Here is a 57,671-nt window from a genome sequence, read left to right as displayed (position 1 = left end):
ACCACCGCTCGCACCAGCGGTCCGCTCACGGCTCCTGCGAACATCAATGGCGTCTACACCTACGGAACGAGCAATCTGTTCCCGACCAGCACCTACGAAACCGCCAACTACTGGGTGGATATCATGTTCAACAGCTTGAGCGGCGGCGCCAACCAGTTACCAGTCGCTGCGAACGACAGCGGCCTCTACGCCACGCAGAACGTCCCCTTCGCGATACCGACCTCGGTACTGCTTGCCAACGACACCGATCCCGATGGCGATAAGCTCACGATCACGAGCGCGAGCGGCGGTGTGAATGGCGTTGCCAGCTTCAACGCCCAAAGCAACAGCGTGATCTTCACTCCGACCACCGGCTACACGGGATCGGCGTCCTTCAACTACAGCATCTCCGACGGCCATGGTGGCACCGCCAGTACATCCGTCGCTCTCAATGTGACCGCTGCGTCTTCGACGACTGTGAGCCTGTTCAGCGCAAGTCAGGTGCCTAGCATTGTGGCAGCCAATGATCCAAATTCAGTGGAACTGGGCGTCAAGTTTCAGACGTCTACCCCAGGCGATGTTGTCGGCATTCGCTTTTACAAGGGGCCGTCCAACACGGGCACCCACGTTGCGGATCTTTGGAGCAGCACTGGGAATTTGCTGGCAACCGCGGCATTTACCAGCGAAACGGCCGGCGGCTGGCAGCAGGCCAATTTTGCCACGCCCGTGACGATCATGCCGGGAACCACCTACGTCGCCTCCTATCACACCGCCGGAAATTACGCGGCTGATCCGGGCCTCCTCGCCAACGCAATTACCAACGGACCTTTGACGGCTCTATCCTCGGCATCGATCGCAGGCAACGGTGTGTTTGCGTATGGGACGGATAGCCTATTTCCAAACAACACTTACAACGCAACGAGCTACGGCGTTGATGTGGTTTTCAGGCAGCAGCTCGCAGCATAGGAGATACCAGATGCACGCCGAACTTTATACCGACGGAATCGAAGAAATTACCGTTAGCGGAACCATCGTCCGCGTCGATCTGGTCAGTCTTTCACCGAAGGAGCGTGACGCCAACAATGTCCCGAAACGCGTGTTTTCTCAGCGGCTGATCTTTTCGGTCGAATCCTTCGCTAATTCGGTCGATGTGATGCAGAAGGCGCTTCAGGGGTTGGTCGACGCCGGCGTAGTCCGGCGAAATCAGCCAGCTGAGTCGCACAACAGTACGTCGGTCGTACGCGATGCGCTCGCGCCCAGCACGCCACGGTCTCATAATGTCTCTTCGAACTTCCGGTGAAATCGACGCCGCTAGTGGCGCGAAAGGCCGGGTTGTGGACCCGTCTGGATTGGCGACGCAGACGGCATTGGAGTGCCTGTCCAAGACTGCCGGTTATCATGGGATCGACCTGCCGGTCGAGCGTCTGAAGCACGCCTATGCCGTAGCCGCTCCGCTCTCGTTGAACCTTCTGTTGCGCATGGCCAAGGATGCAGGTCTGCGCGCGAGAAGCACGAAAATCGAGTGGGGTGCGCTGATCCGTCTCGGAGAAGCCTATCCGGCGCTGACGCGGCTAACCAATGGCAACTGGATCGTTGTCCTTGGTGCAGGACTGGGAGCTGAGGGCACTGAGGTCGTCAGCGTCTTCGACCCGCTCGCCGACCGCAAGGACGAGGTCTTGGTTGTCGACCGGGACCGATTTTGTGCCCAATGGGCCGGGGACACCATCCTGATCAAGCGCGAGCAGTTGACACAGGATGGGCGCAGAAATTTCGGCCTCCGGTGGTTCGTACCGGAATTGCTTCTTCAATGGCGACTGTTCAGGGACGTCGCGATTGCCGCCATCATGCTCTATGCGTTGGGCCTCGTCGTCCCGATCTTTTTCCAGCTCGTCATCGACAAAGTTCTGGTTCACGAGAGCTACACCACGCTCTACGTACTCGCGGCAGGCGCGGCCGCAGCACTCGTCTTTGACGCGATATTCGGCTTTCTGCGGCGCTACCTGCTACTTTATGCGACCAATAAGGTCGACATTCGAGTTGCTACAAAGACGTTCGGTCATCTCCTCGGGCTGCCGGTCACCTTCTTCGAGCACATGGCAGCGGGGGTCTTAGTCAAGCACATGCAGCAAGCGGCGCGGATCCGTGAGTTTCTGACCGGCCGACTATTCTTAACCACCCTCGACGCGCTTTCGCTATTCGTCTTCCTGCCGGTACTTGCGATCTACAGCGTCAAGTTGACGCTTATGGTTTTGGCCTTCACTGCCGCGAGCGGTGCTGTTGTCGGCCTGCTCATGGGCCCTTTCCGGCGACGTCTTTACGATCTTTACCAGGCGGAAGGTGCGCGGCAGGCTCTCCTCGTCGAAACAGTTCACGGTATGCGCACGGTGAAGTCGCTGGGGATGGAGCCCGTGCAGGGCAGGATTTGGGATAGCCGCTGTGCACAGTCGATTACCATGCGATTCGGTGTCGAGAAGATTTCCGCCGGTGCCCAGGCGCTCACCGGATTTCTCGAGAAGATCATGACACTTGGGATCATCGCTGTCGGAGCACTCGATGTCTTCGCTGGAGAAATGACAATCGGCGCGCTGGTCGCGTTTAACATGTTGGCCGGCAGGGTCTCCGGACCACTGGTCCAACTCGTGACCATGGTGCACGAATACCAGGAAGTTGCTCTTGCCGTGAAAATGCTCGGCGAGGTGATGAATCAGAAGCCTGAGCGAGATGGCAAGAAAGATGGGCTGCGGCCCGACTTCGCCGGAAAAATCGAGTTCGAAGGTGTTTCTTTTCGTTACGGAGCTGAGGGAGCGCCGGCGCTCGATGATGTCTCCTTCACCGTCGAGCCAGGTTCGATCTTCGGGATCGTGGGCCGAAGCGGCTCCGGCAAGACGACGCTCACAAGGCTGATTTCGGGCATGTATCCGGTGCAACAGGGGCTGCTCCGTGTCGACGGATACGATTCGAGGGAACTCGACTTGGCACACCTGCGCCGAAACCTCGGAATCGTCTTGCAGGATAATTTCCTGTTTCGAGGGACGGTCCGCGACAATATCGCATGCGTGAAACGGGACGCGACATTCGCCGAAGTCGTCGCTGCTGCACAGCTCGCAGGCGCCGACGAGTTCATCGAGCGGTTGCCCCGTGGCTTCGACACCATGCTCGAGGAAGATGCCTCGAACCTGTCCGGCGGGCAGAAGCAGCGGCTCGCGATTGCGAGGGCTCTGATCGTCAATCCACGGATCGTGATTTTCGATGAGGCGACGAGTGCCCTCGATTCCGAAAGCGAAATGATCATCAAGCGCAACCTCCGCCGTTTGGCAGCAGGGCGCACCGTCATCATCGTCTCGCATCGGCTGTCAATGCTGACTGAAGCAAGCCGGATCCTGGTGATGGACCGCGGCCGAATCGTTGACGTGGATCGCCACGACCACCTCCTGTCGAAATGCACCATCTACAGGCATTTGTGGAACCAACAGATGAAACAGATTGCATGATGGAGCCAAGGCAACCACGGACGGACGCGAACACGAACGGTCTGGTCCTGGCCAGAACGGTCGAGCGACGGCGGAAGCTATTCAGGCCGGTGCCGAGGCGAGCGCCTGTGATCGCCGAATTCCAGTCGGATGCAACCGAAGTCGAGCAGCAAGCGCCGCCGCGGCTCGCGCGTCTTACCCTCTACAGCGTGCTTGGGCTAATTGCCTTCGCGGTCACCTGGGCATCCGTTTCGCAAGTGGAGATGATCGTCACGGCGCAGGGGAAATTGACCACGACACGTCCAAACCTGGTCGTACAGCCGTTGGAAACGTCGGTCATACGCGAGATCCACGTCAAGGCCGGTGATCGCGTCAACCGCGGCGACGTTCTGGCTACGCTCGATCCGACCTTCTCGCAGGCTGATTTCGATCAATTGCGCGGCAGGGTGGCTGGTTTCGATGCGTCGATCGATCGCCTGGGCGCCGAAGTGAATGGAACGGAGTATGCCGCCAAGGAGCTCACAAATGCTGACCAAATCCTGCAGGGCAAGTTGTTCTTGCAGAGGAGAGCCGCCTATGAGGCGCAGATCCAGAACTATGACGCACAGATCGCTTCCGCTCGAGCCAATCTGAAGACAGCGCAGGACGAAGAGACGGTTCTCCTTCAGCGACTCGATACGATGCGTTCAATTGAAGCCATGCGCACCACGCTGATGGACAAAGAGGTCGGTTCGAGGCTGAACTTTCTACTGTCTCGCGATGCACGGCTCGAGGTTGAGAGCAATCTGGCGCGCGTTCGTGGCAGTATCGCCGATACGACCCATCGGCTGGACAAGGCCCGCGCTGACCAGAAGGTCTTCACCGAGGAGTTTCGTCGCACCACTTATCAGGAACTGGCAGAGACGCTGCCGAAGCGCAACAGCGCAGCAGAGGAATTGAAGAAAGCCGACCGTCGTCGGCAGCTGATCGTCCTGCAGGCGCCGGCAGATGCCGTGGTGCTGGACATCGCAAACCGCACAGTCGGCTCGGTGGTTCGCGAAGCGGAAACGCTGTTTGTCCTGGTTCCTCGTGATGTGCCTCTCCAGGCGGAGGTCAATGTCGAGGGTCGGGATATCGGTCAGGTGGCGCTTGGACAAGCGGTCCGGATCAAGTTCGAAGCGTTTCCTTTCCAGAAATATGGAACGGCAACGGGCGAGGTCCGCGTCATCAGCCAGGACACGTTCTCGCCGGATCCGAAGGCCGAAGGTGCGCGCCGCGCGCCAGCTCCCTATTACCGCGTACTGGTCGATTTGTCCGACACGCACCTTCGGCTGCCGGCTGAGCGCATTCAACTGATTCCGGGTATGGCGGTGACGGCCGAACTGAAAGTCGGCAAGCGCACCGTGATTTCTTATTTCCTGTACCCCTTGCTTCGCGGTCTGGATGAAAGCATCCGGGAGTACTAGGCATTCAGCGCCAACAGCGATCAATGAAAGCAATTCCAACGGCATGGCAGCGCGCTTCGCATGAATTGCAGACGATTGCAGGCCATCATCCGACGGCCGCACAGCAGAGGCACCATCGACGTGATCCGATGGGATCGGATGGCACACAGGACCGCAATGGCTTAAGTGCGCGCCGACGGAATGCACGGGACTGCTGGCTCGCGGCGTGAAGATACCAGCTAATGCCGATGCGAGTACGAGCGGTGCCTGCTATCAGCGGTATTTGCGGGGGTGGGCGGCCTTCCGCCATATTCCGGTAATGCGCGATCTGCCCACTTTGCACAGGGCTCACGGCGCGAGCCAGGGGCCGACGAAGACGAACGTCGCCTGGTCCGCGCCACACCGGTGTTGCGAAGGGACTGACACCCGGCAGAGCCACGTGCTGCGGCGAACCGATCGCCTGGAATGTTCTGCGCATCGAGACTGCAAAGCGCGTCGGCGGCTGGGGTGCAGAATAATAATCGAGAACATTGCTTGGTCCCGATTAATCCGCCTTACGCGAAATTACTCGAAAATACCCGGAATTTGCAGGCGATTACGTATTTTAAAAATCCAGTAATTTAATCACTTGAAAATAAAAGTCGCCTCTGTATTATGAAGTTATAAATCAAATACCAAAATTAAATAATTTGAATGGTCTTGTTTCCTCGCAGGAGCCGTGATGCGCGCGCAGCGTCGATATTCGAAACATGACACCGAGACCGTGGCTCTTGCGAGCGAGGCCATGCGCCGCCGGCAGCGCATGTGGCGGCGATACATCAGGACCAAGACTGCTTGCCGAGCGCTTAGCTATGAAGGAGCGTGTCATGATCTTCGTAACCGTCGGTACGCAAGTCCAGTTTGACCGTCTGATCCAAACGGTCGACGATTGGGCCGGTGCACGGGCGAGAAGCGATGTTTTCGCTCAGATCGGGCCATCAAAGCATCAGTGCAAGCACATCCGCACCGAACGATTTGTTGACCCCGGTGGATTCAGGAATTGCGTTGAGGCGGCAAGCCTCGTGATCGCTCATGCAGGCATGGGCTCCATTATCACCGCCCTCGAACTTGGAAAGCGAATCATTGTCATGCCGCGTCGTGCGAGCTTGGGCGAACACCGAAACGATCATCAGGTCGCAACGGCAAAACAGTTCGCCGCACAGGGCCGGATTGAGGTCGCTTTCGAGGAAAGGGAATTATCCGACAAACTCGATCAATTGGACGTCCTCAACCGATGCGAGCGCCTTGGTGGTGAAGCATCACCACAGCTGATCCTGACAATTCGGACTTTTATTGAAACGGGACATATCCGTTCACAGCCTACCAGCGCTTCAGCTTAGGCGGTCAATATGGAGCTACAAGACAGTCGAGCCTCTTCTCCTCGCCGGTCGCGCCGGAACGATGATGGAAGGGGTGCATTTAGCAACAACGAGGACTGCCGAATGAACGCGCAGCCATGCTCGACGTATCCTCCATGATCGTGAGATGGAATGTCGGAGATACACTGCGCGTGTGCCGGCGTTCATTTTCGACTGGGTATTGGCCAGCAGTTCGGATATCGCCAGAGCAACCGAAAGCCATAGCCAAGTAGATTCTACATTTCACCCGATTTCAAACCACTGGTGCAGTTATGTCGAACGACACAATAGGAATTGGAGTTATCGGATACGGCTATTGGGGACCGAACTTGGTCCGCAATTTCGCTGCTCATCCCTCGGTTCGTCTAGTCGGCGTATGCGACTTTGATTCGGAAAAGCTCGCGGCAAGCAAGCGGCTTTATCCGGGGGTGATAACGACGTCCTCCTGCGACGAGCTGCTCAAGAACCCTGCCGTCGATGCCGTGGCCATCGCTACGCCGGTTAATACACACTATGAACTGGCTCTATCCGCACTGAAGGCGGGCAAGCACGTTCTGGTGGAGAAGCCGCTTGCACAAAATTCAGATCTGGCCCGACGCCTGATCGATGAGGCGGCTCGGCGATGCCTGATATTGAGCGTGGACCACACTTTCATCTACACGCCCGCGGTGCGGAAAATCCGCGAACTCTTGGTCAAGAAAGAGCTCGGTAATGTCTACTACTACGACAGCACACGCGCGAGCCTTGGCTTGTTCCAGAGCGATGTCAATGTGATCTGGGACTTGGCGGTGCACGATATTTCGATCATCCACTATATCTTCGATGAGCAGCCCGTTGCCGTTTCGGCGACAGGATCATGCCATGTGGTCGGCTCGCCGGAAAACATGGCTCATATAACGTTGTTCTTCGATAGCGCGTGTGTAGCCCACATTAGCGTCAACTGGCTCTCGCCAATCAAAGTCCGCCAGACGTTCATCGGAGGCAGCAAGAAGATGATCGTTTACGACGATCTTGAACCGACGGAAAAGATCAAGGTATATGACAAGGGCATCACAGTTGATGGCCCCTCCGACAAAGCCCATCAATTCCGGATCGGTTATCGGGCTGGCGATATGTGGGCTCCCCACGTGTCCCCGAAGGAAGCGCTGCAGGTCGAGGTCGACCACTTTATCGATTGTGTGCGCAGCGGGACGCGACCGATTTCAAGTGGCATGTCCGGACTGCGGGTGATCGAGGTCCTGGAGGCTGCATCCCGCTCGATCGCCGAGCATGGCAAACCGGTCCTGCTGAAACGCCAGCCGCGCAGGGTCCCGGAACGTGCGACGGCAACGGTCTGAATCATTGGCGGGCGATATTCAAATGCGCGAACAGCGTGACGGTCTTGCGATTAGTGCGGTACAACGCTCCATCCTGTTTTCGGCGGTCGATCGCTATGGCAGTCTTTTGCTGTTCCTGGTCGCTACCGCGGTTCTCTCTCGTCTGCTATCGCCCGCGGAATTCGGAGTGTACGCGGTCGTCAATGCCGTCACCGCGGTAATTGGTGCATCCTTTCAGGAGTTCGGGGGCGGAAACTATCTGATTCAGAAGCGTGATCTATCTCCAGCCGATGTTCGCTCAGCTTTCACCATCTCGCTCGGGATCTCAGTGGCCATAGCGCTTCTTCTGTTTGTTCTTGCAGGCGCGCTCTCAGATCTTTTCGCCCAGGACGGTCTCAAGAGGGGCATTGAGGTCTCGGCGATGAATTTTTTCCTGGCACCAGTGTCGGGGACAATTTCGGCCTTGCTGCGCCGGGACATGAAGTTCGGCACGTTAGCCATTTGCAACTTCGTCGCGGGTGTGGCTGTTGCTCTGGTCTCGATCGGGCTAGCGATGGCGGGATTCAGCTATATGGCGCCGGTCTGGGGAGCCCTGACGGGAAGCGTGATTTTGACCTTGGCGCTGCTCGCCAGTCATCGGGACTTAAACGCACTGCGTCCCTCGCTCCTCAAATACCGCGAGATCGTCAGCTTTGGCCTTTATGCCAGCGGGGTTAGCGTCATCAACGTGTTCTACAATCTGGCGCCCCAGCTATTCCTTGCAAGAACTCTGGACTTTATGTCCGTCGGTCTGTACAGCCGTGCGATTAACCTAACGCAAACGTTCGACAAGCTCGTTACGCAAGTATTGAACCCTGTGATCATGCCGGCGATTGTCGCAAGGCGCGAAGCGGGGGACGACCTGAAGGCCATCTATCTCGAGGCGATCGAGCTGCTTTCCGCCGCGCACTGGCCGTTCCTGATATTCGTGGCCATTATGGCGCGACCGATCATCGAGATCTGGCTCGGCGAGACGTGGCTGGAGGTCGTGCCTCTCGTGCGGCTGCTCTGCATCGCAAACATGGCGCTTTTTGCGGCGTGCTTGAGTTATCCCATGCTTGTAGCGGTTGGAAGCGTGCGGGACGCTTTGATCTCCTCCTTCATCTCTCTACCTCCGTCGCTTCTTGTAGTTTTTTGCGCATCCTTCTTCGGTGTGCAGGCTGTCGCCGCCTCCGCCGTTTTGACGTTGCCCTTCCAAGCTGCAGTTGCGATCTATTTTATCGGCCGGCACCTAGGCCTTAAACCAACGGACATTGCTCGCGCGCTGATGAAGAGTGGGGTCGTCACAGCGATAACAGCATTGGGCACATTCGGCTGCGCGGCGCTGACGGAACAGGGAATCCTGACGTCATTTGCCGGTTTGGCCTCGGGATTGTGTGCTGCGGCGCTTTGCTGGTGCCTAGGGCTGCTGCTGACCGGCCACCCGCTGCTGCATCAGCTCCATCTCGCTGCAGCTAGTCTGGCCCGTGTTGCACCGAAGCTGAGGCCATCGCGTTCGGCCCTGTGAGGCCTTGCGATTCTTGGAGGCGGAGATGCCCATTACGAACGACGTAAAGCTCGGTAGGGACGTCAGGATTTTTCATCCCGATCTAGTCAACCTGTATGGTTGCACCGTTGGTGACGAGAGCAAAATCGGAACCTTCGTCGAAGTCCAGGAGGGGGCAAAGATAGGCGCGCGTTGCAAGATATCGTCGCACAGCTTCATCTGCGAGGGCGTCACGATCGAGGATGAAGTGTTTGTTGGTCATGGTGTGATGTTCACGAACGATAAATTCCCGAAGGCAACGACCGCGGATGGTCGTCCTCAGCAAGCGTCGGACTGGACACTGCAGCGCACTCATGTCGGTAGGGGAGCTTCCATCGGATCGAACGCGACCATTCTGTGCGGTGTGACAATCGGTGCGGGTGCCTCCGTAGGCGCGGGTGCGGTGGTGACGAAGGACGTTCCGCCCGGCGCCATCGTCGCCGGAGTGCCCGCTCGGCGTCTGTTCGGAACTGAGAACACCGTTCTGGGCGATAAACCAGTTTAAATCGATAGGTGTATGGTATCTAATTTAACGCTTGATTGAATATAATAATGCGAGTTAATTTGTTTATATAATTTTGCTCCAATCCAAGGTGTTGAATCTTGATACCCTTCCTGGATCTGAAAGCCCAATATAGCCAGATCAAGCCGGAGATCGACGCCGCGGTCGCGAGAGTCGTGGGCAGCGGTCACTTTGTGCTCGGCCCAGAGGTGGCTGCCTTCGAGAAACGCTTTGCGGAGTATTGCCGGGCCGCCCATTGCCGCGCGGTGAACAGCGGAACTTCGGCGCTTCACCTTGCCTTGTTGGCGGCCGGCATCGGACCCGGCGACGAAGTCATCACGGTGTCCATGACGTTCGTTGCGACAACCGCAGCCATTCTCTACAGCGGCGCCAAGCCCGTGTTTGTCGACGTTGACCCGGTAACATGGACGATGGATCCCGGCTCGATCGAAGCTGCGATAACACCACGAACCAAAGCGATCCTGCCGGTCCATCTCCACGGGCTGATGGCCGACATGGATCCCATCATGGAGATCGCGCGTCGTCACGGTCTGGTCGTCATCGAGGACGCCGCGCAGGCGCATGGCGCGGAATACCGCGGACGTCGCGCAGGCTCGATTGGCGATCTGGGATGCTTCAGCTTTTACCCCGGCAAGAATCTTGGAGCTTTTGGCGAGGGTGGGGCCGTCGTAACCGATCGACCTGAATTGGCGCGCCGCGTGTCACTGCTGCGGGATTGGGGACAGGAGACAAAATACAATCACGTCATTCCCGGATACAACTATCGCATGGACGAAATTCAGAGCGCGATACTGAACGTCAAGCTGGACTACATCGAGCGCTGGACGGAAGCGCGTCGGTCGCTCGCCGAGCGATACAATGCACTGCTGTCTGATGTGCCATTCGCGCGCCCCCAGCCTCCCCATCACGCCCGTCACGTGTACCACGTCTATGCGGTCAGGTTGCCGCGCCGCGATGAGGGGCTGACGCTGTTGCTTGACGCCGGCATCGGCGCCGGGATCCACTATCCCGTTCCCGTGCATCTGCAGAGGGCCTATGCGGACCTCGGTTATCGTGCCGGTGATCTCCCCGTCACTGAGATGCTGTCCAACGACTTCCTCTCTCTTCCCATTTTTCCGGAGTTGCTACCGGAACAGGCGGTTGAAGTTGTCTCCACATTGAGGAACGCGGCGGCGCTGCAGCCCAGCGAAGCCGTCAGCAATCGAGCGGAGCATCCCCAACACTTCATGACATGGTCCCACAGTAGGAGGGCGTCTTGATCGATCTCAAGGGAAAGCGCGTTCTGGTCACCGGCGGCGCAGGTTTCATTGGTTCCCACATCGTTGATCTGCTCTGCGATGAGGGCTGCATCGAGATTGTTGCCATCGACAACATGATAAGAGGCCGTCCGGAAAATCTCCGGCGCGCGCTCGGGCGTGGGCCGGTGAGATTGGTTCACGGCGACATCCGAGATCGCAAGCTGATGGAAGCGTTGGTCAAGGCTGCCGATATCGTCTTCCACCAGGCCGCACTCCGCATCACTCATTGTGCGGCCGAACCACGCCTTGCCAAGGAGGTCATGGTGGATGCCACCTATGACCTGTTGGAGTTGTGCATCAAGCACGATATCGAGAAGATCATCGCAGCGTCGTCGGCGTCCGTATATGGCATGGCCGAGGAGTTTCCGACGACCGAGCGGCAGAATCCGTACAACAACCGAACTCTCTATGGGGCTGCCAAGGCGTTTAACGAAGGGCTCCTGCGGGCCTTCAACGATGTAAGCGGCCTCGACTATGTGGGATTCCGATATTTCAACGTCTACGGCAGCCGAATGGATATCCACGGACGTTACACCGAGGTCTTGATCCGTTGGATGGAGCGCCTGGAAGCCGGATTGCCTCCGATTATTTTTGGTGACGGCCGCCAGACCATGGATTTCGTCCATGTCCGCGACATCGCGCGTGCCAATATCCTTGCGGCCAGGGCCAAGATTACTGATGAGGTTTTTAACGTCGGGAGCGGCACTGAAACCAGTCTGACCGAGCTGGCGACTGTGCTTGCGTCCGTGATGGGACACCGCGGCTTGACACCCGAATTCGCGCCCGAGCGCTCGGTCAATCCGGTGCCGCGACGGCTGGCGTCGACGGGCAAGGCAGAGCGTTTGCTTGGTTTCCGCACCACTGTCTCGCTTGAGCAGGGGCTCGCCGATCTCGTAAAATGGTGGCGATCCGAACGCGATCTCGCTTCGGACCGTCAGCGACAGGCAGCAGCATCGTGAGTGCGGCTGAGGCAGAACGCGCGGCCGTGCCATCTGAATAGATTTCGTTGGTGCCGCGGATAGCAGCTCTAGCAAGGGATGCGCCGCAGAGACTGATGGACCCTGCGGCCGCCTCAGAGAGGTACGGAAATCTGATTCATTCCACCGGGCCCGCCATGATTTCGATCGTCGTCCCAGCTCACAACGAGAGTTCCGTGATTGCACGGACGTTGAGCCAATGGGTTGGCAAGCCAGCTTCGGACGAGCTGCGCGTTGTCGTCGTTTGTAACGGCTGTACTGACGACACTGCGAATGTCGCCCGGCGTTTCGGCCCGACTGTCAAGGTTGTGGAGTCGGACACCGCAAGGAAGACCCACGCTCTGAACCTTGGTGATCAAATCGCGGACATGTTTCCGCGAATTTATGCTGACGCCGATATTGTTATTACCGTTGATGCCATTCTAGCTTTGGCAAGACGCCTGAATGAAGGTGACGTTTTGGCGGTGGCGCCTACGGCAGAGATCAATCTGGCAGGCTGTTCCTGGCTGGTTCGCAAATACTTCGGGATTCGGTCACGGCTGCCGTCCTCGCGCGAGGGAATCGGCGGTTCAGGCGTGTACGCCTTGTCAGAGGCTGGACGCAGGCGGTTCGGCCAATTTCCAGACATCACTGCTGATGACACCTATGTCAGACTTCAGTTCAGACGGGAAGAGCGGGAGACTCTGGTCTGCGTGAGGTCCACGGTGTTCGCCCCACGCACTCTGCTGCAGCTCGTCACCGTCAGAACACGGGCCTATAGGGGAACATTCGAGCTTGCCCGGCGCTTTCCCGAGCTGCGCGCAAACAAGGGAGCGGCCAATAACTGGACACTCCTCACGCTGTTCAAAGAACCTCGCTTGTGGCTCGGCTTGTTGATCTATTGCTGGGTCAACATTGCTGCTCGATGTAACGCTACCACAGGCGGCCGACCTGGAGATCATCTCTGGCAACGAGACGAGACTTCGCGGGTGGCGCTGCCGGATTCGATCAAGTGAGGCGCCAGTTCGGTTGGGCGCGTGATAGGAAAATCGAACGGGTTGCGCATATAAAATGCTTGATTTTAAATACCTGCCTGTTAATTTAAATAGTAATTTAATTAATAAATGCAAGCAATTCGAGGCTTCGATCCGTTCGTTCAGGGGGAGCTCGCGAATCTTGCAGCATCTTAGGGAGGCCAGCCAATGCTTCGGAGCCCGGTCTTTCACCACAACACGGTGCTGAACCCCAATACGGAGCGGTCACGCAACGTACGGCCGAAAGTGCTGGCAGTCTCCTCGGGTGGGGGCCATTGGGTGCAGCTGTTGCGGATCAAACCCGCTTTCGAGCATTGCGATGTTACGTTCGTCACCGTCCATAGATCTTATCGCACGCAGGTGCCCGACCACAAGTTCTACCTCGTCAACGATGCTAACCGCTGGACCAAGATCGCACTGTTGAAAGCAGCGCGCACAATCGCCTGGATCGTTTGGAATGAAAAGCCGGACATCGTAGTCTCGACGGGTGCTGCTCCGGGATATTTGGCGCTGCGGTTCGGACAAATGATGGGTGCGCGCACCATCTGGCTCGACAGCATCGCCAACGTTGAGCAGCTTTCGATGTCCGGAGACCGAATTGGCCATTGCGCCGACCTTTGGCTAACGCAATGGCCCCATCTGGCGCGACCCGATGGACCCCACTACACAGGCGCGGTGCTGTGAGCTTCGCGATGGGTGGAACGCCTGGATATCTTGAGCACTTCATCCACACGGTTGATGAGTGGGCCAATGGGGCTGAGCGACTCGGCACACAAGCATCGCACGACCGCACGCATTGGTTCGTCGGATAGTGCTATTGTTGTGGGCGGAAATGAGCAATGTGGAGTAGCAGAGACGCAGATATCCCAGGCACGCGCCTTCAAATTCTAAGCTTAACCGCAGCGTGGCGACGCGCGTGCAACGCAGTTCTAGACATCGGACCTCGTCAAAGGAAGTGGAAATGAAAGAATCTCACGCCGGCGCGCATGTAATGGAGGCGGAGCACCTGCCGAATAATCGGGCCGCCAGCAGTGCTCTGGAGCAGGGCCCGCCGCAATTCGTGAAGTGGCGGCGGGTGGAACGCAAGCTCGCTGCGGTTAGCTCGCGAGAGGCGGTTGCATCGTGATCCCGATCGCAATGCCGCTCCTCGCCGACGAAGAAGCTGGTGCGGCGCGCGCAGCCGTCCTATCGGGCTGGGTGTCGCAAGGTCCGCAAGTCGCCGCCTTCGAGCAAGAATTCGCCACCCTGGTCGGCGCACCTTTCGCATGCGCTGTATCAAATTGTACCACAGCCCTTCAGCTTGCGCTGGCGGCGCTAGACATCGGCCCCGGTGACGAGGTCATCACACCGAGTCATTCTTTCATCGCAACGGCCAACTCGGTCCGGTTTCAAGGCGCAACACCCGTTTTTGTAGACATCGATCCGTTAACCTACAACATCGATCCCACCCGGCTGGTGGAAGCGATAACTCCGCGAACGCGCGCGATCATCGCCGTCCACCAAATGGGCATGCCTTGCGATCTTGCAGCACTTACCGAGATAACTGACCGCCATGGCATTGTCCTGATCGAGGATGCGGCGTGTGCTGCCGGCAGTAAAATCCGCATGAACGGGCAATGGGAGTCGATTGGAAAACCGCGTGGCCGCATCGGCTGCTTTTCCTTTCACCCTCGGAAAGTGATCACAACCGGAGAAGGCGGAATGCTGACCACCGCCGATCCGGAGCTTGATGGCAAATTCAGACTGTTGCGCCAACATGGCATGAGCGTCCCTGACACGGTGCGGCATGGTTCGCCTCTAGTAATATTCGAGGATTATCTGGTCGTCGGGTACAATTACCGCATGACCGACATACAAGCGGCGATCGGTCGCAAACAGCTCGAACGCCTTCCGCAACTGGTGGCGCGCCGCCGTGCCATCGCTGCCAGGTACGCCGAGCTACTGTCGAATTTCGAGGGGCTGCGCGTGCCGGAGGAGCCCGAGTGGGCCAGGTCCAATTGGCAAAGCTATTGCGTGCGTCTGCCTGACCACCTTGACCAGCGCTCCGTGATGCAAGGCCTGCTCGATAAGGGAATCGCGACACGACGGGGGATCATGTGCTCGCACCGCGAACCCGCTTACGTCAATGGGAAGCCGCGCCATGATCTCCGTCAATCCGAACTCGCTCAGGATCGATCGATACTGCTGCCGATTTACGCGCAAATGAGCCAGGAGGATATCAATCGAGTCATCGGTGCCCTGCTGCAGCATATCCGAATAGCTTGAGAGTCAGGATAACGGGAATGGCGAAGGTCGATATTGTTGTCCCCTGTTACAATTATGGGCGCTTCCTTGAGGCTTGCGTGTCGAGCATTCTCAGCCAATCCATTTCGGATTTGCGCGTACTTATCATCGACGACTGCTCCTCGGACGATTCGGTGTCAGTCGCAAGGAAATTGGAGCAAAGCGACCCGAGGGTGACGGTGAGAGCGCATTCGCGCAATCATGGTCACATCAATACGTTCAACGAAGGAATCGCGTGGGCATCATCCGAATACTTCTTGCTCTTGTCCGCTGATGATCTGCTGGTTCCCGGAGCCCTCCAGCGGGCAACGGAGATCATGGACGCAAACTCCGACGTTGTTCTTACATATGGAGAATGCATCCTCTGGTTTGACGATTTGCCGTTTCCTACGTTACCGGCGGGCGAGAACCATTCTTGGACACGGCAAGATCTGATAAAGGAGATGTGCACCACAGCCAGAAATGACGTTCCCTCAGCGACCGCAATTGCGCGGACACGGACACAGAAGGCGATCGGCGGATACCGCACGTCGCTTCCTCACGCCGGTGACATGGAGATGTGGTTGCGTTTCGCTGCGCATGGCACGGTTGTCCAGATCAATGCGGTGCAGGCGATCTATCGCAAGCATGCGATGGCAATGTCCAACGCCTACTATGCCAAAAGAATGCTAGATTATCGGCAATGCTTGCTTGCGTTCGAGAGCTTTTTTGATGAATGCGAGAATCGCGTTCGAAATGCGCGTAGTTTACGTGCCCTGGCCCGTCATAGATTGGCTGACCAAGTGTTTCGCAGCGGGATCGGATTGTTACGACGAGGCCGCGTTAGTGACGGCCTTGGCCACATCCGCGAAGCCATGACCATGGATCGCCGGTTGCGTTACTTTCCTCCAATTTGGCGAGTGCTGAAGATTCCGGGCAAGGATGGCCGTCGATGGGCGTTGTCCGTCATCAGAGGAGCGCCGGGCAAGCTATTGGAATGATGAACATCTTCCGGGACTCGCGGAAAACAATCATTTCGCTTCCAGGAACCATGCGGGTCATCAGATGGAATCAAAACAGATGCGATGCCCAATCGTCCTTGCTTGTGACAGGCGCTATGCGATGCCACTTGCGACGACCCTACGGTCTATTGTGGAGACGGATAGGAGCGGCGATCCGTTCGAGTTTCACGTGCTTGTCGACGGTGTTTCCGAGCGTATTCGAAAGAGGATACTCGACTCCCTTCCGCATGGTTCTGCGTCGATCCGATGGATCGAAGTGAATCTGGAAATGTTCCGGCACTTTTCGACAATTGGGTACATTTCAAAAGTCACCTACGCCCGGTTCCTCATCCCGCGTATTTTTCCAGAGACTGTCCCCAAAGTATTGTATCTAGACTCCGATATCCTTGTTCTTGATGATTTGCAGGCGCTCTGGACAACAGATCTCGAGGGAAATGTTCTTGGCGCAGTTTTGGACGGACTCGACTCTCAGCTGAAAAATCAAACCGTTCGCCTACCGGTACCTCGCGTGCAAAACTACTTTAACGCCGGTGTACTTCTGATAGACCTGCACCAATGGCGAAAGGCGAAAATCTCCGAAACCGCCTTGGAATATCTCAAACGCTATCCGGGATCGCCTTATTCGGATCAAGACGCGCTTAATGTTGCGTGCGATGGCGTTTGGAAAAGCCTCCCTTCCCGATGGAACTATCTAGCCTACAACGCAGAGCTCGATGTCTCTGAATTTGCAGGGGAGTACAAGCCTAGCATAGTTCATTTCACAACCTGGAACAAACCTTGGAGACCCGGCGTTCCGAACGCGAATGCCGCATTGTACGACTCGTTTCGAAGCCACACGCGGTTCGCACGCAACTCTATGGACAAGATGGAAAGCACCCTGCGTATCGGTTGGTCCCGCATTAAGAGCTTCCAGGACGGGAGACGAGGCAAATCAACTCGCTCGGAAGAGGTGGTCGATCCCTAGCAGTCTGGTGAAAAACGTCGAGATAGAGAGTTTTTGTGTTCTCGCCGGTCATGTTGGGTCGGCGCGGTGGGGTTGGATGTAGTGTTCTGTCCTGGTGTTGGGTGGGCCTTGACGTTCGGAGGCTAAGCGGCCAGCAGTTTGGGAATGCGGATCACGTTATAGGCGATCAGATCGGGCAGGAAATCGGCGGCAACGCGAGCGATGCCACGTATTTGGTCTTGCGCATGGTGCCGTGCTGCTTGCCCCATCCGAAGATGCACTCGATTATCGCCCGGCGCGATTGCGACATGCCGTACCCCGGATGCCGCATGGTTCGTTCGTCGATGGCGCTGTTGCGGTTCTTGCCGGTTTTGGTGACGGCTTGGGTCTGTGTCACATGCGGCGTCACGCCGATGGCGCGAAGATTGGCGACATGATCGGCCGTATCGTACGCCTTGTCCTCACCGGCCGTGATGCGGCGGCCTGCGGCGTTGCGTCTCGCCTTCAGCATGGTCTCCGAAGCCCGGCGTTCGGCGGTGCCATTGGCATGCGTGGCCCTGCCGGCCACCGCCAGCCCGTGCCGGTTCCCCATGGTGGCGCCCTTGTAGCAAAGCTTGGCCTCCCGTCCGGCCGCCCCGCGAGAAAGCCTGCTGTCCGGGTCGCTGGTACGTTCTGCAGCCGCTCCCGGTTTTTGGTGAAGGTGGTCGGGTCCCAGACTGGATCGTCCGGCGCCAGTCCCACGAACCAGCGATACAAAAGACTGTAGTTCAGTTGCTCCATCAACTGGCGTTCCGAGCGGATGCCGTAAGACACCTGCAGCAATAAGGCGCTCAGCAATTGTTCCGGAGGGATCGAAGGACGTCACTCGCAGGCGTAGAGCTTCCCGAGGCTGCGGTTCAAATCACTCAAAACATCACGGACAAGTCCCGGACCTTCCGCAGCGGATGGTTCGCTGGCACACGCTTATCCGGCGCGATGTACGTAAAACAGGCCGCCCTGATCCGGAAACCTCCCGCGCATGATCGTCTCCGTCGATTCGAGATGATAAAGTGAATCATCAAGCCCCCTCGGTGGCGAGGGCTTCTTCAGCAAACTGCTAGATTAATCGGAGTAGCTCAATTGATCGAACGGTGTGCTCTTTAACCATTCGATCGTGAATGTTGGGTGACTGAAAAGCAATCTTCTGGGTGAGGACCGCGTTCCGGGCGGAACCGACTCGTTGGATTTTTCGAAGTCGATGCTCGCCCCGAACGTGTGTGGGGCCGCCGACTCGGGCCATCTAAGCAGCGGTCAAGAGGAAAGCTACCTGATCTCCCTGTTGCTCGAGATTTAACTTCTCCGCTCGTTTGGCAAACCTTCTCAACTCGTGCCGGCTAAATAAATCGTCTGGACCGGATGTGAGCGGCTTGGACTTTCTGTACATTTCGCTGCCCCAGAACTGAAACGCAGTAGAATCGTCAATCGATTGCTTAACAGACAGGCTGCAGCGCTTGGCTAATGCGTTCATTCCCTTGCGAGAGGGGATTACAATGTGGCGCGGTGCATCGAGTTGGACCCAATTCGGGCCGTATTCCATCCATGCATGCGAGGACGACGTTGGGATGCGAACTAGGATGCGGCCCCCGGGCGCAAGTAGCTTTCTTGCATTGCCAAGACTTTGGTCCGGATCAGGGACATGCTCTAACGAGTGATTGAACATGATGAAATCAAACTCGCCGGACATGCCTTGAAGTTCCGATTTGTGAATGGTCACGGCGCCTGATGCTGGTTTGGAAATATAAGGGTCTACTCCGGTAAGATTCTTGAATCCTGCCGCAGACATTCTGTGAAGGAGCCTCGCAGAGCCGCAGCCAACGTCCAGTACCCGAGAGCCAGGATCAATTCCGAAATCTCCGATGACCCCTACGATGGGATCGTACCTCACAAAGGACGCCACGGCTCCCAATACGCTTTTCATGCCAAATGCATGCGCATCCCTGATTGCGGCAAGCCGCGAATTTCGCGGAGGCGTGGTGAACGAATAATAGCCACTGGGGTAAAAACGACCCTCGTCTGCAATTTCCGACAGGCGCTGAATCGTTCCACAATCAATACATTCCTGGTATTCAAACCGCTCTCTTGTGCCAAACATCATCTCAACAAAGATGTGACGGGAATGTTCGCCGTCTGACAAGCAAGCTTTACAAATCATCTCAAGTACCCAGCCATAGCAGAGGATCGTATCCGGCTTAGCCAGCAACGGTGAAGCCGGAACGGGTGTTGTGATTGTCGCTATAAGAGTCGCAACGAAATTGACGAGTTCGCCGGGTTCGTCGACAAAACCCGCCAGTCGCTTTCTATTTTAGGAAGATGAATTTGACTCTGTCCGCGAGGCGAGTAAGCGGGCTGCTTTCGCTGCGCGCTTTCGGTTTTTCCATGCCCGGCGAGCCATCTGAAGCCTTCTCGACAAGGGTCAGACAGTCCAAATTCCGGGCTTCGTCCCAATCCATGGTAACTTGCTCGAGCACACGCAAACCAGATCGACTCGCAGCGTGGGCAAACAGATTTTTACTCATAAAATTGCGCCAATGGGGATTGTTTCTGTAATCCGAGCCTGGGTATTTGTCTAAGTTTGAATGATGGAACAATGCGCGGCCGCCGGGTCGCAGGACACGACAAGCATCCTGTAGGTATGAAAAAACCGCGTCATATTCAAAATGCACCATCGCATCAAAACAGAATATTGCGGAGACGGATCCATCCTCGACGGGATAGAAATCGTAGCCACTATTGGTGTGCGCGCTTACTTCAGGAACATCCGAGAATCTTTCCTTGCAATGTCGCACATTCTCCTCAACGACATCCATCAGGACTAGCGATCGAAGCGTGGTTTGGTCTCGCTGCGTGCTCAACAAACGAGCGGAATGCCGACCGTGCCCGCACGCTAGTTCAATGGTTGATGTGGTATCCAATCTCTCGAACAAGCGTCGGAATGGCGTGCCCGGCTTCCAAAACGGGTCGGTCCAGGCATCCGATTCCGCTTTATCGTAATAATTTGTGATATTCCAATCGCGCGCGATCTCTAAAGTTCGCGGGGAAACGGTGGCCATCACGTCATCTCCATATTTAATCGCATGCGGTAGCTTATTATTCCAGTGACCTAGATATAGCACAAATTAATATGGATATTAACCCCCTGTCGAAGCTCGGTGCGGCGCATTTTGTGGCGACCGGGCGGCAGATTTCAGCGGACTTAACGCGAGCAGGCCAATGTTTTGGAGGTGACGGCACGGATGAGAGGAGGGGCGGGCGGCGAGGTTATCGGGTCGGCGTCTCGCCATGCGACGCAATCGCGCTCTGGGATTAATTAGAACGTGCGGCTTAAGCCTATTTTCTTTGGTCAAGTAATGTGATTTAATTGCGGTCAATCAGAATATTGGCGTTGTTTTAAATAATGGTCGGGGCGTGCATGCGAGGTTATCAGTCTTGGAACTAGAGCTCGGTGCCGCCCGATCAGGCCAAGGGCCAATCGCGCGCGCCGTTGGGATCGCGCAATTTGTCTTGAGGCAGGGGAGGTCGCCGCCTTTCAAATCTGCTTTGTGGCCTGCTGCAATGTCAATCATTTGTCTCGCGGTCAATAGCCGGACCTCTCGCTAGACATGCTTGCGTGTCGAAGCCAAGGCTCTGGCCTCGACTGACCAGGAGTTTTTCATGACGTCCCAAGCACATCGGCCCAATGCTGAAGGGGTGGCTGATGGTCCCCTCGTCACGGTCGTGATGTGCGTTTACAACGCAGGGGAATTTTTGCGGCCTTCGTTGTTCAGCATAATTGATCAGACGTATAGAAATTTGGATATCCTCATTATCGACGACGGCAGCACGGACGGTTGCTTCAACTCGGTTCAAGATTTGCTGGCAGACGGGCGTATTCGCGTGATCCATCAAGCTAACGCAGGCAAGCCTGTGGCGATCAATCGAGCGCTCGATCAGATCCGCGGCGAGTACTACGCAATTCAAGACGCGGATGACATCAGCTATCCAACGAGAATTGAAAGACAGGTTCGTGCGCTGCTCACCAGGCCGCATTTGGCTGCCGTATTCTGCGGTAACGAGCTGATCATTGGGGGGGGATTCATGGCCCCTGTGTTTGCACCGAAAGGAGAGGAAGACTGCCAGTCTGAGATTAGAGCCTTTCGAATGCCTGCCCTTGATCCCACAGGAGTGTTTCGAATGTCATTGGTCGGCCATATGCGGTTCGAGCCTTCATTGCAGGTCGCCGAGACCTACGATTACATATTGAGAATTGGCGAAGAGCATCCGATGATTGTATTGGGCGAGTGTCTTTACGCGTACCGCATTCTTCCCAATTCGCTCACCCGGCGTGCGCCAGCGTGGCGCAAGCGATTCGAGGCTGAGGTCTTCAGGCGCGCGTGCGAGCGACGAGGTTTACGGTTCGAGCCAGAACGGGATGATGGAGGCCACAGGTCCCATAATAGCTTGCTGGATAACAATATCGCCGCCCATTTCATCAAGAGCGTGCTCGATTCACGTCGGTCAAATCGTCGTTTCTCAGCGCTAAGGACGGGTTGGCAATGTGCTTGTTTGCATCCCGCGGATCCACACTATTACAAGGCGCTTGTTTATGCGCTGATTCCACCCGGCGTGACGAGCCGCCTACGTCGTGACTTCTTGGGGATTCCTTTGGAGACGACGAAATGAAGCGCCTCCGCCGCTTCTTGTTGGCGCAATGTCTTCGGCATTCGAGGTATTCGCTTTGAGCCGCAAAAGCTTCGAATTGGATTCGGATTTTCAACGTACCTATCTGCAGGATCGCCAGCAGAGTGCAGTTTGGCGTGCTGCAGGCGGTTCGCCTTCACGTGCCGAACTATATCTCAAACTCTTATTAGTCACAATTTTTTTGCCCGAGGGTCTATCTTTCTTCGTCGGTGACTTTCGCCTCACCGTCGCTCGGGTTCTGATTTTTGTTTTCTCCATCGCAGCGATATCGTGGCTCTCCCAGCGCAACCCGCGAGCTTCAGTCTGCGTTCCATCGGATATTTTCGCGCCGGTTGCGGGCGTCTGGATGATGTTGGCTGCCACCGTAACGGATGGTTCCACGGGTCTTAAGGGAGCGGGGATCGAGGCAATTTCATTCACCGGCGCATATTTGAGCTTCCGGTATCTTCTCGGTCCGGTCGATAGTTCCGTGCGAATCGCACGCTTCTCTTCCAAGCTGATTATTCTGATTGTCGGTGTCGCACTTCTCGACTCTCTGACTGATAGACTGTTCACCTATGACTTCATCAAAGGAATTACGGGCTATGTGAAGCCCAGTTATGAAGGTGCATTCGCGTTGAAGTCCGAGACCTTGTTTAGGGACGGGGTCATTCGTGCCATGGGTCCAATGGAGCATTCGATATTATTCGGTGCCGTTTGTGTTTGGTTCGGAAGCTTGGCGCTCACTACGTTTAGGCCCCAGGTGTTCGGCTGGGGTGTTGCAGGGATCGCGCTGGTAGGTGTCTTGGCTTCGCAGGCGCGGAGTCCATTACTTGCCTATGTGATCGGATTTGCTCTGGCGATTTTTTATGCTGCAACCCCTCGCTTTAGAACCAGATGGAAGTTGGTCGGACTGGCTGTGACTTGTGTGCTCGTTACTGTTTTCACTTTCTCTGGCAATCCGGTCGTAACGCTTGTACGCCTTGGCGGCGTAAGTCCGGAGGCGGCCTGGTACCGTCAAGCGATCTGGGAGACCGGGGGGCCTGTAGTACTCGGTTCGCCGATCTTCGGAATTGGTTTGAACGGCGACTGGAATTGGCAGTCTCACGGCGCGCTCGTGAGCGGGAGTGTGGATGCGTTTTGGCTCGCCGTCGCAATGAATTACGGAATTCCTGGGAGCGCATTAATCCTTTTGACAATTGTGGGCGCATGCGGGCTTGGTTCGATCGATAGATCGCCTCACCTTACTCCCGAGGAAGGACGGTTGTCAGTGGCGCTCGGAATTGTGATAGTAGCCATCGTTTTTCTGGGGTTCATGGTACACTTTTGGGGCATCTGTTTCATCCTTATCGCTGTCTTTGCCGGAATGCGAGCGAACCTCGCGGAAACGGCGGTGCTGCGCGATAGAGCCGCACGAGTGGCGGAAACTGGACATGATTCGATTACCGGAGGCGTTTTACTGCAGGGCGGTGACGCGCATGCCACGCAGAGGAGATCCCATGTTCTCGGGTGATCGCTCTGGGATCTAGGCGCTGGCAACCATGGCGATGGTCTGGATATCTCGCGCTGCGTCAGTTTGAACCTCGGATGTCGATCATGACCATCCAAAATATTCAAGTTCCGACGTTTGATCTGGGGCCTCAGATTCCCCGCGTTATTCATCAAATATACTTCTCGAGAAATCTGTTACCGATCGTCTTGGCAAGGAATATACAAGCCATCAAAACAATGAATCCCGGCTGGGAACACAGACTATACGACGATCGAGCGATTGCTACCTTCATCGTCGAGCATTACGGCCCAGAAATTGCCAACCTGTTCCATAAGATCAATCCGCAGTACGGAGCGGCGCGAGCTGATCTCTTCCGCTATCTCCTCATGTACAAGCGCGGTGGGGTCTATCTTGATATCAAAAGCACAACGGTCGAGCCTCTCGACGGAGCCATTCGACCAGATGACAGGTTTATTCTGTCACGTTGGCGGAATAGCCCTGGCGAGCCGCACGCGGGCTGGGGGGTGCACAAAGAGTTTGGGGCGGACCGGAAGCGCGAATTTCAACAGTGGCATATCATAGCCGCTCCCGGTCATCCGTTTCTAAAGGCAGTGATCGAGCGGGTTTTGACAAACATCCAAAATTACCGATCGTGGGTACATGGCATCGGAAACAAGGGCGTCTGGAGAACAACGGGCCCCATAGCGTATATGCTGGCCATCGAGCCGCTGATGAGTAGTAACAGTTACCGCATGGTCGCAAACGAGACGGAGCTATCATTGCAATACAACATATGCAGCGACGCCTCCAGTCTTTTCGGTAAGCATTACGGGTTACTATCAGACCCCATAGTCTCGATGGATGGATGGCTTTCCATTCCCGCGCATCATATCTATTCTCAGGTGCGCAATGTCTATCGACAGTTTCGTTTAAAGCCCCCGGCGTAGTGCTTGACCCGCCCGTTGCTCCACTGAGCCCTGGGGGCTCAAACCCTAGGCCCTAACAGCTGCTGGATGAAAGTTCATTGGGTCAATGAGTGCAAGCCTTGCACCCGCGACAGCACGGCATGTCTGCGCGCGCGAAACGCCCAAATCACGATCTTACGACGATGCCTTACGTAGCGGATCGTCGTGCCGACCGCAGCCATAGTTAAATTAAATGAATTGGATAATAATTACAAGATCTGCTAATTAATATATGGAGGCCCAGCGCTATGGCGGGGGCTGCGATACGATGTTGAATTCGGAGGAGCCGGCTGTGTTTGTCGGAGCAGGGCAGAGCGGTCACGTTGGCGAGGTGGCTGATCTTATCGTAGGTTTTTGCGACCCGGTTGCGCCGTCCGAGGGAATAAAATGAAATGAATCAGCGCCTCTCCGACGGCCAAGCAGCGCGGCGGATTGTTTTCGCCACGATCGGCGACGCAAGCGAGGTCAGGTTCTGGTCAGGCACGCCATTTCACATGGCGAAATCGCTCGCAAACGAAGGTCATGAGGTGGTCCATATCGGTCCCCTGAGCGCACCGATCTTACCTCTTTACAAGGTGTATTCCAGACTTTGCCGTGCCTTTCGCAGGCAGGGCCTCTCCCCATTTCATGCGGGGCCTGTCGTTGCACAGTATGCAGCGGACGCAGCACGCAAAATCTGCGCGGTCTCACCCGACATCGTCTTCGCGCCCGCCGGCTCCAACTTCGCCTGGGCAGTGCCTGCGGGCGTTCCCCTCGTCTATGCGTCCGATGCGACCTTTCGGCTTGTCAACAATTACCATCCCAACTATCGGAACTTGTCACGCAATGCTCGGGAGATTGCTGAACGCCTGGAACGCAACACCATCGCACGCGCCAATCTTGTCCTCTACCCGTCGGAATGGGCCGCGGAATCTGCCGTTAGAGATTACGGTGCCGATCGTGGGCGGGTGCATGTCATTCCCTGGGGTGCGAACCTCGAAGAAACACCCAATCGTGACTCTGTGCTTGGGTGCCGCAAGCCAGGTCCGTGCCGGCTCCTGTTCATCGGTGCCAACTGGGAGGAGAAGGGCGCGGACATCGCAGTCGGGACTCTCGCTGAACTAAAGGACATGGGCGTAGAGGCGGAGCTCGTGATCTGCGGATGCACTCCGCCCAAGCCAGTTACGCGGGATGGCCTGACGATCATCCCGTACCTGGACAAGAATGATCGTAAACAGCGCAACCGCCTGGATCAACTCTATCGCGATGCGGATTTCTTTCTGTTGCCGACCCGGGCAGATTGTTACGGCATCGTGTTTTGCGAAGCGGCCGCCCATGGCGTACCGAGCATTGCGCCGGCCACTGGTGGCGTCTCCGGCGCTATCCGCGACGAGGAGACGGGAATCTTGTTACCGCCCAATGCGACGAAGGCGGACTATGCGACGGTGATCTCCCAGACCTTTGCTAACAAGGACCGACTGGCACGCCTGAGACAATCGAGCCGGGACGCCTTCGAGGCTCGATTGAACTGGCAGGCTTGGGCCCGCCGCGTCTCAGATCTGATTCAAACTCTATGATTGTCCTGAATTATCATGAGCTGGTGGAAGCCTCGCCTTCGAATGCGTGGTGCCTGACGCATGAAATATTCGAAGCGCATCTTGCGCTTTGCGAGGAAGGGCTGGTCTCGCCTCAGAGTTTTCTGAAGCATTGCTCCGATCCGAAACCCAGCCGTACCGGTGCGGTCCTATTAACCTTCGACGATGGATTTCTCTCGGACTACACGCATATATATGCCCGTTACATGACGACCGGTCGTATTCCAGGTTTCATGTCCTTTATCCCGGTCGACTTTGTAGGCTCGCCGGGACGTATGAGCTGGGAGATGATTGAGGAGCTTGGCAGGGCCGGCGTTGCGATCGGTTCACATGGCATGGCCCACGTCGATTTGACGACTGTCTCGGACGTAAAACTCGAGCGCGAGCTTAGACTGTCTAGGTCGATACTCGAGGATCGCCTCGGACGACCAGTAACCCTTTTCGCTTTCCCATACGGGCGGTTTTCCCGACGAGTCTGGGAGGCGGCGCTGAGAGCTGGCTATACGCACCTCTTTACAATCCAGCTTGGGTATCATCGCGGATTCGAATCTTTTCTCTATTCCCGCCTTTGTCTGACGAACAACATGGATGCGGAGTACATGCGCCACCACTTGCTTGATCCGGATGCGATGCGCGGGTTTGGCTGGCGGTTCAGTACGAAGCTTGGGCTCTATCGTCTCCTGATGCGCTGGCGATATCGATAACTTCTCCGGGTCGGGTCTGTCCGAAGTCGCATTCGAAGCTGCGCAAGCGTTTACCTCGGCGATGGTCGCTCTTCATCGTCGAAGGCAAATGAGAGGGTGTCTGGGTTATGTCGGCCGCTAGCAACCTTGCTGTCATCATCGTGTCCTACCGCAATGTCGGCGACGTCGATCGCTGCTTGAAGTCGCTCGCTCGTTCGGATTGGGATCAGTTCGAGGTCTTCATTTGCGAAAACGGCGGGGAAGCAGCCTACCAAAACCTGTTGGTTGGGCTCGTGGGACCGGATCGAACGTTGCAACGAATTTCGGATGCGTCCGCTACTCTTGACCAGCCACAGAATAGACTGGCCGAAGTGGTCAGATGCCGATTTCAGGATCGCACGAATACTGTCCGAGTTGGGCTCGCAATCGATAACCTCGGTTACGGAGGCGGCGTCAACGCGTGGCTTGAGCCGTTGCTTGGCGTGCCCGGCTGGGGTTCAGTGCTTGTCCTGAATCCCGATACCGAAGTGGATAGCCGTGGTCTGTCTGAATTGATTGCCAAGTCTACTGAGGGGTTCGGCATGGTGGGCGGAAGCCTGGTCTTCCACAACACCCCCGACAAGATCATTAACTACGGACTGTGTTGGTCTCGAACGACAGGCCGTGTTATTGCCATAGGAAGGAATGCGCCAATTGGCAGTGCACCCTCTCACGAAGACCTCGGCCGGATCGATGCGGTAAGCGGAGCGTGCGTTCTTGCAACGCGAGCATTCGTAGAAGACGTCGGTCTCATGGCCGAGGACTACTTCCTCTATATGGAAGATTTGGATTGGGGACGGCGGCGGGGAAAGCACCGCATCGGCTTCGCGAGCAAAGCCATCATTCGCCACATTGGAGGGACGACCATCGGCTCGGCCGTTGCTCCCGGGAAGCGCTCGGATCTCTCGATCTATTTGTCTGCTCGCAATGGCATCGTCTATGCGCGGCGCTTTGCGGGATGGCGCTGGATCTGCCATTTCGGAGTCGGACTGTTGTTCGTAGTGCGATACATGGTCAAAGGCTCCTTGTCGGCCGGAAGAGTAGCTTTCGTGGGTTTGCTCGATGGCGCCAAAGGCAAGACAGGGCGGCCGGATGCCGCGCCGGGACCGCAACAGCTCGATTGATCTGCGACAATCCCGATCAGCATCTCAGCACCGGCCAGAGATTCGAACTCGCTCAGCTGGCGGAGAGCTCCGCCGGCAGGGCCATTGTCGATCTAGTATCGTCCAGCGGCAATCGAACTGAAAATCAACGACGGTTATGCTCTTGATTGCCGCATGTGCAGTGATCGTCGCGACACATGCTTTTCCTGGGGGACGAGTCCTCAGCGGATGTACCCCGGCGGAAGATAACCGACATTGAATATTTAATATGTTTTCCGCTGTAGAAGCGTCGACCGACACTCCTGGCTGTCTGTCATCTGGTGGTGGCGCACCCTTCGATCCAAGCATACTTGTGTATAGCCTCGTTCGTTCTCCGCGCGTTTTTTTCGACACGGTGCGTGAGTGCTTGATCGGATTAAAGAATTATCGCCGCATTTAAATTGCTACGAGCGGCTCTGGCAAGGGTAGTTGGGAAATTACCTTGGGTGAGCCGTCGTGTCGTCGCAAAAAAGCCTCCGCCCATCGAGAAGACGAGCCCAGCGGCGCTGCGCCAGCAGGGTCGCACTTGGGGTGTCGTCGCTCGGGGAAATCGAAATGGGCGCGTGCCAGAACAAATCTAATCGAAGATACCAGGAGAAAAACTAGATGGCGACCATTCCTTTGAGCTGGGAAGACCCGATGTTTAGCGGCGTTACGGATTCGAGTGGGGGTGCCATTGCTGATGGCGGGACGCTATCGAACGCAAGTATTACCGATTTTAGCGGCGATGCGGTCGTTGGAGGCTTTGGCTCGTTCAACCTCGACCACATCCGCATTGACGCAAGGGAAGGCGTGCGCATTGGGGGGAGCGGAGATATAACCATCAACAATTCGTACATTGAAACGACGGGACAGGGGGCCGACCACGCCGATGGTATTCAGGCCTATGCTCCCGGCAGCACTGGCAATGTGACAATCACAAACTCGGCAATTGTGTCCCACGAGACTTCTGCGACCGCTGGGATGTTCATTGCAGATAGTTATAGCGGAACGTTCAATTTCGATAATGTGATGTTCGAAGGTGGTCCGTATGGCCTGCGTATTGCCTCGGATGCGGATGACATCTACGTCTCAATGAAAGACGTGTATTTTGTAGGACCATTTGGGGCGGCGCCGTTTGTCTTTCAGGAAACCAATTCGCCCATACACATCACTCAGTGGGAAAACGTACGCTCCGCAACAATCGTGAATGGTCAACTCGTTCCGGGTGATCTTATTCCACCCCCATGGCCGGTTGAAGGGGGGACTGCGCCCTCCGCGCCCACCACGCCCACCGTACCGGATGCACCCACTATCGCTTCGTTCTCGACCGACAGCGGCACGGCTGGCGACAAGATCACCAACGACAATACCATCGAGCTCAAGGGTGCCGCTGCTGCCGGCAGCACGGTCAAGATCTACGACGGTGCGACCCAAATCGGTTCAACGACTGCGAACTCAAGTGGCAGTTGGGACTACATCACAAAGGTCCTGACTGACGCAAAGCATACGCTCACCGCAACGGCGACCAGCGCGTCGGGGCAGGTCAGCGCGGCGTCGTCTGCGTTGGCAGTCTCCGTCGATACCAAAGCGCCGACTGCGCCGACCATTGCTAGCAATACGGTGAACAGCGCCAATCAGGTGGTGATGTCGGGCAGTGCCGAAGCGAGCAGCGTCGTAAAGGTGTTCGACGGCACGACCCAGATCGGGACCGCAACCGCCAACAGCAGTGGCGTGTGGAACTATACCACCAGCGGCCTTGCGGCCGGTTCGCACAGCCTCACCGCGAAGGCAACGGATGCGGCAGGCAACACCAGCGCGGCGTCCACCGTGGTCACGGCCAGCACCGGCACCTCGACGTCCCCATCCGCACCGACGTCCCCAACCGCACCGACATCGCCAACTGCTGGTAAGCAAATCGAGTCGAATGGCGCGACAACTCTCGTTGAGAGCAGCAATGGCAAATATTACCTCAACGGCAGCAGCGGATCGGGCCCCACGCTGAAGAACAAGGGTGTGGATTTTGTAGACGGGTCAGATGGCACTTGGGCACCGATTGCCGCGGAGAAGACGGCGACGGGCTATCAGGTTGTCTGGAAGGAGGGCGCCGGTCTGTTCACGGCCTGGAACACCGACAACAACGGCAACTACGTATCCCATGTCAGCACCCTGACCGGCTCCACGTCGGGCGGCTTCGTGTCGGGTACGGACTCTGGCCTCAAATCGCTCGAGACGAGCTTCCATCAGGATCTCAACGGCGACGGGCAGATCGGTACTTCCAGTGCTTCCACACCGACGTCCCCAACCACACCGACGTCGCCAACCACACCGACGTCGCCAACTACTGGTAAGCAAATCGAGTCGGATGGTGCGACAAGCCTCGTTGAGAGCAACGGCAAATATTACCTCAACGGCAGCAACGGATCGGGGCCCTCGCTGAAGAATCACGGCGTGGATTTTGTGGACGGGTTAGATGGCACCTGGGCACCGATTGGTGCGGAGAAGACGGCGACGGGCTATCAGGTTGTCTGGAAGGAGGGCGGCGGTTATTACACGGCCTGGAACACCGACAACAACGGCAACTACGTATCCCATGTCAGCACACTGACCGGCTCCACGTCGGGCGGCTTCGTGACGGGTACGGACGCTGGCCTTAAATCGCTTGAGACGAGCTTCCATCAGGATCTCAACGGTGACGGTCAGATCGGTGCTTCCAGCGTAGCTACGTCGTCCACGAGCACCACTCAGCTCGCTGCGACTTCGAACTCGACAAGCAGCAACGTACAGACGAGCACTTCAGGCAATGACGTCTTGGTTGGCACCAGCAAGGCCGACACTTTCTCGTTTGCCGCGAATTTCGGCAACGATGTCATCAAGGACTTCGCTGCCAGCGGACCTGCTCACGACACGATCGAGTTCAGCAAGAGCGTGTTCGACAGCTTTGCGAGTGTTCTTTCCCATGCGACCCAATCGGGCCAGGACGTCGTCATCGCGGCGACGGGGGGCGACACGCTCACGCTGAAGAACATGAAGGTCGGTTCGTTGACTAGCCAGGACTTCCACTTCGCGTAAGGGACGGGCATCCACACCGAGTAGTACTCAACAACTGCCTTGGGGATCTCTTGGGGGATCTTCAGACAAGGGCATGGTTCAAGGGCGGCTACCATGATTGACTTTGGACGGCGGGGGGCATTCCCCCCGCCCGCGAATCTCTATCGAATTCCACTTCTTTACCTATCAGAGCTCTGGGCGGTCGGACGGCAGTGGGCGGAAGACGCCGAACTGCGGACGCCGCAACTGATCGGCTGGGCAAAGCGCTCGGTCGAAGCCCTGCGGCAACGGATATTCGCTGGTCGAGCCGGGCCGGCGGAGGACTATGACGACTCGCAGTCAGAGATGTCGGCTTTCCTGCGGTCCTGCCGCCGGATTTTCTGGGCTCTCGCGGCCTTCAGCGGGATGAGCAATCTCCTCATGCTCACCGGCTCGTTTTTCATGCTGCAAGTCTACGATCGGGTGCTCCCCGGGCGCAGCATACCGACGCTGATAGCCTTGATGGTTCTGGCGACGGTGCTTTACCTGTTTCAGGGTGGGCTGGACCTCGTCAGGAACAGGATCAGTGCCCGGGTCGGCCGGTATTTCGATGAAAGGCTCGGCGTTCGGATATTCGACGCGCTTGTTCGCCTTCCTCTCAAGACCAGGGCCGATGGCGATGGCTTGCAGCCGGTGCGGGACCTTGATCAGGTCCGCAGCTTCCTTTCGAGCGGAGGGCCGACGGCGCTCTTTGATCTGCCCTGGATGCCGATCTATCTCGGCGTCTGCTTCCTCTTTCACTTCTGGATTGGCGTCACTGCGCTGGCCGGGGCGTTGGTGCTGGTCGGGATTACGATGCTCACGGAATCACGCACCCGAGGGCCGGCAAAGGCGTCCTCGCGCCTGGCCGTTTCGCGAACTGCCCTTGCGCTCGAGGGGCGGCGAAATGCCGAGGTTCTGCAGGCCATGGGCATGCGGCAACAAGCGGCTTTCCGTTGGCGGGATGTCAACGCGAAGTACCTCGCGGCCCATGAGCGGGCCAGCGATGTCGCAAACGGACTCGGTGGCGCCTCCAAGATCTTCCGGGCGATCTTGCAATCGCTGGTTCTCGCCGTTGGCGCCGTCCTCGTCATCAACCAGGAATCGACGGCCGGCATCATCATTGCAGGATCGATACTCACTGCGCGAGCCCTGGCGCCCGTCGAAATGGCCATTGCGAACTGGAAGGGATTCGTCGCCGCGCGGCAATCCGGGCAACGGCTCGATCGCTTGCTGAAGCTTCTGCCCAACGAGGAGGAGCGGTTGGCATTGCCTGCACCCGTTGAAACCCTCACCGCCGAGCACCTCTATATTGGCGCCCCGAACTCGGAGAGGCCCACTCTCAGCGAAGTGTCGTTCCAGCTTCGGAGCGGGCAGGCGGTTGGAATCATTGGTCCGAGCGGATCCGGCAAGTCGACATTGGCACGTGCACTGGTCGGGGTGTGGCCGTGCATTCGAGGCAGGATCCGGCTCGACAACGCCGCGCTCGATCACTGGTCTTCGGACGCCCTCGGCAAGCATATCGGCTATCTGCCCCAGGACGTCGAATTATTCGACGGCAGCATCGCAACGAACATCGCACGGTTCGACCCGCAGGCAACCGCCGCCGCCGTTCTGGAAGCCTCGCATGCCGCGGGCGCGCATGACCTCATCCTCTCCCTTCCGGACGGCTACAGCACGAAGATTGGCGAGGGAGGGCTGGCGCTGTCGGCGGGACAGCGGCAGCGTATCGGGCTCGCGCGCGCCTTTTACGGCAAGCCCTTCCTGGTGGTACTTGATGAGCCCTCTTCCAATCTCGATGCCGAGGGCGAGGAGGCATTGACCGAGGCGATCCTGAACGTGCGCCGCCGGGGAGGGATTGTTGCCGTTGTCGCGCATCGTCCGAAGGCGCTGGAAGGTGTGGACCATGTCTTGTGCCTCGGGGAAGGCAGGATTCAGTCCTTCGGCAAGAGGGAGGAGGTTCTCAAGAGAGTGTTGCGAAATCCAATACCGCTCAAGGTCGTCGCGGAAGCTCAAGGAGGCAGCCGATGAACGGCCAGGTGACACCGGCGCTGGAATCCATCCAGCGTTACATAATCGTAGGTATGGTCCTGTTCGCTTTGGTGACCTTTGGGGTCGGCGGCTGGGCGACAACGACCCAACTGTCGGGCGCGGTGATCGCCCAAGGCGTGGTCGTGGTGGATTCGAGCGTCAAGAAAGTTCAGCACTCCACTGGCGGGATCGTGGGAGAGTTGCGCGTGCGCGAGGGCGCGAGGGTCAATGCAGGGGATATTTTGATCCGCCTCGACGAGACTCAGACGCTCGCGAATGCGACCATCGTCACCAACAGCCTCGATGAGCTGTTCGCGCGACAGGCTCGCCTGGAGGCCGAGCGCGATGGCGCCGAGCAGGCTGTCTTTCCCAAGGTGCTGCTCGACCGGGCCAAGGAGAGTAACTCCGAGGCGAGCCGTGCGATCACTGCGGAGCGAAAGCTGTTCGAGCTGCGTCGTCAGGCACGGGGCGGCCAAAAAGCGCAGTTACAGGAGAAAAGCGCGCAGCTGGAAAACGAGATCAAAGGCCTTACGGGGCAGACCGAGGCCAAGCAGAAGGAAGTCGAATTTATCCGGCAGGAGCTGGAGGGCGTGCGCAGTCTCTGGCAAAAAAATCTGGTGCCGATCACGCGGCTCAATTCTCTCGAGCGTGATTCCGCCCGCCTCGAAGGCGAGCGCAGCCAGCTGGCAGGAATGATTGCTCAATCGAAAGGCAAGATCGCCGAAATCGGACTCCAGACCATTCAGATTGACCAGGACCTGCGGACGGAAGTTGGCAAGGATCTGATCGAAACGCGATCGAAGCTCTCCGAGCTGAGCGAGCGCAAGACCGCGGCGGTCGATCAATTGAACCGGGTCGATATCAGGGCACCGCAAACCGGCCGCGTCCACGAGCTGAGCGTGCACACCGTTGGAGGCGTGATCTCTCCCGGCGAGCAGATCATGTTGATCGTGCCCGATGCGGACTCGCTTGCGGTTGAGGTCAAGATCGCACCGCGCGATATCGACCAGGTCTATATGGGGCAGACCGCGACAATGCGCTTCGCGGCGTTCAACCAGAAGACCACGCCTGAAATCGACGGAGAGGTCAGCATGGTCTCGGCAGACATTACACAGGATCAGCGTGCCGGCACCAGTTACTACACGGGCCGTGTCCTGCTGAAGCCGGAAGAGCTGGCGAAACTCGGGTCGGCCAGGCTGTTGCCCGGCATGCCGGTCGAGGTCTTCATCAAGACGGCAGGTCGGACCGCGTTGTCTTACCTGCTCAAGCCGCTGCACGATCAGGCGGGGCGCGCATTCAAGGAGCGCTGAGTCTTTGGCGGACACGAAATGACACAGCCCCGAGTGCACCAGTACTCGGGGCTTTGTATCAACGAGCACCGAGCTCGCGATCAAGGAGCTATTCGACAAGTGACATCGCAGCCCATCATACACTCACAAAGCCCGGTCATTCGTCTTTATGATGATGTCCTAGAACAACAATTGTTGGCCGACGTTCAAGACTATCTGCAAAATACATCATGGAAATTCGGAGCAGTGTCATACAAGGCACCCGGCAGTTATCGCTATTGGTACAAGCATTTTGCCGGGGGATACGACGAAGCTGACACGTCAGATTGTTCAGGTGCCTTGTTGAACGAAGCTCCGGTCATCTGGAAAATGTGGAGCCTCTTGGAGGGAACGATCTTCAAAGATCACACACTGATGAGGTGCTATGCAAACGGTTATCCATACGGATGCGAAGGTTCGGCTCATTTGGATTCAGCCGATCCCAGTGATTACACGGCAGTCTTTTATTCTAATCCAACTTGGGACCCTAATTGGTCGGGTGAGACCATCTTCCTAACGCAACAGCCGCCGGCAGACATCATCGCAGCAATTCTGCCACGCCCAAATCGGTTAGTGCTTTTCCAGGGGAATGTTCCGCACGCCGCAAGAGGAATCTCAAGAGTTTGCCCATTGCTGCGCATAACATTGATGTTCAAGACGAAAAAGAAATTCAACTGAACAGGGGCGACGCAGAGCTTGCGAACGTGAGCTGGTGAAAGTCGGGTCGGCCAAGCTTTTGTCTGGAATGCCGGTCGAGGTTTTCATCAAGACGCAACGTCGCCCTGCGCTGTCCTACCTTCTCAAGCCGCCGCATGATCAGGCGGGGCGGGTGTTCAAGGAACGCTGAGTCCTCGCGGAAGATAGCAGCGTTCGACTGCGCGCATTCGAGGCCGGCGCCCTATCCGTGGGCGCCGGCGTTGCGGCCAGCCTCTGAAGGCACGGCTGGGCGGCCGGACGCATCGGCAGCGGGCGGGCCCGGCCGACGAGTGCGCGTCACAAGCCGGATCGGAGTCTGCCGTCTGCTTTGCAGAGTCGACACCAGCGTTCTGAAGATGTCGGGTCGCCGCAAGAGATTTAGTGGGGCGAACGTGGTGAGATCGACCCACCTCCTGATCAACCGCAGTAAATCGCGCTGCTTTCGACGGATCGACCGTGGCAGAAGCCTGGGCGAGACTGCGGATCTTTCGGACGATCGTCGGTTCAGTACGTCCATTCGCCTGGCGTGCAGGGTCATCGCCGCTACGAAGACAAGTATCGTAGCTTCAGCTCCCAGGATGACGAGTAGCTCACCTGGCATATGAAGTCTGTCCTGCCCGAGGAAGCACTGTTTGACGGTTTGGCCTCGGTGAATAATTAAATCAACAGTTATAATTATATGGGCAGTTGAGTTCTTGCCCTGGCTCTGGATCGGCGAAGCACGTCTGCGCCGCGCCGCGCTTGCGGCGCCCTTCCACCGAGAACAACCGGAGCCGCAAGGCTTCTCATCCCATTCATCCTTTGCATTCGTCCTTGCAGGCGCACCGCTGGCGTCACTGCAGCCCTTTGCAAACGATCTCAGTGCCAATTTAATCCGTTAATTTATTATTGCGGTTTTAATTAAATGGAATTATATTAAATATGATAACGCGGAATAATCATTTTTGCGCGGTTGGGGGGTGGCCGCGCCGGCTGTGGATCCGACCTCAGTTTGGCGTCCGCAGAGGGATCGGCAGATGCAGCGAACCTCGGGCCCAGTCATCGCGGCAGCCATAGCTGTCATGATCGGAGGCGTTCAGTGGGCGCGTGCGGCATTGTTGACCGTGCCGACGGCGCCGCAAGCGGCTCTTGCGCACATCGAGTTGGGACGCCCGACGCTTCCGCCCCTCACTTACACGGTGTTTTGCCTGCGCTATGAGGCCGAATGTCGCCCGCGGCGCTCCTTCCGCGGCGGGCCGATCCGGTTGACGAAGGAACGGTGGGCGGAGCTGAAAGCAGTCAATCGGGCCGTGAACCGCGCCATTGCTCCGCAGCCTAATGAACTTGGCCTTGCAGGTGAGGAGTGGATCGTTAACCCCGATAGCGGTGATTGCAACGACTACGTAGTGAGCAAGCGTCATGAACTGCTGCAACGGGGCTGGCCCGCGCGGGCCCTGCTATTGAGCGAGGTCGTCGTTAGTTCCGGAGAGCATCATTTGGTGCTTCTCGTGCGGACCAGGAGCGGCGATCTCGTCCTCGACAATCTCACGCCGCAGATCAAACCGTGGTCCAGGACGCCCTATCACTGGGTTCGCGTGCAGAGACCCAACGATCATCGCCTGTGGGCGACGATTAGTCGGCCAAGTGCATGACTGGCTGATTTTGTGGAGGCCTGAGCGCTGTTCCAGAGATCAGCTGTAGCCGCGACCTGGCTGCCAGCGCTGGCCGGTCTTCCGGTCTTCATGAAAGGAGAGCCGCGTTGGCTCGCTTGATCGGGCGAGCGCATCTTCAAGCTCTCGCGGAGCAGATAGATGAAGTGGCACCGCGTCGACACTCGTCCCGCAGACTGCCGGGGACTCCGATACTCAACGCGGTGGTCGAGCGATCCATCCGAAGGCGATGCCGCCAATCCGGACGACGGATGAGGAGCGCGATGTGTGGGTGCGCGTGTCCTGGGGTGATGCCAAGGTGCTGCGGCGGCCGTTCTCGGATGATGTACTCGTTATGCGCTGGGCGGATGAGGAAGATAAGCTGGCGCTTAGCGTCTTCTCCCCGTCAGCCGCGCTTCCTCTCAGAGGACGGTTTAAACTCGACGACCTGGTGCTGGGCGCTTGAATCCAAATGCTCTGTTTGTTTCAGGATCAGCTCAAGCTCGAGAGCTTCTATGGCGAGTTCATCCGCCAAGCGCTTGAAGCGCTCGTGCTTTTCTGCGTCCTTCGCCCGCTGACTCATAAGGGCAAAGTCTCTGGCGTCAGCTCGGAGCCTCTCCAATCGTGGCCGGAGATCCTTCATGTCGTCCCGGCTCAGATTCTAAACTCATCCTCGGCGCAAACAATAACCGTGCTTGCTCGGATCGCGCATGAGTCAACTCCGGAAATAGGATATTGGTTCTTTCTTAACCGCTAGTTTGCCGCTTATTCATCGTGCGATATCTAGTCACGGTCGCCTGCTGGACCAAATTCGGGAACCTGGACACTTCGGATGTTGCAGGGGTGAGGGGGGTGATCTGCCACCGAACTTTCATCCGGCCGCGGTTAGAGCCTCGGGGATGTTGAAGTGCTCCCCAAAACTAGGCCAGCTGATGCTGGAATTTTCCGGGGTTTTGAAGTGCTCCCCAAAACTAGGCCAACCGGCGCTGGAATTTTCCGGGGTTATGCTCATGCCGGCGAGGGCGCCGATGAGCCATTCAACAGCGATATCGGCGCCTTATTGCCGATCGCGCTGTGGGGCCGGACTTCGTTTTAGTCTCTATGCCAATCCTCCATTTTCTGCCGCGCGTCGTCAAGGCTCAGGAACCAGTGCGTATTCAGGCACTCGCTTCTGAACTTGCCGTTGAAAGATTCGATGAAGCTGTTGTCCGTCGGTTTTCCCGGCCGCGAGAAATCCAGCACCACGCCCTTCTGGTAAGCCCAGATATCGAGATCGCGGGAGATAAACTCTGATCCCTGGTCGACGCGAATCGTCCTGGGATAGCCAAGGAGCTTGCAGATACGCTCCAAGGTCAGCACGACATCCTCGCCTCGATAACTGAAGCGCGGATCGACGGCTGGCGAGAAGCGACTGAGGGTGTCCACAATCGTGAGAACACGGATCTTGCGGCCCGTGGCGAGCTGGTCGTGAACGAAGTCCATTGCCCAGGTCTCATTGATCTGGCGTGCTTCCGTCCTATCCTCGCGCAGCTTAGCCTTCACGCGACGCTTCGGCGCTTTGTTGCGTAATTGCAGGCTTAATTCCCGATAAAGACGATAGACGCGTTTGACGTTGATGGCCCAGCCGTAACGTTGCAGCAGGACATGGACCCGGCGATAGCCGTATCTCACCCGCGTCTCGCAGATGTCCTTGATCCGACTTTTGAGAGCGGCCTGGTCGCCGCGTTTCGACTTGTAGACGTACAGTGCGCGATCGATCCGAAGAGCCGAGCAGGCCCGCCTGATCGAGACCTTCCAGTCACTTCGCACCTTGTCGACAAGCTCACGCTTGCGGCCAGGCTTTAGAGGTTTTTTGACAGCACATCCTGAAGCATGGCCTTGTCCAAGGACAGGTCGGCGACAATCCGCTTCAGCTTGCTGTTCTCTTCCTCAAGCTGACGCAGCCGCTTCATCTCTGTGGGCAACAGGCCAGCATACTTCTTTCTCCAATTGTAGAACGTCGCCTCGCTGATCCCGGCCTTGCGGCAGACCTCTGCCACTGCCGAGCCATCTTCAGCTTGCTTCAAAACAAATGCGATCTGCGCCTCTGAAAACTTCGATGCCTTCATGGAACTCTCCTCGTCCCGTCAGGAGATCATAAATGGAAAATTCCAGTTCAAACTGGCCTAATTTGGCGGGGGTACGTCAGTCCCCTACCATTTTTTTGAAAGAAGCTCGCGAAGGGCGGCGGCGTCGAGCATCTGCTCGGCTAGAAGCTTCTTCAGCTTCGCGTTCTCGTCCTCAAAGCGCCCTCAGCCGCTTCGCCTCTGAAACGTCCATGCCGCCGAATTTGGCCTTCCAATTGTAGATCGTTGCTTCCGAGACCCCGTGCTTGCGAGCCAGGTCGGCCGTCTTTGCCCCAGCCTCATGCTCCTTCAATACTGCGATAATCTGTTCTTCCGTGAACCTTGCTCGCTTCATCTGTCCGTCCTTCTTCGGGCCGGACTCTAACTCCATCTGGAGGAAATACGCAGGGGCAGGTCACGGAGTCCTCGGGAAATCTTGCGTTCTCTCATAGAGCGGTCAGGGGCGCCGAATTGATTTTACAATAACAAGTTGACCATTTTGAATGACGCAGTCATTCACGTTCGTCCACTCATCGATGATAAAGTCGGTGATGAAAAACTTGCGCAAGGGGAACGGTCCGACAAAGCATACATTCTTCATTCGCAAGTGTGCGTTCATGTAACCATCGGCGTGAAGACGCAGACCAAACGGGCCCCCCTGGAACATGACGTTTTCCAGATCAATCAAATCGGGCTTCCAACTGTCGGCGACAAATATCCCGGCGGTTGCGGAGGTGTTGTGCGCGACAATGGAAGTATTGCGCAGAGTGATCGTTCCGTGATTGCCGGGACCATAGGCCTGAATCACATCGGCATGGTCATCGCCTTGTCCTGTAGCCTCAAGATAAGAATCCGCAATTACGATATTGCCTTTAATCGCTCGGATACATTCGCGCGATTGGATTCGGAGTCTTGTTAAGGTGCAGCTGCCCCAGCAGCCAACCGTGTTGTCGCCGACTTCGTAATAGATATAGCTTCGATCTGTGAGTGATCCACCATCCGGTACGCCATCATCCAAACGGCTGTGGGAGATAGCACTGGTAAAGCGCGGATCGTTAAAGGAAAGCGGCGGTCCACTCGAAGGCATCGATGACGGAGCCGGTGCAGGAGTAGGAGCGGGGGCTGCTGCGGGAGCCGGCGACGAGCTAGCTGGGGGAGGATTGGAATTGTCGTTACCGCGAGGACCATCTACGCCGTTATCGTGAGCGATGCGCCATGGGATATAGCCGTTTGCGCTTGCCCGACCAGCGACGAGTTTATCGTAAACCCCGGCAGGTTGAGTGCCAAGTAGGGGACCACCGAGTGAACCACTGGCTCGAACCCTCACCTGCCGCGAGGCCTCGACGCGATCGCCAAGGTTAAACCTCGGCGGTATGGATGAAGTTGAAAATCTAAATGATTTCTGCTCTTGAGCGGCGGCGGTCGGCGACATTGCTCCGATCCCCAAACTCAAAGAGATCGACGCGATAGACGTCAATATTTCTGCGACTCTCATCAGTCCCCCTAAACGGCCTCGATCTTCTGCAGCTTTTCGCCAACTGGAATTCGATAGAAAATCGTAGGGCTCACAATTGAGTTTAGAAAAACCACCATTGGCCGCATCAGGGTCAGCTTCCCGGACATCGATATCCATGCCATTCCACGCGGGAAGAACGATCGCGTCCCCGAACAGTCGCAGTTCGACGCTCACTATGGCCGGCGCCCGTCAGGACCCCACCGCGAGCCCCAGAGCGGAGGCGGCTGAGGGGTCCACCCAACGTCGGATCGTACCATCAAATATATCGGCCCCGTAGAGCCACCCGTCGGGGCCCTTCTGCAGGTCGACGATGCCTGGTGCGTTGTTGTCCACCAGCTGGACGCTGGCAACCTGCCGGCTTGCGTTCAAGGTCGCAGCGAAGATCGTTCCATTGTAGACATCGTCGAAGAACATGGTGTTCTGATTGTAGAAATCTCCCGCGGTTATCACGTGGGCACCGTCCGGAGCACCGTGGCTCTGAGTTAGGATGGGAAATACGGCAGGCGGGTCCGACGTATTGTTGCGGTTGCCATTGTTGTAGAAGCTGATCGCCTGGGGGAGTGTTTGGTAGCTGGCGGTCCTGTCTGGGCCCTCGAGATAGGGCCATCCGAAATTCGACCCGGCCGGGCCAGTATTGATCTCTTCCCAGCTGTCCCAACCTACATCTCCGAGCACGGGCAGATTGGTGACCGGATCGAAGCTGAAGCGATAAGCGTTGCGGACGCCGTAGTAGAAGACTTTCGACTGATTGCTGTTTGGATCGCTAGCTTGATAAAATGGATTGCCGGCTGCTCCCTCACCTGTGGTCGGATCGATCCGCAACAGCTTGCCGGAGAGATTGTGGATGTCTTGGACCCGCACTGCGCGAGGGTCCGCGAAATTATATGACGTGCCGTCGCCGACGGTGAGGTAGAGATAGCCGTCAGGGCCAAAATGAACGGCACCGATGGTATGCGAGTCGCCGTCCGACGCCAGATAATCGCGGATGTTCTGATTCTGAATCCCTGCCGAGTTCGGATCGTTGTCCTGCGCTCCGGTCTCTATCTGGCTGGCGGGGGCCGTTATGGTGGTGCCGTTGACGATACCTGATGGAGGAATGCTGGGATCGCCGTTGCTGTCCAAGTCCGGACGGCTCGTATACGCCCAAGTGCTGTTCTTGCCGACCAGCACGAACTCGCTCGCCGGATCGGCGATCATGGTGGTAGGGTCGACAGTCACCCTCACCAGACGAGAAGGTCGGTTTCCGGCCTGATCGGGTCCCGCGAGGCCCGTATGGCCCGCCGTCTCGGGCGGATCGTAGGTGTAGAGCAGGTAGACATAGGGGCTGCCTGCGAAGAAATTTGGGTTCACCGCGATGCCCAGCAGTCCGCGATCGCTGACGTCATTTACTTCGCTCGACAGGTTGATGAGCGGCGTAGATCGCAGGGTGCCGTTGTCCACCACGCGCACCACACCGTCCTTCTGCGCGACGAGCATATAGCGGCCGTCGGGAGTCCATTCGATCGCTGTTGGTTCGTTCAGCCCCGTCACGGCCGTCTGGCCCACCAAATTGCCGAGGTCGGGGTTGTCATTATCCAGGATCTTCACTGTCGTCGTCGCCTGTGCGCCGAGAGTGGCGCCCGTCGGGTTGCTCAAGGTGACCGTGAAGGTCTCGTCGCTCTCCGGTGTCGTATCATTGATGATCGGGGCCGTGATGGTCTGGGTCACCTGGCCAGCGGCGAAGGTCACCGTGCCGGACGAGATCGTGTAGTCCAATCCCGAGACCGCGCTGCCGTTACTTGTTGTGAAGCCGACCGTAGCTGCTTGATTGGCGCTGCCGCTGCGCAGCAGCGTGATTGTCGCTGTCGCTGTGCTCTCGGCAACGCTCACGGCGGCGTCCGCCATTGCTATGGAGGCGGGTGAGTCGTCGTCGATGATGGAGACGAGCACAGTGCGCGGGGCTCCAAGGGAGCCGGAACCGGGATTCTGAAGCCCGACAGCGAACGTCTCGGTACCCTCGGTGAGCTGATCGTTCACAATTGGGATGGTGAAGCTCTTGGTGCTCTCCCCGGGTCCGAAGACGATCTGACCGGTGTTCGACCGACCATTGAACGTGGGCTGGGTGTAGTCCAGTCCCGCCGTAGCCGTGCCTCCGGTGCCGATTTCGTTCGTCGTGTACTCCACGGTCGTTTGAGACTGGAGGTCGCCAGAGCGTACAACAGTGATGGTGGCCGTGCCCGCCGCTTCACTGACATAGATTGTGGAACTGTTAAGTAGTGCGATGACGTTGGATTGGGCGAATACGACGTCGCGGAAGTAGTTTGCGTTCTGATAGACGTTGGTCGGGAAGACGCCGCCAGTGGGGTCGTAGGCGCCGGCGCCGACGGGAGCGTTCAGGCCACCATTGCTGATGCCGGACGCGAAGCCTTGGGTGGTGGAGACATAGTAGCTGTTGATGTTGACCGAGACCACGTAAGTCGTGCCGGCCGCGATGGTGAGCGGCGTGGCGAGCGCCTGCTGCTGCCAGCCCGATGCGCCTTCGTTGGTGAAGGTGACCCTCGCCAGCTCCTGGCCGGTGGCCGACCAGATGTGGCCCACATGGGTGCCGGTCTCGTTCGAGGCCTTGTAGTACCGGATCGCCTGGATCACGCCGGACGTGTCGCTGGTGAAGCGCATACCCAGCTCGTAATCCGCTCCTGGTCCATCGGTGTTGTTGGTCAGATCGGGTGCCTGGGTGGTGAACAGCGTGGTACCCGAACTCGCAGCTGCAACCGTCGCGGTGGCCGCGCTCGTCACGTTCTCGCTGGTGCCGAGCTGGTCGGTGTAGGTGGTATTCACCCGGATCCGCTTGCCGACCAGGCTGCTGTCGAGAGTGAGGCTCGATGTCGTGGCGGCGAGATTCGTCCAGGTGGTGCCGTCGGGGCTGCTCTGCCAGTGATAGGTGATGCTCGCTGGCACGCCATCAGGATCCGTGACGCTGGCCGTCAGCGTCTGGTTCTGGCTCGCCGTGCCGTTGATTGTGACGGCGCCGACGTCGTTGACGTTGGCCACGGCCGTGGCGGTCGCGGTGCTCACTGGCGCCTCGCTGCTGCCCAGCAGGTCCGTGTAGCTGGCGGTGGCGCGTATGAAGCTGCCAACCTGGGCCTGCCCGAGGGGCAGCGTGCGCGCCGTCGCGCCACTGATGTTGGTCCACGTGCTGCCGCTCGCGCTCTGTTGCCACTGATAGGAGATGGTACCTGGCACTCCGTCCGTATCGCTCACCGTCGCGGTCAAAATCTGGTTCTGCGTCGGCGTCCCGCTGACGCTCACCGCACCGGGGTGATTGCTGGGATTTGACGAGCCCGCGGCGAATACGACGTCGCGGAAGTAGTTTGCGTTCTGATAGACGTTGGTCGGGAAGACGCCGCCAGTGGAGTCGTAGACGCCGGCGCCGGCCGCAGCGTTCAGGCCACCATTGCTGATGCCGGACGCGAAGCCTTGGGTGGTGGAGACGTAGTAACTGTTGATATTGACCGAGACCACGTAGGTCGTACCGGCCGCGATGGTGAGCGGCGTGGCGAGCGCCTGCTGTTGCCAGCCCGATGCGCCTTCGTTGGTGAACGTGACCGTCGCCAGCTCCTGGCCCGTTGCCGACCAGATGTGGCCAATATGGGTGCCGGTCTCGTTCGAGGCCTTGTAGTACCGGATCGCCTGGATCACGCCGGAAGCGTCGCTGGTGAAGCGCATACCCAGCTCATAATCCGCCCCTATCCCGTCGGTGGCATTGGTGATGGACGGCGACTGAGTGGTGAACAGAGTGGTGGTGGCACTCGCAGCTGCAACCGTCGCGGTGGCCGCGCTGGTCACGTTCTCGCTGGTGCCGAGCTGGTCGGTGTAGGTGGTATTCACCCGGATCCGCTTGCCGACCAGGCTGCTGTCGAGAGTGAGGCTCGATGTCGTGGCGGCGAGATTCGTCCAGGTGGTGCCGTCGGGGCTGCTCTGCCAGTGATAGGTGATGCTCGCTGGCACGCCATCAGGATCCGTGACGCTGGCCGTCAGCGTCTGGTTCTGGCTCGCCGTGCCGTTGATTGTGACGGCGCCGACGTCGTTGACGTTGGCCACGGCCGTGGCGGTCGCGGTGCTCACTGGCGCCTCGCTGCTGCCCAGCAGGTCCGTGTAGCTGGCGGTGGCGCGTATGAAGCTGCCAACCTGGGCCTGCCCGAGGGGCAGCGTGCGCGCCGTCGCGCCACTGATGTTGGTCCACGTGCTGCCGCTCGCGCTCTGTTGCCACTGATAGGAGATGGTACCTGGCACTCCGTCCGTATCGCTCACCGTCGCGGTCAAAATCTGGTTCTGCGTCGGCGTCCCGCTGACGCTCACCGCACCGGGGTGATTGCTGGGATTTGACGAGCCCGCGGCGAATACGACGTCGCGGAAGTAGTTTGCGTTCTGATAGACGTTGGTCGGGAAGACGCCGCCAGTGGAGTCGTAGACGCCGGCGCCGGCCGCAGCGTTCAGGCCACCATTGCTGATGCCGGACGCGAAGCCTTGGGTGGTGGAGACGTAGTAACTGTTGATATTGACCGAGACCACGTAGGTCGTACCGGCCGCGATGGTGAGCGGCGTGGCGAGCGCCTGCTGTTGCCAGCCCGATGCGCCTTCGTTGGTGAACGTGACCGTTGCCAGCTCCTGGCCCGTTGCCGACCAGATGTGGCCAATATGGGTGCCGGTCTCGTTCGAGGCCTTGTAGTACCGGATCGCCTGGATCACGCCGGAAGCGTCGCTGGTGAAGCGCATACCCAGCTCGTAATCAGCCCCTGGCCCATCCGTGTTGTTGGTCAGGACGGGGGCCTGAGTGGTGAACAAGCTTGCCATGTTGTTCTCCCGCGCAGTCGGTTCTACTCAGTAAGGAAAATTCAAGAATCAAATCACGGAGCGCGAAGTTAAATGGATTAAAAGAATTTATATTTATAAGTGACATATTTTAATTTATATTTATTAGTGACATATTTTAATACCCTTGTGAAGCAAGCGGCGTTTGCACGGATGTCAATTTCTCTTGAGAAGGTGTGGTCCCAGTCAGCCTCCGGATCATGAACAGCTGCTGTCGGCTGCTCCCGTTGATGCAGCCCGCCCCAGGCGCGCTCGCTTCAGTGGAGGCGAAGATCTCGGCGCAGGGGTTCCGCGCGCTTCCAGACGACAATCGCCGGCGGCGGTTTTGCAGTGCGGTGCCGCGTCACGCCCATAAGCTGGGCGAGAGACACCAAAAACGGGTGGCGGGCCGCGTACTCGCGCGATCGTCCTCGCGATGTCGAACTCCTATGGCTCTAGCCGTTTCGCGATCAGATCGGCGAACTCACCCAGGTTCCGGGCCGTCTCGACTTCGCCAACGCGGAATCGCACGCGAAACTTCTGCTCGACGGCGATGACGAGCGAGATCTGCATGAGCGAGTCCCACTCCTCGACGTCGGCCGCCGACAGCTCGGGCTTGGCCACGATCTTCTCAAGGAAGATACCGTCGAATACCTCCTGCAACTTCGCCAGTACCTCAGCCTGCTTCATAAGCCCTCCGGGTTACGCGGATCTTTGTCGAACGCGTCTGATACTTCTCCGCCGCGAGCTCGAACTCTTTTCGGGCGGCGGAGTCTTCCGTACGCACGAAGCCAAACTCCTCGTAGATCCCGGCGACGATCCCGTTCTTGGCCGTCGGAAGATAAATGCCGCGCACTTTCGCGCAGCCGGCGACCTCTGCAAGCCGAAAAATCTCGTTCATGATCTCGTCCTCGACCTGGCGCTTAAGCACGCGGCAGCTCATGAGCCAGGTATCGAGAACGAAGACGCCGCCCTCGATCTTTGCAATGACCACAGAGATGAGCCCGGAATCGCCGAACCGATCCTCGAGCCGCATCGTGAAGCACCGGTAGTCCGGCCTTTTCAGGAGCCCCTGGATCTCGGTTTCGGATCGACGGACCGTCGTCAGGTTGAACTGGTTGCTGCGCGCGATCAGCTGGGCAATGCGGGGTAGGTCGAGCGGGTCGAACTCCTTGATCGTGCCTCGCATCTCGAGCGAGGCGAGGTAGGCTGGCATGTCGGTTACGCTCGCCGCGAGCTCCGTACGTCGCCGTTCCTGCCCGTATTGCGCCGTCCGCTCGAGATCCTCCTCGGTGACGTTCCGTGGCTCGAAATGTCGCCCGGCCTGGAGGCGGCCGATGAACTCGGCGGGATCCGGCCCTAGGAGCACGCCTTCGACCTGGGGCTGAAACTGGCGCACGATCTCGATCTCCGCCGGGTTGTCGTCGGCAAATACGAAGCTGTCCACGCCAACGCGGAGTTCATCCGCGATCCGCTGCAGGTTGTCGGACTTCGGGTCCCAATTGGCTTTGAAGGCCGCGAAGTGCTCCAGCCGGAGAACCATCTCGGGATGCTTCTCGAATACCTCGATCGCGCGCGCATGGTCGTTCTTGCTGCACACCGCAAGCAGGACGCCGCGTTCGGAAAGCGCAAGGAGGTACTTCTGGAAAGCCTTGAAAGCTTCGCCGCGGGGAGACGAGTCCCCAAGTTCGATTCCCTCGATACCGTCCTCCGCGATCACGCCGCCCCATAGCGTCTGATCGAGATCGAGCGCCAGCACCTTCTTCGGGCCTTGCTTACGGCAGGCGATCAGATGGCTTAGCTCTTGCGCGACGTCCACCAGAAAATCAGGTGAGCCGAGCTGCTTCGATTCGTACCATGCTCGCGCATCCTCCGCAGCCGTGATCCCTCGGCGTGCCGAGAGGAACTCGACGTCGCAGATTTGCACCTCAGCCGGGGCCCGGAGCCCGAGCTCAAGGTTCACCGCCTTGCGGAAACTCCAATCGGCCCCAAGCGTGCGCGAACGAAACGAGCCGAGATCGAGGTCGGCGGGCAGCGCAAGATTGGCGAGAATCACCGCCGCACCTGAGCGTTCGATGAAAGTCCGCGCGAGGTTGAGGAGCTGCTCCGCGGCGCCGACTGCAGCTTCGCGCTGATGTTTCACGGCATCGAGGAGCGAGCCCGAAAAGCGGCAATGGCTCGCGTTCGGCAGAATGAAGGCGAGATCCGGCTTGAAGGCGTACAGCGGACTCGAGCCGTCGAGGATTTCCGAGACGAAATTATCGTACTCGCCGAGGAAGCGTTCGCACTCGATTCCACGAATGGCCAGGAGGTGTTCAACCAGTTCGTGCAACGGATACAGGTTGTAGCCGCCGATCAAGGCGAGTCGGAGTCTTGGCTGACCACTTTCGGTCGCATGTAGCTTCGCCTTTTTTCGAAGCGTCGACAGAAAGAACAGTTCGGAAAAACTCGCGGCCTCCCGCGAGCGGGCGGCGAGATGCCCCCAGAACGCGGCATCGCCGGACAGCGCTAAGGACTTGAGTTCGGCATCATTTACATGCCGGACCGGCAAAACGGGGACAGCGGCGAGAATAGCGAGCCTCCACCCAGAAAAGAAGCATCGTTTGATTGTCAGTCACATTAAATAATGATAATGTTCAGGTCAATTAAATATATTTAGCGCATTAAATTAAGGTGAAATAAATAGATGACGGCGCATATGGGATCAAACCCGCCGAGCTCGGGCACGCTTGCCTCCAAGACTGAGAATCTCGAACGGCTTCTTGAGGGAAACAACCTGGTCCTTCGAGAGGTCCGGCTGGAGGACTCCGCGCAAATCATCGCTTGGCGGAACGATCCCGTTCTCGGCAAGTTCATGACCCGCGAAAAGCTGACCTTGACCCAGCAGGAAGAGTTTTTCCGAAGTTACCAGGCGAGGGCGGACGACTACTATTTCATTGCGGAGTTCAAGCGCTCGAGAAAACCGGCTGCCAGCATCGCCCTTGCGAACCTGGATTTCGCGGCGAAACGCGGCGAGGTGGCGCGGTTGATCGTCGATCCGGGTGCGCGCCTCTTTCTGGCCGAGATATTCGATCTGCTTTTAGTCTTCGCGTTCGCGCAGCTAGGGCTTTCGGTCGTCGTAGCCAACGTGCAAAGCAAGAACGGGCCTGCGAAGAACTTCCATATTCGCCTTGGCTTCCAAATCGAAAAGATTTCGCCGAAGGCTTGGTGGAACGGCGACGACGTGATTACGTTTCGGATGTCGCGCGAAGATTATCCGCGGTTGAAGCAGGCCTGGTCGGCGCTGCTCCTTGATGCGCGGGAAGGTTAACTGCCCCCAGCAACTGGCCAGAGCAACGGAAGCAGCGCATCGCGCTTCCGGACGCACCCGTCTCGTTGCGCTGGCAAGGGAAGAAGGAATAGCAGATGGACTTGCATTTTCATCATTTGGGAATGGCTTGCCGAAAGATCGCGGCGGAGTTGCCGGAACTCGCGATAGCTGGCTACAGGCCTGAAGGACCGATATTCGAGGACCCGATCCAGCAAGTTCGGATCCAGTTCGTGTCAGGCGGCGGTCCGCGCCTGGAACTCATTGAGCCGGCCGGCGCACAATCGCCGGTGGAGGGTATCCTTAAGCGCGGCGGCAAATTCTATCATCTTGCTTACGAAGTGGGGCGGCTCGACGACGCGATCGCTTGCTTCAGGGAGCGGCAGTATCTTCCCGTATCGCCGCCTGCGCCCGCGGTCGCGTTCGACATGCGTCGCATAGTGTTTCTCGCCTCCGCGACGCGCACACTCATCGAGCTCATCGAGGCTAGGACCTAGTGTGAATTGGCGAAAGCTCGACGAGGGGCCGAGTAACGAGTTGCGCGAATCCGTCAGACGAAACGGTTCTACTGCGCCGAACCCACTCAGCAGCGCGGAGCCCGCCTGCCTGCAGCCTCACGATCGGTTCAGGGCCGATCTCCGACAGGAGAATGCCCATGTGCCCCAATGCAGGAGGCGCTGTTGGCCAAACGGCCAATCCATTGGCTGACAATACGGTTCGATCCATATCGCCCCAAAACTGCACGATAACCCCGCCGGCGGGCGCGCAAGCAGCAAGGTGCGCTGCTTCCGGCGAACCGATACGAGGCTGAGCCGCCGGTCGCAGCGCAATGATGATTCCGTCCCACTCGTCGCGATACACAGCTTGGACGCTGTCAAAGGTTTCCACACTCGCTCCACAGTTCGCGAGACCGGCGCGAAGCGAGCCAACAAAGTCATTGTCACACAGCACACCAATGCGATTCTTGTACACGGGTAAACCGCAATCGTGAAGTTGCTTCACGCACAGTGGACCGAGAAATGAGAAGACGTCGACTGCCGGGTGGCGTTCGTTCACGCCGACGATCGGAATTCCGCGCCGCAAGCATGCTTCCATGTCGAGGTCGTTGGGGCGATATTCCCAAGCCTCGAACATCAACGCGATAACGGCCTCCTTTGGTAACTTATCAATTAGCGCAGCGGTAAGAGGCCGAAGATGGCCGCTGTTGGTTACAATATCCGTTTGATTGAGAATATCCGGGGTGATCTGCTCCAAGACGTCGATGCGATCGGCCACACCGACCGAATCTGCAAGCTCCAGAGTCTGTTGCCTGGCATCGCCTGGTGTTCCGTGCCGCGTAGGTTTCGTGAAGGCATAGACGTGCCTGGCTCCGGCCATCGCTGCCAGAACGGCCGTCACGGCATACGCGCCCGTCGCAGCCTCAGTGAGAACCGTTAATTCCGACAGGTCTAAGAGCGTTGCCGTTAGCGCTCGGCTCATCAAGGCTCCTAGACGCGGGAGTGAGAATCCTGGTCGCAAGGCCGTCTCGAAGCCAGGCCGCAATTGCCTGAATGTTGCTCCGGTCTCGGTTCCGGTCATGAATTGACTTTCGTTTTTACCACTTGGCAGGAGCGATGCTTTGTGCGCCGCCTATGTGGTCGAGCTGCCGTGAGCTCGTTGTGCGCCGAAAAGGTTTATAAGCGAAAGTTACTTGCGAGTTAATTGATGTATTTATGTTTATAATATTGCCAATTTAATGTCAATGACGGGCCGTGACCGCGCTCTGGCCGAGACGGCGCGGTAGTGCAACCTCAATGCTCGTAATGGACTGTGCGACCGGGTCGCCGTTGAGGGCTATGCTGTGACGGCGGGCCGTCATTTTAATTAAATCGTTGAATTAACAGATTTAACTTGCCGTATGTCCATTCTGGCATATTTTATCTCAACGACGATTGGAGGACACTGAAGATCGTCGTGAGTTCCTGAAGAGCTGCGGAAAATTTGCCGCCGTCACCCCTCCCTGCCATGACGCTGTTGCTGTCCACCTCTCTGACTTCAACCGCCATACCAGTTCAGGCAGCCGTATTGTGCATGGCAATAATGGCTACGGCAGCGGCGGCGGTGACGGCAGTCCTAACAATAAAGAGGATCGCGATCGCTAGATTTTGCGGTCCATGGACGGCTGCGCCGTTGCGGCGTGTCGGGGCCACGCCGTGCTCAACCGGTCCGGCGGCGCTTTTGGCTGGATGAGCGGCTAATCAATAGATCGTTCAGCTTCTTGCCGGCTCGAAGCTGCGCTTTCAGCCATCGGGGTTGCTTACCGCGACCGGACCAAGTCTCGGATGGGTTTTTCGGGTTCTGATACTTCGGCAGTACTGGCGGGTAGGGGCGGCGCGCACGTTCCTCGTTTGGGGCTCCGGAAGTCCCCTCGATCCTGCGGAGTCGCTCTTCGAGCTTGGCCTTTTCCGCAATCATTCTCCGGCTTAGAACAGTCGTCACTTCATCGTAAAGCCGCCACAGCTCGGCTGTGGTTGCAGATGCCCACTCGTCGTTCCCCATGGAAGCCGTCCCCACTACTTCCGATTTGAAATAGGAGGGGGGCTTATCAGGTCGAAGCCCGGTCGGGCAAGCCTGATCGGCCTGCGCCGAGTGTGCAGTGCAGTACTTTTGGGGGCTACCAGCCGGGCCTGTGCCTTCGACCGGCCGGTCGCCTCCCAGCCGGTCTCCGCCGGCGGACCCTTCGCATCGGGCCGAGCAAGCGCTGCTCGGCCATCGACACGCGACTACGTAAATTCTGCAATTCGGTGAATTGAACGATCAGAGATTCATGCGTTTGCCGCAAAACAGCCGAAGAATACATATGACCACCTACTCATTACCAGCGATGACCCGTGACCGCAGATTGAAGTTTGCCGGGTTAGCGAAAATGTCGCCCGAACTTTGCTGACCAGGTTTTCATCGGTGCTACTGCCGAAGCAGAGCCGTTATCGTTCGAGACGTCTGATTAATGCTTGGAAAATTCTCCTCATATTGAGGTTATGAATAGTATTACTTTTTGAGCCTCCCTCTTCGAGTTATGGGTCGAGCTTTTCAGCTGCCTCGCTCCGCTCAAGTTTGTCGAATGTTAGATTGGAATCATGAATGTGACTATATATCGTTCGTAATAAGTGGTTGGTGATGAGCTTGATGGCGGTTAACCAATCCTGACAAGGCAGCCACATACTGGAGCGCCAGATCTGCGGGAGAGTTTTGCAGATCATAGCCAGCTGAGAAGGCGCTGTTTTGTAGATGAATCGGCTGCTTCGGATTTCCCATGGAGGACCGCAATCCTACGGTGCTGCACGCATTCTCAAAGCGAGTTACAGTGGTGTGGCCATCATGCGTTGCCGATGCGGGCCGTGACGAATTGACAGTGCGGCGTTTTGGCAGAACGGATTGGTTGTGCTTCCCGCGCGTCTTGAGGTGAATGCAGGAATAAAAACTGCCGCGCGGGGTATCAGGAATAGGCAGGGGAAGCATGCGCCGCATCAGAGTCGTCATCGCGGATCGGCACCCGATCGTCTTGCAGGGGATCAGCAGCGTTCTTGCGGCGCAGCGCGATTTTGCGATCGTGGCCGCCTGCGCCGATACTGCAAGCTGTATTGGGGCCATCCGACTTCTGGTGCCCGACATTGCACTGGTCGATATTGCAATGCCCAGTATCAGTCGACCGGACATTCTGGCTATCGCAAACACCGCTGGCCAAGGTACCCGGGTCATTTTCTTCGCTGAAAAGGCCGGCGATCAATGGTTGCAGACGCTGGCCGCGGGCCGCGCCTGCCTCGTCCTCACGAGGGATGCTGAGCCGGAGATGCTGGTCGCGACCCTGAGGAAGGTTGCGGAACGCCAGGGACCGGCATCGCGGTCGCCGTGCACAGGTGGCGAGGGCCGTGGGGAGTCTCACACCGGTGAGGAAAAGGCTCCGACGCAGCTGACCGACCGGGAGCGGCAGATCATAAGACTTGTATCGGAGGGGCTGTCGAACAAGGAGATTGGGCGTTTCCTGAGCATTACCGATGGTACGATCAAAGTCCACCTTCACCACATCTTCCAGAAGCTCGATATCAGCAATCGAACAGTTCTCGCGGCATTTGCAATTTCGCAAAACGGGAAACATGCGGCCGCACGTGAACTCGCCTCTTCCGGCCTACTACAGCAGGATTCGGCGGTTCGAAACGACGAGGACGTCAAGCGCAGCAATGTCCTTCCGGAACGCACGCGTTAGCTGGACATCGCATCATGCTGGGCCGTGAGCATCGGTTGCGGCGCGCAGATGCTCGGCCATGTTGCGGCAGGCTCCTTCGGCCTCAGCCAATGTTCGGAAGGGCGACCCGCTGATCTTGATCGCGCCATTGTTCTCGTAGAGTGGTCGCCAACTCGCCAGGTACCCGGAGCGTCCGTGAAAGCCCCGACCGGTAGGGCTCTCCAGGCTGATCACAAACGAGAAGCCATGGCCGCTCGCGCTCCAGATCTCCATGTTTTCGATGGGCCGGTGAAATTGCAGTGGCATGGCAATCATCCGTCGTGCGCTGCCCTTAATCAAGCTAATCAGATATATGCATATTAAATATTAGTTTGACACTCCAGATTGGGGTCCCGGCGCCGGGGCGAGCAAGCCCGAGGCCATGCTGGCAATCTGCCGGCGGCGCACGCCTCGCAATCTCCATTTTTCAAACAAAATTTTGGTTGAAAGTCTATTTAATATATAATACCAATAAAGCAAATTAAATCAAGGGGAGTGCATCGTGACTCAAGGCGGCAATGAAGATGACGACCGGCGGGCGTTCCTGAAAACCTGCGGAAGATTCGCGGCCGTGACACCCCCCGTCATAACGCTGCTGCTGTCGACCTCGCTGACCTCGACAGCCATCGCACGTTCAGGCGGACAGAACGGAGCAACGCATGGCGATGACAGGGACCAGTCATTCTTCGACAACGATCGTCCGTCCTCTGCGGCCTCGGGGTCCTCTGGCGGCGGGTCACCTGGAGGTAGTGGCGGACCTGGGGGGCGCCGTGGTGGCTCATCTGCTGCTGGAAAGCCATCCGGCGGGGGCGGCAGATCGGGCGGAGCGACCGGTGGCAAAGGACCTTTCGCGACGGGAGGGAACTCCGGAAATCCGGCCGCATATGGAGGGGTCGATTGTGCAGATGAAGAAGACGACGAGCGGAGGCACAAGCCCGGGTGCGAGCGAGCCGCCTCTCGACTTTCGAGCGCAACCCGCTCCGAGCCTTAACAACGGTTCGATCCGCTGTTGTTGCAAGGCTGAGCAGCCAGACCCAATGCAGCGTGCCGTGCGCCGGGGCACATGAGTACTTTTTTAACACGCCGCCGCATCGTCATCGGCAACGCAGCATGCCGAATTAGTCGCGTTTTCCTTTGATTTCATATTTTTTGGCCACGTCAAAGCTGGCGGAATTCTCGCGGACATATTGCTAGGAGACCTCACATGAAAATCTGCGCTCGAGTGGACAACCCTGCCGCTGTTCTTCGCCAGCGTCTCGAAGCGCTTGCCTCTCAACTCGCAGAACTTGAGAGTCTCAGGGACTGGGTGGATCGAGAAGAGAACCATCAGCGCGAGCTGCGCCAGTCCGGCTATCTCAGACGACGAGCAAGCTCAGAGTGCAACCGAGCGGTCGCTGCAACGTCGCAGATCTAAAGCTCCGCCTGGTCGCAACCCATCAAATTATTCAGCGAGAGTCCGAAAGCGTACGGATGTTTCGAATTTAATCGATCATATTTGGCTTCGGCAGGGGCCGAGCGGTTCATCCGCAGCAGCCTCCGGTCACGCCGAGAACAGGGGCGCTGGTTTTCTGGCGCAGTACGTGCCGGGAGCAAAGAGTCTTCAATCCATTAACTAGTTTTGCTCGAAAGGATGAAAGCTCGTGAATGATGCCAATGTGAAGTCGAAACGCAGGCCGATCCGGTGAATGAGAACACGAATGGTGCAAAACCAAGGTTCGATTTGCCGCTTTTGAATTTCCAGGAACTCCTCCGTGGCTTCGCCGAGCAGGGCGCCGCACAGACCAAGAACAATATCGCGAGCATGAAAGCGACTTCCGAGGAGATCAGCGACATTCTCCGTGAAGCCTGCTCTATGAACGCCAGAGGGGCCGTCGATTACGGCGCCAAGGTCATCGAGATTTCCAAAGACAATACCAGCGCCACCCTGGAGTTTTTATCCCGCCTCGCTGAGACCAGGTCGCTGCTGGATATCGTGCATCTTTCGACCGCCCGAAGCCGCGAGGCTTTCGAAGTCGTCTCCGCACAGAATCGGGAGCTTTGGGAGCTCGCGCAGAAAGTTGCGATCGAGACGACCGAGCCCATCAAGACCGGCTTCAACAGAGTGCTGCACAAGACCGTCTGAACCGAGGCTACCGGCCGCGCGGATCGACTGGACAGGCGTCTCCGCAACGGGGGGACGCTCGGTCCAGTCGATGGCGGGCCAACGTGCTCAGGGTCCGCAACAGATTGCAGGAAATCAAGATGGGCGTGGTAATGATCAAGTGCCCGGAAACGGGCGACGCTATTTCGACGGGTATCGAGACTGATCGCGAAAGGTTTCGCTGCAGCGCGGTATTCTTCTCGCGCACCTATTGTCGGGTCTGCGCGGCTACACACGAGTGGTTCGCGCGAGAGGCCTGGGTCTACGAGCCTGCCCTGGATAGTCGGTTGCCGGGCGGCTGGTAGGCGTCTCGTGCCGGCGCCGCTTGAATAAGTCCTGCTCCGCCACGCGATATTATCCGATCGATCCTGCGGCTCATCACCTTGTAGCACTCGCATGCCACGGCTTCGAGCCGCGGCCGGTCAATCTCGAGCTGACCGCGGCGGCTGGATTTCAACGCTCTTGACGCGCGCAACGCCCTCACAACATGCGTGACCGTGGTGCGTCGGACGCCCAGTAGCTCCGACATAGTCTCCTGGGTCAAAGGGAGGAGATTGCTGCCATTCGCCCGGTCATGAATTTGAAGCAGCCAGCAGGCCATCCGAGCTTCGACGGAGTGCAGTGCATTGCAGGCCGCGACGTGCTGAAATTGCGTCAGCAGCGATCTCGTGAAGATCTGCACCATGGATGCGATCGCGGGGCTGCGACCCAGCGCCGGCAGAAATTGCGCCGCCGGGATCTGCAGCACGGCCCCTGGGACGCGGACCACCGCCGTCAGGGGGGAGCGGGATGCGCCAAGCGCCGACGTCAGACCGATGGCACCCTCATGGCCGACCAGCCCCGTCGCGACGGTCTGCCCGTTCGGCAAGTCCACAATAAAGGCAATCGCGCCACTGCAGGGGAAGAGAAGGTGATTGATCCGGTCGCCCGATCGGACCAGCACTGCGTCGCGCGCGAGCACGACTTTCCGCAGATGAGGTGCAAGCAAGGCAAAATCCGCCGGCGGCAACGCTGCTAACAATCGATTCTCAACTCTGGTCGCGTGATCCATCACGGGATTCGTCCCCGACGGATGGCCGGTGCTGGGACGGGGCCGCTGGTGCCCAACTGGCCGCACAACTCAACAGGGGTCCAACCGGTCACCGGAGATATGGTTCCCTTCGTGGAGTCGTGCGTGTGCGACGGCACCGCCACGCACGATCCCGCTAGATCCTGCGATTGGCTCCAACTGGGACCGGCAGGCTCGCGGGCTTTGCAGTTGATGTCGGCCAAGCCTATCGCTCGTCCGGAAAGAGTGTCATCGGAGCGGACGCTCTATGCCTGTGCGACGGATGCCATTTTTTGGCCGAGTATGCTAAGGCGGCGACCGCCTAATCATTGAACGTTCTTAACTCGTGGCTGACTCTTAATCAGCGGGTCCCAGGTTCGAGCCCTGGTGCGCCCACCATCCTAGCGATTGGCCCCGCGTGTGGCGGGCGCGCAACAAGCCTTCCCTGGAGCGGGTCCTCCCTGCTCGTCGTGCGTGCCAGCGTGTTGGGCGGAAGCACCGTGTTGCTGATAGCTACCACCATTGCTTCACGGATTTCTATAGAGGCGCAAACCGGTTTTGACCGTAGCCTGGGGGGCAACCGCCATTCTGGCAACGGGAAATTCCGTAGTGATCTCAATGGCCAAAAACGCCGAAAATGTCAGAACGGCCTTTGAGACACTACAGTATTTCGAGACTTCTCACCTGGAACATTGCCGGAAAAGGCCGCGACGGCTTGACCGATCTGGCGAGGATCGTTGCCGTCGCCCGACAGACGCTCGATGCCGACGTGTTCTGCTTCCAGGAGGTGAGCGCGAATTTCTCGAGATTTGGTGATGGAGCGGATCAGAGCGCACAGCTGGCAGCCCTGTTGCCCGGCTACTCCGCAATATTCCGACCTGCTATCGAAACTGTCGACCGTGATGGCAACCTCCATCACTTCGGCAATATGACGCTGTCCCGGTTGCCCGTGCTGCAGATTGCCAACCACCTGCTGCCATGGCCGGGTGTAGGCAGGGTGCGCAGCATGCGCCGTCACACTTTGGAGGTGACGGTTCGGGCCTCGTTTGGCGCGATCCACGTCGTCAACACGCATCTCGAGTTTCAGTCGGCAGTCCAGCGCGAGGCAAAGATCGCGCGGCTGCTGGATTTGCAGGAGGACGCGTCGATGAGTCCGAAGCAGGCCGGCTCCCGGCACGATGAGCCGTACGGAAGTCAAACCGTCGCTGCGTCGAGCCTGCTGTGTGGCGATTTCAATTTTGATGTTGCCGACCCTCAGCACGCATTGATTGCCCGAACTGGCCGGCCTGGTCTGGCGTATCGGGATGCATGGACCGCCGATCGTCCCGGCCGCGCGCGTGCGCCGACTTGCGGAATCTACGACCGCGCGCAGCGGGCCGACGGGCCCGACTGCCGCGACTTCATTTTCGTGACGGAAGATTTGACCGGCTACGTTCGCAGCATCGAGGTCAACGAAGCGACCGTCACCAGCCCATTGTAATCAAGCTTTCGGAATAGAAGAATGGCGGAGCTACTAAAAAAACTGTCGTTGCAAGGAAGGGTAGAGGACGTCTGGCCCGCCGGCGGCCCCCCGCAAGCAATTTGGCCGCAATGATCGAAATCAGAACTGAGTCTCGGTTCAGGAGCAATAGGGCTCACGCTGGTGGGGCCTATTTTCGATACAGCCGCCCGGTAGTCGTCCGGAGGTGTAAACGCCGGCCATTGGAATCACCGTTCTCACCTTTTGCCGGACCAGCCATGGCGCAAGGCGGTGGCACGGACAAGGCACCAACCCTCATCAGCAACAGATGTCAGCGTCCAATGGAGTTTCTCGCGTCCCTGCCAGCAATTGCAAACCTGCCCGCCGCCAATGCCTCCAGGTGCATGCCCTGCCTGAGAGTTGAAACTATCGTTCTGGGCTGAAGGAAGGCACCGCCAGAGGACTACTTGGCTTGAGCTCGAAAGTCCGAGGCTAG

43 protein-coding genes and 4 pseudogenes (1 of these 47 running past the window's edge) are annotated in these 57,671 nt (G+C 57.9%); 33 read left to right on the top strand and 14 right to left on the bottom strand.

Translation table 11 applies throughout. The features are described 5' to 3' along the window. The 15 genes from IVA75_RS00235 to IVA75_RS00165 all read left to right on the top strand — a co-directional run. A protein-coding gene (locus tag IVA75_RS00235) for a DUF4082 domain-containing protein (RefSeq protein WP_247282834.1) crosses the window boundary here: on the top strand, nucleotides 1-945 show its end. 5,994 nt of this gene lie to the left of the window's left edge; only the last 945 of its 6,939 coding nucleotides appear in the window; its start codon lies beyond the left edge, outside the window; the stop codon is at nucleotides 943-945. Between the two features lie 10 nt (nucleotides 946-955). Further along, nucleotides 956-1,279, top strand: a complete 324-nt coding sequence (locus tag IVA75_RS00230) for a hypothetical protein (protein WP_247282835.1) — start codon at nucleotides 956-958, stop codon at nucleotides 1,277-1,279. Between the two features lie 49 nt (nucleotides 1,280-1,328). Then, on the top strand, nucleotides 1,329-3,470 hold the full coding sequence (locus IVA75_RS00225) for a peptidase domain-containing ABC transporter (RefSeq protein WP_247282836.1): 2,142 nt from the start codon (nucleotides 1,329-1,331) through the stop codon (nucleotides 3,468-3,470). 107 nt (nucleotides 3,471-3,577) lie between these two features. Further along, complete coding sequence (locus tag IVA75_RS00220; protein ID WP_247282837.1) at nucleotides 3,578-4,894, top strand: HlyD family type I secretion periplasmic adaptor subunit; 1,317 nt, start codon at nucleotides 3,578-3,580, stop codon at nucleotides 4,892-4,894. A gap of 845 nt (nucleotides 4,895-5,739) precedes the next feature. Continuing rightward, complete coding sequence (locus tag IVA75_RS00215; RefSeq protein WP_247282838.1) at nucleotides 5,740-6,252, top strand: glycosyltransferase; 513 nt, start codon at nucleotides 5,740-5,742, stop codon at nucleotides 6,250-6,252. 290 nt (nucleotides 6,253-6,542) lie between these two features. Next, on the top strand, nucleotides 6,543-7,607 hold the full coding sequence (locus tag IVA75_RS00210; protein ID WP_247282839.1) for a Gfo/Idh/MocA family oxidoreductase: 1,065 nt from the start codon (nucleotides 6,543-6,545) through the stop codon (nucleotides 7,605-7,607). 22 nt (nucleotides 7,608-7,629) lie between these two features. Continuing rightward, nucleotides 7,630-9,132 carry an oligosaccharide flippase family protein gene (locus IVA75_RS00205; protein WP_247282840.1) on the top strand — a complete coding sequence of 501 codons (1,503 nt, stop codon included), beginning with the start codon at nucleotides 7,630-7,632 and terminating at the stop codon, nucleotides 9,130-9,132. 25 nt (nucleotides 9,133-9,157) lie between these two features. Further along, on the top strand, nucleotides 9,158-9,655 hold the full coding sequence (locus tag IVA75_RS00200) for an N-acetyltransferase (RefSeq protein ID WP_247282841.1): 498 nt from the start codon (nucleotides 9,158-9,160) through the stop codon (nucleotides 9,653-9,655). A 98-nt stretch (nucleotides 9,656-9,753) separates the two neighbouring features. Then, the gene (locus IVA75_RS00195; protein WP_247282842.1) at nucleotides 9,754-10,932 is read left to right on the top strand and encodes a DegT/DnrJ/EryC1/StrS family aminotransferase; all 1,179 of its coding nucleotides are present in this window, start codon (nucleotides 9,754-9,756) and stop codon (nucleotides 10,930-10,932) included. Continuing rightward, a complete protein-coding gene (locus IVA75_RS00190) occupies nucleotides 10,929-11,930 on the top strand; it encodes an NAD-dependent epimerase/dehydratase family protein (RefSeq protein ID WP_247282843.1) in 1,002 nt (333 codons plus the stop codon). Before IVA75_RS00195 ends, IVA75_RS00190 begins: the two co-directional genes overlap by 4 nt. Before the next feature lie 155 nt (nucleotides 11,931-12,085). Further along, on the top strand, nucleotides 12,086-12,943 hold the full coding sequence (locus tag IVA75_RS00185; protein ID WP_247282844.1) for a glycosyltransferase: 858 nt from the start codon (nucleotides 12,086-12,088) through the stop codon (nucleotides 12,941-12,943). Between the two features lie 186 nt (nucleotides 12,944-13,129). Continuing rightward, the gene (locus tag IVA75_RS00180; RefSeq protein ID WP_247282845.1) at nucleotides 13,130-13,645 is read left to right on the top strand and encodes a UDP-N-acetylglucosamine--LPS N-acetylglucosamine transferase; all 516 of its coding nucleotides are present in this window, start codon (nucleotides 13,130-13,132) and stop codon (nucleotides 13,643-13,645) included. A gap of 438 nt (nucleotides 13,646-14,083) precedes the next feature. Continuing rightward, entirely contained in the window at nucleotides 14,084-15,226 is a 1,143-nt protein-coding gene (locus IVA75_RS00175) for a DegT/DnrJ/EryC1/StrS family aminotransferase (protein WP_247282846.1), read from the top strand. Nucleotides 15,227-15,243: 17 nt separating this feature from the next. Beyond that, nucleotides 15,244-16,224 (top strand): glycosyltransferase, encoded by a 981-nt coding sequence (locus IVA75_RS00170; RefSeq protein ID WP_247282847.1) that lies wholly within the window; start codon nucleotides 15,244-15,246, stop codon nucleotides 16,222-16,224. Further along, nucleotides 16,166-17,209, top strand: coding sequence for a glycosyltransferase family 8 protein (locus IVA75_RS00165; RefSeq protein ID WP_346658398.1), 1,044 nt, complete (start codon nucleotides 16,166-16,168; stop codon nucleotides 17,207-17,209). The genes IVA75_RS00170 and IVA75_RS00165 overlap by 59 nt, the downstream gene beginning before the upstream one ends. A gap of 122 nt (nucleotides 17,210-17,331) precedes the next feature. On the opposite strand, the pseudogene IVA75_RS00160 reads toward IVA75_RS00165, so the two are convergent. The 3 genes and pseudogenes from IVA75_RS00160 to IVA75_RS00150 form a co-directional block, all read right to left on the bottom strand. Further along, a pseudogene (locus IVA75_RS00160) lies at nucleotides 17,332-18,189 on the bottom strand (transposase). 278 nt (nucleotides 18,190-18,467) lie between these two features. Then, the gene (locus IVA75_RS00155) at nucleotides 18,468-19,427 is read right to left on the bottom strand and encodes a class I SAM-dependent methyltransferase (RefSeq protein ID WP_247282848.1); all 960 of its coding nucleotides are present in this window, start codon (nucleotides 19,425-19,427) and stop codon (nucleotides 18,468-18,470) included. 97 nt (nucleotides 19,428-19,524) lie between these two features. Then, on the bottom strand, nucleotides 19,525-20,277 hold the full coding sequence (locus IVA75_RS00150) for a class I SAM-dependent methyltransferase (protein WP_247282849.1): 753 nt from the start codon (nucleotides 20,275-20,277) through the stop codon (nucleotides 19,525-19,527). 601 nt (nucleotides 20,278-20,878) lie between these two features. Between IVA75_RS00150 and IVA75_RS00145 the strand changes: the two genes are divergently transcribed. The 11 genes from IVA75_RS00145 to IVA75_RS00095 all read left to right on the top strand — a co-directional run bounded on the left by IVA75_RS00145 (nucleotide 20,879) and on the right by IVA75_RS00095 (nucleotide 36,512). After that, entirely contained in the window at nucleotides 20,879-21,886 is a 1,008-nt protein-coding gene (locus tag IVA75_RS00145) for a glycosyltransferase family A protein (RefSeq protein ID WP_247282850.1), read from the top strand. Nucleotides 21,887-21,914: 28 nt separating this feature from the next. After that, nucleotides 21,915-23,396: an O-antigen ligase family protein gene (locus tag IVA75_RS00140; RefSeq protein ID WP_247282851.1), complete on the top strand. Its 1,482-nt coding sequence runs from the start codon at nucleotides 21,915-21,917 to the stop codon at nucleotides 23,394-23,396. Between the two features lie 83 nt (nucleotides 23,397-23,479). After that, entirely contained in the window at nucleotides 23,480-24,322 is an 843-nt protein-coding gene (locus IVA75_RS00135) for a glycosyltransferase (RefSeq protein ID WP_247282852.1), read from the top strand. 410 nt (nucleotides 24,323-24,732) lie between these two features. Then, nucleotides 24,733-25,896 carry a glycosyltransferase family 4 protein gene (locus IVA75_RS00130; RefSeq protein ID WP_247282853.1) on the top strand — a complete coding sequence of 388 codons (1,164 nt, stop codon included), beginning with the start codon at nucleotides 24,733-24,735 and terminating at the stop codon, nucleotides 25,894-25,896. Continuing rightward, a complete protein-coding gene (locus tag IVA75_RS00125) occupies nucleotides 25,893-26,618 on the top strand; it encodes a polysaccharide deacetylase family protein (RefSeq protein ID WP_247282854.1) in 726 nt (241 codons plus the stop codon). The genes IVA75_RS00130 and IVA75_RS00125 overlap by 4 nt, the downstream gene beginning before the upstream one ends. A gap of 107 nt (nucleotides 26,619-26,725) precedes the next feature. After that, on the top strand, nucleotides 26,726-27,760 hold the full coding sequence (locus tag IVA75_RS00120; protein ID WP_247282855.1) for a glycosyltransferase family 2 protein: 1,035 nt from the start codon (nucleotides 26,726-26,728) through the stop codon (nucleotides 27,758-27,760). A 624-nt stretch (nucleotides 27,761-28,384) separates the two neighbouring features. Next, a complete protein-coding gene (locus IVA75_RS00115; RefSeq protein ID WP_247282856.1) occupies nucleotides 28,385-30,829 on the top strand; it encodes an Ig-like domain-containing protein in 2,445 nt (814 codons plus the stop codon). A gap of 93 nt (nucleotides 30,830-30,922) precedes the next feature. Then, nucleotides 30,923-32,857: a type I secretion system permease/ATPase gene (locus IVA75_RS00110; RefSeq protein ID WP_247282857.1), complete on the top strand. Its 1,935-nt coding sequence runs from the start codon at nucleotides 30,923-30,925 to the stop codon at nucleotides 32,855-32,857. Further along, nucleotides 32,854-34,167 (top strand): HlyD family type I secretion periplasmic adaptor subunit, encoded by a 1,314-nt coding sequence (locus tag IVA75_RS00105; protein ID WP_247282858.1) that lies wholly within the window; start codon nucleotides 32,854-32,856, stop codon nucleotides 34,165-34,167. The genes IVA75_RS00110 and IVA75_RS00105 overlap by 4 nt, the downstream gene beginning before the upstream one ends. 99 nt (nucleotides 34,168-34,266) lie before the next feature. After that, entirely contained in the window at nucleotides 34,267-34,863 is a 597-nt protein-coding gene (locus IVA75_RS40275; RefSeq protein WP_247282859.1) for a 2OG-Fe(II) oxygenase family protein, read from the top strand. Between the two features lie 1,034 nt (nucleotides 34,864-35,897). After that, nucleotides 35,898-36,512 carry a transglutaminase-like cysteine peptidase gene (locus IVA75_RS00095; protein WP_247282860.1) on the top strand — a complete coding sequence of 205 codons (615 nt, stop codon included), beginning with the start codon at nucleotides 35,898-35,900 and terminating at the stop codon, nucleotides 36,510-36,512. Between the two features lie 403 nt (nucleotides 36,513-36,915). Here the strand turns inward: IVA75_RS00095 and IVA75_RS00090 are convergent, their stop codons facing one another. The 7 genes and pseudogenes from IVA75_RS00090 to IVA75_RS00060 all read right to left on the bottom strand — a co-directional run bounded on the left by IVA75_RS00090 (nucleotide 36,916) and on the right by IVA75_RS00060 (nucleotide 47,319). Further along, entirely contained in the window at nucleotides 36,916-37,092 is a 177-nt protein-coding gene (locus IVA75_RS00090; RefSeq protein WP_247282861.1) for a hypothetical protein, read from the bottom strand. Nucleotides 37,093-37,604: 512 nt separating this feature from the next. Then, nucleotides 37,605-38,617: pseudogene (locus IVA75_RS00085) on the bottom strand (IS3 family transposase); the annotation flags it as partial. 90 nt (nucleotides 38,618-38,707) lie between these two features. Next, nucleotides 38,708-38,969 (bottom strand): annotated as a pseudogene (locus IVA75_RS00080) (transposase); the annotation flags it as partial. 102 nt (nucleotides 38,970-39,071) lie between these two features. Further along, the gene (locus IVA75_RS00075; protein ID WP_247282862.1) at nucleotides 39,072-40,247 is read right to left on the bottom strand and encodes a hypothetical protein; all 1,176 of its coding nucleotides are present in this window, start codon (nucleotides 40,245-40,247) and stop codon (nucleotides 39,072-39,074) included. Between the two features lie 72 nt (nucleotides 40,248-40,319). Then, nucleotides 40,320-44,963 carry a DUF4082 domain-containing protein gene (locus tag IVA75_RS00070; protein ID WP_247282863.1) on the bottom strand — a complete coding sequence of 1,548 codons (4,644 nt, stop codon included), beginning with the start codon at nucleotides 44,961-44,963 and terminating at the stop codon, nucleotides 40,320-40,322. 444 nt (nucleotides 44,964-45,407) lie between these two features. Further along, complete coding sequence (locus tag IVA75_RS00065; protein WP_247282864.1) at nucleotides 45,408-45,650, bottom strand: acyl carrier protein; 243 nt, start codon at nucleotides 45,648-45,650, stop codon at nucleotides 45,408-45,410. Beyond that, entirely contained in the window at nucleotides 45,637-47,319 is a 1,683-nt protein-coding gene (locus IVA75_RS00060) for an HAD-IIIC family phosphatase (protein ID WP_247282865.1), read from the bottom strand. The genes IVA75_RS00065 and IVA75_RS00060 overlap by 14 nt, the downstream gene beginning before the upstream one ends. 327 nt (nucleotides 47,320-47,646) lie before the next feature. Here IVA75_RS00060 and IVA75_RS00055 point away from each other — a divergent pair, with 327 nt between their 5' ends. Both IVA75_RS00055 and IVA75_RS00050 read left to right on the top strand, forming a co-directional pair. Next, nucleotides 47,647-48,270, top strand: coding sequence for a GNAT family protein (locus IVA75_RS00055; protein ID WP_247282866.1), 624 nt, complete (start codon nucleotides 47,647-47,649; stop codon nucleotides 48,268-48,270). Nucleotides 48,271-48,365: 95 nt separating this feature from the next. Further along, complete coding sequence (locus tag IVA75_RS00050; protein WP_247282867.1) at nucleotides 48,366-48,764, top strand: VOC family protein; 399 nt, start codon at nucleotides 48,366-48,368, stop codon at nucleotides 48,762-48,764. Here IVA75_RS00050 and IVA75_RS00045 read toward each other — a convergent pair. Continuing rightward, nucleotides 48,754-49,746, bottom strand: coding sequence for a hypothetical protein (locus IVA75_RS00045; RefSeq protein ID WP_247282868.1), 993 nt, complete (start codon nucleotides 49,744-49,746; stop codon nucleotides 48,754-48,756). The genes IVA75_RS00050 and IVA75_RS00045 overlap by 11 nt on opposite strands. Before the next feature lie 434 nt (nucleotides 49,747-50,180). Between IVA75_RS00045 and IVA75_RS00040 the strand changes: the two are divergent. Beyond that, nucleotides 50,181-50,408: pseudogene (locus tag IVA75_RS00040) on the top strand (hypothetical protein). A gap of 55 nt (nucleotides 50,409-50,463) precedes the next feature. On the opposite strand, the gene IVA75_RS00035 reads toward IVA75_RS00040, so the two are convergent. Continuing rightward, nucleotides 50,464-50,805: an H-NS histone family protein gene (locus IVA75_RS00035; RefSeq protein ID WP_247282871.1), complete on the bottom strand. Its 342-nt coding sequence runs from the start codon at nucleotides 50,803-50,805 to the stop codon at nucleotides 50,464-50,466. 958 nt (nucleotides 50,806-51,763) lie between these two features. Here IVA75_RS00035 and IVA75_RS00030 point away from each other — a divergent pair. After that, nucleotides 51,764-52,510: a response regulator transcription factor gene (locus IVA75_RS00030; RefSeq protein ID WP_247282872.1), complete on the top strand. Its 747-nt coding sequence runs from the start codon at nucleotides 51,764-51,766 to the stop codon at nucleotides 52,508-52,510. A gap of 12 nt (nucleotides 52,511-52,522) precedes the next feature. Here IVA75_RS00030 and IVA75_RS00025 read toward each other — a convergent pair whose 3' ends face one another. Beyond that, the gene (locus IVA75_RS00025) at nucleotides 52,523-52,795 is read right to left on the bottom strand and encodes a hypothetical protein (RefSeq protein ID WP_247282874.1); all 273 of its coding nucleotides are present in this window, start codon (nucleotides 52,793-52,795) and stop codon (nucleotides 52,523-52,525) included. 1,414 nt (nucleotides 52,796-54,209) lie between these two features. Here IVA75_RS00025 and IVA75_RS00020 point away from each other — a divergent pair. Together IVA75_RS00020 and IVA75_RS00015 are read left to right on the top strand one after the other, a co-directional pair. After that, nucleotides 54,210-54,650 carry a phasin family protein gene (locus tag IVA75_RS00020; RefSeq protein ID WP_247282877.1) on the top strand — a complete coding sequence of 147 codons (441 nt, stop codon included), beginning with the start codon at nucleotides 54,210-54,212 and terminating at the stop codon, nucleotides 54,648-54,650. Between the two features lie 119 nt (nucleotides 54,651-54,769). After that, nucleotides 54,770-54,973, top strand: a complete 204-nt coding sequence (locus IVA75_RS00015) for a hypothetical protein (RefSeq protein WP_083926557.1) — start codon at nucleotides 54,770-54,772, stop codon at nucleotides 54,971-54,973. On the opposite strand, the gene IVA75_RS00010 is transcribed toward IVA75_RS00015, so the two are convergent. Next, nucleotides 54,931-55,719 (bottom strand): Crp/Fnr family transcriptional regulator, encoded by a 789-nt coding sequence (locus tag IVA75_RS00010; protein ID WP_247282879.1) that lies wholly within the window; start codon nucleotides 55,717-55,719, stop codon nucleotides 54,931-54,933. The genes IVA75_RS00015 and IVA75_RS00010 overlap by 43 nt on opposite strands. 712 nt (nucleotides 55,720-56,431) lie before the next feature. Here IVA75_RS00010 and IVA75_RS00005 point away from each other — a divergent pair. Beyond that, a complete protein-coding gene (locus IVA75_RS00005; protein ID WP_247282881.1) occupies nucleotides 56,432-57,196 on the top strand; it encodes an endonuclease/exonuclease/phosphatase family protein in 765 nt (254 codons plus the stop codon). Nucleotides 57,197-57,671: the final 475 nt, after the last annotated feature.

It is taken from the genome of Bradyrhizobium sp. 134 (assembly GCF_023074155.1).
In the GTDB taxonomy this organism is placed as follows: domain Bacteria; phylum Pseudomonadota; class Alphaproteobacteria; order Rhizobiales; family Xanthobacteraceae; genus Bradyrhizobium.
Note: the sequence above shows the minus strand (reverse complement) of the source record. Positions and strands in the feature narration are given on the sequence as shown.

Coding starts and splice junctions, on each gene's coding strand:
- IVA75_RS00230 (WP_247282835.1), top strand. CDS start 956: ATGCACGCCGAACTTTATACCGACGGAATCGAAGAAATTACCGTTAGC.
- IVA75_RS00215 (WP_247282838.1), top strand. CDS start 5,740: ATGATCTTCGTAACCGTCGGTACGCAAGTCCAGTTTGACCGTCTGATC.
- IVA75_RS00210 (WP_247282839.1), top strand. CDS start 6,543: ATGTCGAACGACACAATAGGAATTGGAGTTATCGGATACGGCTATTGG.
- IVA75_RS00205 (WP_247282840.1), top strand. CDS start 7,630: ATGCGCGAACAGCGTGACGGTCTTGCGATTAGTGCGGTACAACGCTCC.
- IVA75_RS00200 (WP_247282841.1), top strand. CDS start 9,158: ATGCCCATTACGAACGACGTAAAGCTCGGTAGGGACGTCAGGATTTTT.
- IVA75_RS00185 (WP_247282844.1), top strand. CDS start 12,086: ATGATTTCGATCGTCGTCCCAGCTCACAACGAGAGTTCCGTGATTGCA.
- IVA75_RS00180 (WP_247282845.1), top strand. CDS start 13,130: ATGCTTCGGAGCCCGGTCTTTCACCACAACACGGTGCTGAACCCCAAT.
- IVA75_RS00170 (WP_247282847.1), top strand. CDS start 15,244: ATGGCGAAGGTCGATATTGTTGTCCCCTGTTACAATTATGGGCGCTTC.
- IVA75_RS00165 (WP_346658398.1), top strand. CDS start 16,166: ATGGCCGTCGATGGGCGTTGTCCGTCATCAGAGGAGCGCCGGGCAAGC.
- IVA75_RS00150 (WP_247282849.1), bottom strand. CDS start 20,277: ATGGCCACCGTTTCCCCGCGAACTTTAGAGATCGCGCGCGATTGGAAT.
- IVA75_RS00145 (WP_247282850.1), top strand. CDS start 20,879: ATGACGTCCCAAGCACATCGGCCCAATGCTGAAGGGGTGGCTGATGGT.
- IVA75_RS00140 (WP_247282851.1), top strand. CDS start 21,915: ATGTCTTCGGCATTCGAGGTATTCGCTTTGAGCCGCAAAAGCTTCGAA.
- IVA75_RS00135 (WP_247282852.1), top strand. CDS start 23,480: ATGACCATCCAAAATATTCAAGTTCCGACGTTTGATCTGGGGCCTCAG.
- IVA75_RS00130 (WP_247282853.1), top strand. CDS start 24,733: ATGAATCAGCGCCTCTCCGACGGCCAAGCAGCGCGGCGGATTGTTTTC.
- IVA75_RS00125 (WP_247282854.1), top strand. CDS start 25,893: ATGATTGTCCTGAATTATCATGAGCTGGTGGAAGCCTCGCCTTCGAAT.
- IVA75_RS00120 (WP_247282855.1), top strand. CDS start 26,726: ATGTCGGCCGCTAGCAACCTTGCTGTCATCATCGTGTCCTACCGCAAT.
- IVA75_RS00115 (WP_247282856.1), top strand. CDS start 28,385: ATGGCGACCATTCCTTTGAGCTGGGAAGACCCGATGTTTAGCGGCGTT.
- IVA75_RS00110 (WP_247282857.1), top strand. CDS start 30,923: ATGATTGACTTTGGACGGCGGGGGGCATTCCCCCCGCCCGCGAATCTC.
- IVA75_RS00105 (WP_247282858.1), top strand. CDS start 32,854: ATGAACGGCCAGGTGACACCGGCGCTGGAATCCATCCAGCGTTACATA.
- IVA75_RS00095 (WP_247282860.1), top strand. CDS start 35,898: ATGCAGCGAACCTCGGGCCCAGTCATCGCGGCAGCCATAGCTGTCATG.
- IVA75_RS00090 (WP_247282861.1), bottom strand. CDS start 37,092: ATGAGTCAGCGGGCGAAGGACGCAGAAAAGCACGAGCGCTTCAAGCGC.
- IVA75_RS00075 (WP_247282862.1), bottom strand. CDS start 40,247: ATGGATATCGATGTCCGGGAAGCTGACCCTGATGCGGCCAATGGTGGT.
- IVA75_RS00070 (WP_247282863.1), bottom strand. CDS start 44,963: ATGGCAAGCTTGTTCACCACTCAGGCCCCCGTCCTGACCAACAACACG.
- IVA75_RS00065 (WP_247282864.1), bottom strand. CDS start 45,650: ATGAAGCAGGCTGAGGTACTGGCGAAGTTGCAGGAGGTATTCGACGGT.
- IVA75_RS00055 (WP_247282866.1), top strand. CDS start 47,647: ATGACGGCGCATATGGGATCAAACCCGCCGAGCTCGGGCACGCTTGCC.
- IVA75_RS00050 (WP_247282867.1), top strand. CDS start 48,366: ATGGACTTGCATTTTCATCATTTGGGAATGGCTTGCCGAAAGATCGCG.
- IVA75_RS00045 (WP_247282868.1), bottom strand. CDS start 49,746: ATGAGCCGAGCGCTAACGGCAACGCTCTTAGACCTGTCGGAATTAACG.
- IVA75_RS00035 (WP_247282871.1), bottom strand. CDS start 50,805: ATGGGGAACGACGAGTGGGCATCTGCAACCACAGCCGAGCTGTGGCGG.
- IVA75_RS00030 (WP_247282872.1), top strand. CDS start 51,764: ATGCGCCGCATCAGAGTCGTCATCGCGGATCGGCACCCGATCGTCTTG.
- IVA75_RS00025 (WP_247282874.1), bottom strand. CDS start 52,795: ATGCCACTGCAATTTCACCGGCCCATCGAAAACATGGAGATCTGGAGC.
- IVA75_RS00015 (WP_083926557.1), top strand. CDS start 54,770: ATGGGCGTGGTAATGATCAAGTGCCCGGAAACGGGCGACGCTATTTCG.
- IVA75_RS00010 (WP_247282879.1), bottom strand. CDS start 55,719: ATGGATCACGCGACCAGAGTTGAGAATCGATTGTTAGCAGCGTTGCCG.